The sequence below is a fragment of the Sessilibacter sp. MAH1 genome (genome assembly GCF_054658315.1).
Map to the genome: position 1 here is coordinate 1 of NZ_BAAGIC010000015.1, position 57671 is coordinate 57671.

The window sequence follows — 57671 nt, forward strand, 5'->3', positions numbered from 1 at the left end:
TTGGTCGGGAGAGGTGCTGACTCTACCAGCTGGCCTCTCAACTACCAATTGCACTTATTATCTGAAACCGCGAATTATAAGAATGTCTGATTAACACTTTTATGATTTATTCAGACGTTCTTTTAGAATAATTCAATATCACCAAATTTCTGTTCAACTTCTACAGGCTTGTCACGACTTTGATAGCGTCTAGTTTCATCTGAGCTGAATTCTGTTTTGGTAAAGGATGAAATTTCTTTTTTAAATTGAAACATTTCGTTCTTTAATAATTCACTGCTCTTTTTAATGTTTTGGCTAATGTCGTAATTGTTTTCGCTGATTTTAGAAACACTGGCGATTTGGTCTTGCATGAAGCTAACCTGCGTATATTGGTTTTGGCAGGAATCCGCAACGGTTTGGCTGAGCGTTTCTAAAGCATTAACACTATCAATAATTTTGTTCAGAGATTCGCGGGCGTGTTGGGCTTCTTCTGCGGATTCACTGGCGTCACCGGCGTAATTTCTTAACGCCGTCGCCGTTTTACTGCTTTCATCTTGCAGCTCCAAAATTTGTGTAAGAATTCTTTCGGTAGCGCCTCGGGTTTTCTGTGCCAGCTGTCGAACTTCATCGGAGACCACCGCAAAACCTCTACCGTGTTCACCGGCACGTGCAGCTTCAATGGCGGCGTTAAGGGCTAATAAATTGGTCTGATCGGCAATGGATTGAATTAAATCGACCACATCGGTAATAGATTCTACCTTGCTTGATAGAGTGGTTGCTTGTTCGCTGGCGTGATTGAGTTTTTCGTTAAGGTTGGTGACATCTTCGGTTAATTCTTGGATTTTATTAACGTTGGTCTCAATAAATCCTTTCGCCTCTAACGCTTCTACCATACCTTTGTTAGCTTGGTTTTGCATGTCTTGAGACTGTTCTAACAGCCCTTTCATAAGTTGCAATATGCGTTCTGAGCTGTCGCGTTGTAACAGGCTGGATTGTTCGGCATCAAAAGATTGGTCCGATATATTCGAGACGGTGTCTTGAGCAACCTGACCAACATGATGCATTCGTTCGATACTGCTTTCGAACTCGTCCAATAAAATATTAAAAGCAATGGCAGTTTCACCGGCCTCAGTGCCGTTTTCGACGGGGGCTCTAAGGCTCAGGTTTTTTTTTTCGATAATGTCCTTCATGGTACGCATTGTGTCGAGCCACACGGTTTTTGCGCCGTGTTCGCTAACATTTAAACCAAGCTGCTCTTCATCTGGCGTGACTCGTAAATCACGGAAAAAATGCAGTGCGCCATACATGACTAATCCGGTACCGAACGCCCAGAGAAAATAAACACCAACACCTTGCAATTGCACCAACAGCTGAGCAAATTGGCTGCCCGTTGGCAGTACATCCGGTGACGCTAGAGCAACAGCAATGGTGCCCCAAGCGCCAGCACCGGCGTGTACCGAAATTGCGTTGACCGGATCATCGATTTTCACAACGTAGGTTAAGAATCGATCAAAGGCGTAAACAACTACAGCGCCAATTGCCGCCGCGACAATAGCCATATTCGGTGACAGCACCGCACAGCCTGCGGTAATACTGACCAAGCCAGCGAGTACTCCAAACAGAGTGTCTTCAACACTGACTTTGCGCTTGTTAGCGATCATAGAAATGACAATAGCGACCAGTCCACCGGTGGAACCGGCGAGTATGGTGTTAAGCACCAGGTGAGGAATGGATGCGTCGGCTGTTAAAGCGCTGCCGCCGTTGAATCCAAACCATCCTAAAAACAAAATGAATACACCGAGGGTTGCCAGTACCAGATTGTGACCGGGAATCGGCTGTGGTTTGCCATCTTCATCGTAGCGACCGATTCTTGGCCCCAGCACTATTGCAGCTGCTAGTGCGATCCAACCACCGACACTGTGAACCACAGAGGAACCGGCGAAATCGACAAAGCCTTTTGCTTCTAACCAGCCTTGTGTTTCTGAACCAAACGCGCTGCCCCAGGCCCAGTGACCAGAGATTGGGTAGATAAAACAACTTACTAATAAAGAGCCAATAATATAGGCGTTAAATCGGGCGCGCTCGGCTATAGCTCCGGCAACAATGGTGGCAGCTGTGCCGACAAAGGTTGCTTGGAAGACGAACAAGGCAATTTGCCGAGGTGTGCTGGTTTCAGCACCGGCAAAGCCACTAAACGCAAACCAGCCGTTGCTGCTATGACCAAACATTAAACCGAAGCCAATAAACCAAAAACCCATAACGGAAATAAGGAAGTCGGTGACATTTTTAATGGCAACGTTGTAACTGTTTTTGGCGCGCACCAAGCCCGACTCCAGCATGGTGAACCCGGCTTGCATAAACATGACCAGTATTGCAGCGGTTAAGATCCACAATAAGTCGAGATTGAGCTGCATTTATATCTCCGTTAAACACTGGATCAATACATGAGTGCTTTGTTTAAAGTGAAAGTGTGAATACATAGGGCGTAATGCAATTTGTCATCTACGGATTCTTCAGTATAGAAAACTCTGGATTAAGTGCAGGTTCTTTAAGATTGAAATTTAGGTTGCTGATTTCTAATTTACAAAACTTGGGCAGTGCCGTTGTGTTACTGCTTGTAAGAACAAACTTTAAGAACCACTGATTAACTCATTAATGATTTGATCAAAATGAAAAAATTGAATATATGATTTTTGATTTTTAATGATTTCAATGACTTACCTTATTTCAAATTAGTGGCCACTCCTTGTATTTCTGAAGGTTCAGGGATAACAAGACTTGTATTTGGCTAATTTATATTTCTTTTATATAAAGGAAATTCTGATTAACCTAGAGTTTCTCGCGACACAAGGATGTGTCGTCAATTTCAAGAACTGTAAGTGATTGAAATTGTGAAGAAATTGGAAATCACATTTTCAATTTCTGTCCTCTGATTAAATCAAGGATGAGTTAATCAGAGGTTCCTAAAGTATTAGGGTTTTCTCAGCTCTTATTGGTGTTGTGTTTCAATCACCACCAAATCCTATAAATTGCATTAGACGCAAGTATCGCTCAGCTTTACTCTAGATAGATTCTGAATGGGTGATGTTATGTCTGCGGTTGTTAATACACTTTTGCCGATCTTTGCGTTGATCTTCATCGGCTTTTTGTTTCGTAAGCTTAATTTTCTGGGTGAAAATTCCGCATCCGAGCTAAATCGTTTTGTGGTGTGGTTGTGTTTACCGGCGCTGTTATTTAAAGCCACGGCAAGCGCCAACTACGCAGATCTATGGCAGCCGGAATTTATTTTGGTGATCACCATTCCCATGATGCTGGTGTTTGCGGCAACGCTTGTGTATCGAAAGTTCTGTAAGGTCGCAACCGCCGACGCCAGTATCGATGGCTTAAGCGCTGCTTACGCAAATTTCGGTTATGTGGGTATTCCACTGTGTTTATTAGTCTTTGGTGAAGAAGGTTTACAGCCCGCATTAATCTCAACGCTGCTTGTGGTGTGCGTGTTATTTTCGGTGGCGGTTGTTTGCATTGAAATTGCCATCCAAAACGAAGCGTCTTTTATTTTAGCCGTAAAAAAAGTAGCCCTAGCGTTGATTAAAAATCCACTGGTGGTGAGCCCATTTCTGGGCATTTTTTGGAATACCACCCAAGTTGGCGTTGCGCCTTCGGTACTGCAATTTCTAACCTTATTAGGCAGCGCTACAACACCTTGTGCTCTTGTTTCTTTAGGACTTTTTCTCGCCCACAAACAACCCAAAGCTGTATCCGGCACAGCTTCAATTGTTTTTATAAAACTCATTATTCACCCCATGATTGCCTGGGTGCTTGCCTATCACATTTTTAAACTGCCAAATCTCTGGGCAAAATCTGCCGTGTTACTGAGCGCACTTCCCACAGGAACAGGCCCCTACATGCTCGCCGAATTTTACCGGCGCGACGCAGCACTCGTATCGCGCAGCGTATTATTTTCAACGCTGGGTTCCGTAGTGACTCTATCGGTGTTATTACTACTGTTTGCGGATTAATTTATATCTCAGAGAAATAGTCATTTGACGGATTTAAATCTAGCGTTTTCGAGCAGGGTAGGTAATTCGATGGATGTATTGAATAAATTAAAAAAAGTATTCCGCGCTGTTTAGAAAATTTCATACCTGTGACGTGACTCCTTCTGACCCTGAATTTGATGGTAAAGAATATTTTCATAAGTCTGTAATGTGCAAGTGTACCGGTACTTTTTTAAAGTTTTTGGGTATCGATTCAAAGAGAAATCTGGCTTTATTTTCAAAAAAGAAACCTTTTTTGATCTCCCGCCTGTAAGTTTGCTTTGCAAAAATTGTGGTTGTCTTAAAGTTTTATTTGATCCCCAAAAGGACGGTTACGATGGTGAGCTTGGGTATGCCGATTATTTAACGAAATCTGATGAGTTGGTGGAATTAACCAGCGAATATGGACTTATTGCTGTCACCTATACTTTTCAGGGTTTAAATAATTACGAAGAACTGTCTTGGGAAGGTGTGGAGCGGTTGTATGATTACTTCGATACTTTCAGTGTGCTTTATATCTTAGGTGACAGGACAGAATGTATTATCGATTGCGAGAGTAATCTCTAATCACTCTTGTATATAGAAATTTTCTACGTTTTCTAAATTAATACTTTAGTTCTCTATTTTTAATAATTTCTTGCGATATTAATTCTCTATTAAAACCGCCAAAATTCAATCCGGTATTCGATTGTTCGGGTTAAATAATATTCAGGTTTATTGGGATTTTTATGAAGAAATTATTTTTAGGATTGGCGTTAGGTTTGACTTCTGTGCTGTCTTGGTCAGCTTTTGCTGAAAATATTGCCTTTGGTACTCTAGAGGGAATCAAGGTGTACGATTACGCTAACAGCAAAGTTACCCGCCTTTATTTTTCGGATTCTGCTACCTATCAAAATGTGCCTGATTGTAACGGCGTTGCTAATATCACGCACAGTTTACATTCGCCAGAGGCGTTGGATCAGTTTGTATCCATTGCCTTTTCTGCTTATATCGCTGGCAGAAAAGTCAGAGCGTTCTCATCCAATGACACCTGTGAAGTGGATTTTCTTGCGATTCAAGAAAGCTTTTTTTAGTTCGTGAATTATTTATAGAGAAGCATTATGAAGATTTTTAGAAACATTGCTATTGCATGTTTAGCTTGCTTTGTGTCTGTAAATGCATCGGCGGGTTATTCGGGTTTAGCAAAGATTCTTACAATTCAACCCCATGTTGGTGATCGTGTTTTTATAAAAACCGAGACTCACAATGAAGCGCCTAGTTGCGCTCAAGATTTACAAGAATGGGCAATTGATCTTACAACTGAGAGCGGTAAGGCATTTTATGCAGCTGTTTTGGCTGCGGCCTCGCAAAATAAATCGGTAGAGGTGCATGGATCGCATAATTGCACTAATTGGCCCGATCGCGAGGATGTTTTATTTATTGTTGTGCCGTTTTAATTTTTTGCGACTTATAAAAAAGCCAGATCATTGATCTGGCTTTTTTTGTGGCTCTTGTTTTTCGACCTTTAATTGGCTTGTTGAGTTAGGCCAATTTCACTGTAAAAACTCAAGATTTATTTAGGAGCCTCTGATTAACTCATCCATGATTTAACCAGAGGACAGAAATTGAAAATGCGATTTCCAATTTCTTCACAATTTCAATCACTTACCGTTCTTGAAATTGGCGACACATCCTTGTGTCGCTAGAAACTCTAGTTTAATCAGAGTTTCCTTTACTCGATAATTTTACATTAAAGAGCAATAACTTGTCCGTTTTGAATCAGGATTCGAGTGCCGTCGAACTTGGTTAGTGTAAAGCCGCCGAATTGGTCTTCGTTAACTAATACCGAAGAGTCTCTCAGCAGGGTAATGGCTTGTTGCTCGCCAACCAATAAACCTTGTACACCGTCTTGACGGTAGTGAACACCTGCGCCATCACGACCAAGAGCGATGTTGTTAGCGAGCTTATTGATTTCGCCGCCTAAAGTTAGGTTGTCACTGCCGGTGTAGGCTAGCAAACTCTCTCCGGTATTGTTCGCCTGTACTGGGTTTGGAATTACGAAGCTTTCATTAAACAACGCTTTTAACACAGTGGCACAGGCGCCGGAGTAACAGGCGTGACCGGCTGGGAACGATGGGTGGGTTGGAGAACCTTCGGTAAAGGCTTGTGGACACAATGCGGTACCGTTGGCGCTCATCAAGCGAGAGACTACATCAGATTCTAAAATGTCCGTGTGCAATTCGTAAGTACGCTGGCCTTTCATCATAAAGTTAACGCGACCTGCGTAAGCTTCAGGGCGTAGGAAGCGGTTTACACGCCATTTATGGAACCATGCGCCGGTTAAGGCTAGGTTACCCGCACGAGCTACTAGGTCGAGAATATAAGGTGCACCGAAGGTTGCGAAGGCTTCTTGATTACCGCCCGACAAGTATGGGAAGTTTTGTTCAATCGCGTCTGGGCCGTAAGACATCATTACCAAGGCAGCTTGTATGTAGGCTGAGAAGGTAAGGTCGCGGTGCACGTATTCAGCCATGGAGCGGGCGTTGTAGATGTAGCGTTTGATAGGATCGAACTCTAGTGTCTCGTTCGGTGTTGCACCTTTTTGTACGTTTAACCAGTTGGCTTCGTCAACCATAAAGTTAACGCCTTCAACGCCTTTTTGGTAACGCTGCACGACATCGACCGATCCGTAACTGAAGTCTTTTAACAGTAACTGAGAAACATAAGGGCCAACCAAGTCGCCTGCGGTTTCTCCACGGAAAAGGTTAGCGGTAGTTGTCGCGCCGTTATTAAACGAGCCTGGTGTTACTGTGAAGCTATTTAAGTCGGCAACAGCGGCGTTGGTAAGTTCGTCGGTATCATAGTCGATGAAAGGCACATCACGAGTAACTGCTTGCCAGTAGACTTCAGCCATTTCACCGGCGATATCTGGGCTACGAAAAGTGTGCGACGCATTGATGCGAGTTGCGTGGTTATCAAGACCGGAGAGTTCGTATTTAAACGCTGCTTGCGGAGAAACTAGACCGCGATCAGATGAAGAATCAAGAACAATTGCTTGGAAATCGGCTTCTGCGCCGGTACGCATGGCCCGTTGCAATTGGCGGTAAGAAATTGGATCTACTTCACCAAACGTATTACAAGGCAAGCATTTTGAATAGTTTGCGTAGTAGTTTTCGTCGGCGTAACGACGTTCATCGTTATTATCGAACTGAGTTGGCAAACGCAGTGTTTCGGCAAACTGTTGGTTTGCTGCGCGGATTTTAATTTCGGCAGCACGAAGAGCTCGATTGCCCAAAGGGCTGGATTGTTCAAACTGGAATGGATTGAAATCATCGGCTTTTGCGGTGTTAGCACCAAGAGCCGCTCCTGCGGCAATTGCTGCACCTGAAGTTGCGCCTAGCTTTAAAAAGTCGCGACGAGAAGTTTCGGTTGTTGCTTCTGTCTCTTGATTTTTATCTGTAGCCATTTGTGTAGATCCTTTTATCTATCCATTAGGTGACAAAAAAATAAAAATTTTTTGCTGAGTGATTTGGTAAATAAATTCAAGACAATCCTTGTATTATTTATTTTTAATTCCTTTATTTTATGTCTTTCGCATAGAAGTGAGTTTTCAATTTTATTGAACGCCCAATAATTTCTATTGAGTGAAAAGAATGCTATCACAAGAATTAATAGAGGAAAGTCACGGTAGAATTTTCGAGAAAAAATAGCTTGATTAAGTAAATATTTAATTAGCGTTTTTATTGGAATTGCTGAATGTTTGAGCTTTATTTTTCAGTTTTAGTCAAAAAAATGGCTGATATAAAAGATTTGATAAAATCAGTTAATTTGAAGTGTTAAATCGTCTTAACAGAGACTGTTGTATTTTTCAAAAGTTTGTGTATTAAATATTTATTTCTGCTGAATTTTTTTAGATTAATTTTGCTTGCTGTGGTCTATTTTTATGTTGTAAGTTTTTGGAATTATAATTCGTAGCTTGTATGCAATGATGAACGATTAGTATAAGCAATGATTGGTTCGGGTTGTGATGTCGCTGTTGTTTTATGATTAATTTCTAATAAGTATTGTGTGTAAATTTATGTTTTAACATTATCTGGTTTGTGAAAATTTTGTGAAAATAATGGTGTTATTTTATTTTTTAAAGAGTTTTATTTGTTTTGTTGCAGCTTAATTTTAGCGCCAGCTAAAATGAGAGTAAGCAACTCTTCAAAATATCCATAATTAATTTTTATATAAGCAAATAATGCGTGTGTATGCCGTCGGCTTCTCTGGGCTATTTAGAAAGTTCGATAATGCGCAATTAATCTAATTGATGTTGGGAGTGATACGTTTGTGTGCACAAGCCTCCGGTTAAATTACGGAGGAGTGAATCCTAGGCTCTCGTGAGCGATAAGATTTTTTCAGATAATTATTGCAGTGAGATTGTTGCGCAAAAGTACGTGAATACGAGGTGGTTAATTACGGCTATTAAAAGGCTGTTCAAAATTAGTATTCCTATTTATGACTATTTTTAAAAGGAATTTTCTAATATCGGAATGATAATGTGATGAGAAGAGAAGAGAAGAGAAGAGAAGAGAAGAGAAGAGAAGAGAAGAGAAGAGAAGAGAAGAGAAGAGAAGAGAATAATTCCAGACAAAAAAGCCACCTTATATAAGGTGGCTTTAATAGCTTTATCAAGAGTAATTCGTGTTGATTACCAAATTTTTACCTGTTCTTCTTTCGGTAAAAATAGGCCATCGTCTTTTTCTACACCAAAGGCTTCGTCAAACTCAGGCATGTTTTTAACCACACCATTAACGCGATATTGATAAGGGCTGTGCGGATTGGTTTTAACCAGAACCGTTAGGCTTTGATCTGTGTATTTACCACGGAAAGCCTGAGCCCAACCAATAAAAAAGCGCTGCTCGCCGGTAAAGCCGTCAATTTCTGGCGGTGTTTTACCATTAAGCGATAACTCATAAGCTTTATGCGCTATGGTTAAGCCGCCTAAATCGCCAATGTTTTCCCCTAAGGTTAATTCGCCATTAACGTGTAATCCTTCTAATGGCTCGTAGGCATTGTATTGGCTGACCAGTAACGCGGTGCGCTCTTTAAAGGCTTCGGCGTCGGTTTCTGACCACCAGTTTTCTAAAGCGCCGTCACCGTTGTAACGTGAACCCTGATCATCAAAGCCGTGGCCCATTTCGTGGCCAATAACACCACCAATGGCGCCGTAGTTAATGGCGTCGTCGGCTTCTAGATCAAAAAACGGCGGCTGTAAAATTGCTGCAGGGAAAACGATTTCGTTTTTGATGGGGTGGTAATAGGCGTTGACGGTTTGTGGTGAAATAAACCATTCGTTGGGGTTAATTGGGCCGCCCAGTTTGCTGATGCCATCCATAAAATCGAAATTGTTGGCAGAAATGTAGTTTTCCACCAAATTGTTGCTAACTTTCAATGACGAATAATCTTTCCACTCGTCTGGATAACCAATTTTAGGTCTGAATTTATTCAGTTTTTTAATGGCTTGTTCTTTGGTTTCGTCGGTCATCCAATCGAGCTGTAAAATACTTTCTCGATAGGCTTCACGTAGGTTCTCTACCAACGTAATCATGCGAGTTTTGGCTTCCGGCGGGAAGTGTTCTTTCACGTAAATTTTACCGATGGCCTCACCGAGAGTTTGGCCGGTGAATGCGACCGCGCGTTTCCAGCGTGGGCGTTGTTCTTCTGTGCCGTATAGAGTTTTGCCAAAGAAGTTAAAGTTTTCATCGGCAAAGGGTTCGCTCAAATAACTCGAAATGTGAGTGAGTGTGCGCCATTTTAGATAGAGCTTCCACTCTTCAAGCGATGCGGTCTCAAAGGTATCGATAAAATGCGAGAGATACGACGGCTGAATAACCACTAGGTTGTCGGTGTTTTTGATGCCGGTATTGGCTAATAACTTGGGCCAGTCAAAGCCTTTGTACTCGCTGCTTAAAGCGGTTAGAGCGGTAGGGTTGTAGGTTTTAACGGCATCGCGGCTTTCTACTTTGGTCCAGTGACCTTCTGCCAATTTACTTTCAAAGGCAATTACACGCTCGGCGCTGGCTTGCGGCGCTGTGAAACCGGCAAGTTCCAGCATTTTGCTAACGTGAGCTTGATAGGCTTCAAGAATACCTTGGCCTTTTTCAGACTCGTCAAAGTAGTAGTCACGATCTGGCAGCGATAAACCTGACTGATACAAATAAGGCGCATAGCGGGTTGGATCGCTCTTGTCGGAATCAACGTAAATGCCAATGGGTGAAATCTCGCCCATCATCCAAGGCTGAGTGATATAGTTTAACAGCGCTTGTTTGGAGTTGATGGCATCAATATCTTTGGCAATTTTAAGATAGGGTTCGGCGCCCAAGGCGTTAACGGTTTCTAGATCCAAAAAGCTCGAATACAAGGCTCGAACTTTTCCCTCTTCTGTGTTCAAGTCGGTGCTGCCATTTGCAACCAAATCTTCCAAAATGGCTTTTACGTCTTTCTCTGATTGGTCTCGAAGAACCGAGAAGGTGCCATAACTTGAGCGATCGGAAGGAATTTCTGTGTTATCCAGCCACTGACCGTTCACAAAGCGGAAGAAGTCGTCTTGGGGGCGAACACTGGTATCCATCGCAGAGAGAGTAATGCCGGATGCTTGCGGTTGGTAAACTTCGGTTGAGTGATTACTTTCGCAGCCAACTAATGTGGCGATTAAGCAGGCGGCGGCGAGCTTGGTAAGCTTACGCGGCTGCGCTAAGGATGATAAGCGGATAGCAAGAGTCATAAAGTTTCTCAGTGTTGTTCATTCTAAAATTGGTCATGTAACGACCGATAAAGCAAGGCAGTTAAGATCGTACAAGTCAGTTAAGATCGTAATAGGGTCTGTTTATTTGTTAAGCAAATACAGGCTCATTCAGTATCGTTATCGAACATTTGTCCTAAATTTGTCCCAATATTCATTTTCTTTGATAAATGAAATATCTCTGACTTCTCAGTGTTATTTGGGTTCGTATGTAAAACGTTTGTACACTCAACAGCCGTAATCTTGTCTTTATAGGCAAGTTAGAAGACTTTTGAAGACTTGTTTAAACGACAGCCGATTCCCGAATCTGAATCTAGAGATATAATTAAGGACACCGATTGTGAAGAAAGGGTTTACTACCTATACCGCTCGCGTGTCGAGACGGCTTTTCAATATCCATTTGCGGTTGTACGCGTAGGTTGGGACTATTATTAGTCGTGAAAGCGGGTTGTGAACCAAGCAGAGTGTGAACCAGGCAGAGTGTGAACCAAGCAGAGTGTGAACCAAGCAGTTTGTGAACACTGATAGCGTGTTTTAAAGAATAGATGGCAGAAGATTTTTTGTAGAAGATTAAAGCTGTGGCAATACGTATTTATCGACGCTCGTTTTAATGAAATTCTTTTTACCACTGGGTGATGTTTTACAAATAATCCCGCGGCTCTTCTTATATAAGCTGGGATTGCTGGAAACGGCTCTACACAGGTAAGAAGATAGGTTTAAAGAAAGTAGATTTTTGTAAATTCGCTATTGAATTTATGTTGATCACACACGCTTTTTGTTATTTTGTACGCTGTATATCAAAGACCTTGGTTACGCTAGATCGATTATGCTGAATCGATAACCCTAAATCGCGGGAAAAACTTACACTTATTTTCATGCATAATATTGCTCTTAAATTAAATGTGGACAAACCCACAGACCTCAGTGTTTTTAATGAAAACATTGCTGCGCGTCGTTATTCGAGTCAGGGGCAATTTTTAGCAAAGATCGAACGTTTTGCGTTTTCTGGTAATAATCTCCGACGCTTAGAATCGTCACTTGCTAAATCTTCGGTTTTATCTTCCCGAGATCAAGAATTAAAAGTTTGGGGATACGCAGAGATTATCGATTCCCATCATCGGGCATTTACGGTTGGCCAAGGTTTTTATGGCTGGTTTCCCATGTCGCGATATTTTATTGGCAGTGATTACAGCGTTATTGCCGATGAATATTCGTTATTTTCAGGCAGTTCAACTGCATCAACCAACTTGTCTGGGTTTGATATTTTTGCCCAACCGGAGGAATACTTTGCGGGCGAGCATTTTACATCGATGGTAACGGCTTCAGAATCTGAAGCTTCTCGGGTGTTAATGACGTCTCGATCACACGTGTTTGGTGGCCAGCCCGAAAACGCAGATAACGCAGTATATTCCTTCGAAGAATTTGTAATTCCAGAAATTCATTTGTTTTTATCGCCCATTTTAAAAACCGTTTTTGCGCTGGCTGAAACATTGCGATCGGAAAATTTTAAAAACGCCGACACCCTTATTTTTACCGGTGCGGCCAGTAAATCTGCGTTGGCCTTGGCTTTTATTTTAAAATATTGGCGGACGTACACCTACAAAAATAAAATTCCGAAAATTATTGGTTTAACCTCTACCCATCATTTAAATCACGTCAAAAAGCTAGATTATTTTGACGATGTTTTTAATTACCCTAATTTGCGTGAAATTCAATTGTCTAAGGGTACGTTGATTGATTTTACTGGTAATTTGCAAGTATTAGGCATGCTGCATTTTTATCTCAAGCAAAAACTGGGTTATGTGTACAGCATGAGTAACTTAGAATCTGCCGCCGATGAAATCTTGGCCATGAGTGATGCTCAAAATCATTTGTCCCTGCCTGAAGGCGAGTTTTTTGATGGTCGAGATTATTACAGTGCTGCTCGTGCTAATTCCGATATTTGTAATCTGGTGCAACGCTATCAAGAACATTCGGTGATTGTGTGCGAGGCGTTTTCGAACTGGTTAGCGCCAACTCTGCTTTCCGGCCCGGAAGATGTTAGGTGGGCGTATCGCCAATTGATGGCAGGTAAAACCGATCCACGCGTTGCTTATCTTTGCCAGTTGTAGATTATTTCGCGGTATTTATTCTTGCCTTTCTTTTCGCCGTTTTTGGTATCCTAGTCTAGCGACAGAATTCTGGAATTTCTGATGAACGACTTCAAGCGACTGTTCTCGGAGCTCAGGCAATAAATTCGGAGTTCAGGCAATAAATTCGGAGTTCAGGCAATAAATTCGAAGTTCAGGCAATAAATAATGTACGGTTAATAAAACGTTTTATTAACGCAGGCTTCACTGCTGCAAAAAAGACGTTCCATTAACCAAAATACCAAGTAGTTGGATTACTCTATGACACAAGCGCCAAGTACGCTCGACTGGAATCTTCACAAAGCCGCCATTTGGCGACCCAAGCGTGGTTATTTAAAACCGGTTACTCGCTTAGATGCTATTTCGCTGGATCATCTGAAAAAAATCGAACGTCAAAAATCTCTGATTATTGAAAATACCGAGCGTTTTTTAGCAGGAAAACCGGCCAATAATGCTTTGCTGTGGGGAGCTCGCGGCACGGGTAAGTCCAGTCTGGTAAAAGCATTGCTCAATCAATACGCCGATCAAGGTTTACGTGTTATCGAGATTGATAAGGCAGACTTGGTTGATTTACCGGAGATTGTCGATCAAATCATGGACAGTAAATATCGCTTTATTGTGTTTTGCGACGATCTTTCCTTTGACGCTGATGAAAATACCTACAAGCATTTAAAAAGTGTTTTAGAAGGGTCGATTGAGTTACCGCCCGAAAACGTCTTGCTGTACGCAACTTCCAATCGTCGGCATCTTATCCCGCAAACCCAACGCGATAATCAAGAAACCTTATCGGCGAGAATGGCAGATCCAGAAGTTCACTATTCCGATACCGTTGAAGAAAAGTTATCGTTAGCGGATCGATTTGGTTTGTGGTTATCTTTCTATCCAATTACCTGGCAAGAATATTTAGACATGATCGATGTGTTGTTTGCAGAATCGATTGCCGAGGGCGCTTGTGACAGAGACGATATTCATACGCAGGCAAAATTATTTGCCAGAACACGTGGTACCAACAGTGCCAGAACAGCAAAACAGTTTTACCAGGCTGTGATCAATAAATCGCACGAATAATTATGCGGTAAATAAAGAAAGTTTTGAGTTAACAAAGCTTTGGAATCTCTGATTAATTCATCCATGATTTAATCAGAGAGCAGAAATTGACAACGCGATTTCTAACTTCTTCACAATTTCAGTCACTGACCGTTCTTGAAATTAGCGATACATCCTTGTGCCGTTAGAAACTCTAGGTAAATCAGAGTTTCCCTTTCTTTATTCCGACAATCTTTATTGCAGCGCAATTAAATCTAAGCTGGGTGGCAGGGTAATAACACCCGATAAATGCAGTACCAAATCGGTGAGTTCGTCCCAAGGCGAGGCTTTACGTAAGCCTTTTACCGCGCGATCAATACCGTTGGCTTTTCTGAGTAAATGCATTAAATGTTTGTACGACAAGCGTTGCAGTGCTGATTGAATTAGCGGTGCGCGCTTATCCCAGATACGGTTGGCCTTCAACGCCTGAGAAATAGGTTGACCCTTATTCACCGCTTCGCTAATGCTCGCGAGAGTGCGTATTTCTCGGGTTAGTGCCCACAAAATAATGATGGGTTCGGTGCCTTCGCTTTTAAGACCTTGCAGTGTTTTTAACGCGGCTTCTGTTTTGTTCGAAAGTGCTTTATCCACCAAACCAAACACGTCGTACCGAGCGCTGTCACCGACCGCTGCGGCCATTAAATCGGTGGATATTAAGCCGTCTTTTGCGGCCAATAATACGAGTTTTTCGATTTCTTGTTTGGCAGCCAGTAGATTACCTTCCACCTTGGCGGCAAGCATTTCTATGGCTTCTGAAGACGCATTGAGTTTTTTTTGTCTCAGGCGTGTGTTGATCCAATCGGGCAGTTGTTCTGAAGTAATTGGCCAAATCTGAACCGTATCGCCGTTGTTTTCTAGTGCTTTAAACCATTTGGCTTTTTGTGCGCTGGCATCCAGTTTGGGGGCAGTAATTAGCAACAAGGTGTCTTCTGGCGGAGCTTGGCAATATTGCAAAAGCATTTTTGCCCCTTGCTCACTGATTTTGCTGGTGTGTAGATGAATTTCAATGAATTTGCGTTCAGCAAACAACGACAAATTTGCCGCACTGGCAAAGACTTCGTTCCAATCTAAGCTAGCATCGGAATAATATTTCTCACGCTCGGTATAACCTTGTTGAAAGGCTTGGTTGCGAATTTCGTCGCAGGCCTCTTGTTTGAGCAGTGGTTCATCGCCAAAAATGCAATACATTGGCGACAACTGCTTGGCGATGTGTCTAGAGAGTTGATCGGCGCGAATTTTTGCCATTAGCTTTGGGGTGCTCTAACGTTTACCTTAAATTATCTAACGTTTTTGTATCTAGAAACTTCCGATTAACTCAACCATGATTTAATCAGAGTTCCTTTCAATTTATTGCGAAGCGTTAGCGGGATTTAATGTTTCTACCGGCGCTGATTCTTCTTGCGGATCATTTTCACGATTTAAGGCAACAAAGCGATAGCGTCGTAAAATTTGCTGCGCCAATTCATTTCTCAATTCGGTTTTCACCAACTGTTCTTCGGCATTTTTACCGGCGACATTTTGTCGATCAAAGCCGTAGCTTCGGCTTACGGTAATTACGCTGGGTTTACCAATAGTCAGGCCTTCTTTATCTTGCAGTAAAAAATTAACCGAAATCGATAAGCTAATGCGCTCGGCAAGGCCGTCGGAACTTACCGCAGACACACGACGTTCTTCTTTTTGATCGGACAGCGTCAATGCGTAGGAGGCGTACTCTAAAGTTGCAAATTGAATATTGTTGGCTTCAAAGTTACGGCGAATGGTTTGGCTTAACACTGGATCAATGTTTTGTTGGGTTAAGCTGATGGTCTGTAAGGTTTCTGGCAGTGCGACACTGCCACGCAGGTGCCAGCCGCAAGCACTCAATGTTGCCATGAACAAAATAATTAAGATTAATTGGATTGGTTTCATTGAAATGCCTTGTGCGCATTTGGGCCGTTAACAACAGCGTTTGAAAGAAAAGATATTGCGAATCATGTCAGCAAGGTAACTCATTGAGCTACCTTGCTTAGTAAGGCGTTGGTGTTATTTCACCGCAAAGGTAACCAGCTTACCTTTGATGACCTTATTCATTTTAATTTCTTTGCCTTCCAGAAATTTAGCCACGTTTTCGTCGTTGCGAGCGGCGGTTAATATTTCTTCGTCGCTGGCGCTGGCTGGCATGTCGATTTCGCCACGCACCTTGCCATTTACCTGCACCGCGTAGTGAAGTGTATCGCGAACCAGTGCGCCTTCATCGGCGCGCGGCCAGCTGGCGTTAACGATGCTATCGCTGTGGCCGAGCATTTCCCAAAGACTGTGACAAATGTGCGGAACGATTGGCGCTAGCAATAAGGTCATTGATTCTAGTGCTTCGCGTTCTACGGCAAGGGTTTCTGGGCTGGCGCGGTCGGCAAACTTAGTCACATCGTTTAATAATTCCATAACCGCAGCAATAGCTGTGTTAAAGGTTAAACGTTGGCCGCAATCGTCAGAAACCTTTTGAATGGTTTCGTGCACTTTACGGCGCAATTGTTTTTGTTCGCTGCTAAGAACTTCGGGGTTAATAGCTCCCGGAGTGCCGGCTTCAACGTGGCCGTAAACGGTTTTCCAAAGTCGTCGTAAGAAGCGGCTGGCGCCTTCTACACCCGAGTCGTTCCACTCCAGAGTTTGCTCTGGTGGTGCTGCGAACATGGTGAACAAACGCACGGTGTCGGCACCGTATTGTTCTACAGCAGATTGTGGATCAACGCCGTTGTTTTTCGACTTAGACATCTTGGTGGTGCCACCCAATTCCAGTGAACCGGCTTCTGGGTGGCTGGCGGCGATGACTTTACCTTTGTCATCTTTCTCTAAGACTACGTCGGCTGGATTAAACCAAGTTTTGGAACCGTCTTCGTTTGCTTTGAAGAAAGACTCCGCCAAAACCATGCCTTGGCAAAGTAAGCGCTCGAAAGGTTCGTCACAGCTGACTAGGTTTTCATCACGCATTAATTTGTGGAAGAAGCGCGCGTACAACAAATGCAGAATCGCGTGTTCGATACCACCGACGTATTGATCAACGGGCAGCCAGTAATCTGCGGCGGTTTTATCCAACATGCCACCTTGGTAGTCAGGACAAGTAAAGCGCGCGTAGTACCAGCTCGATTCCATAAAGGTATCGAAGGTATCGGTTTCGTGTTCGGCGTGAATACCATTCACGGCATCGGCTTTGCGCCACTCAGGATCGGCTTTGATGGGGGATTTAACTCCGTCCATTTCGACGTCTTCAGGCAGCAATACCGGTAATCGATCGGCTGGAACCGGAATTTCGGTACCATTTTCTAAATTCAACATTGGAATTGGCGCGCCCCAGTATCGTTGGCGAGAAACACCCCAATCGCGAAGGCGATAGTTGGTTTGCACTTCGCCCTTACCAATGGATTTTAAGTGCTCGGCAATTACCGAAAAGGCTTTCTTAAAGCTCAAGCCGTCCCAGTGCTCAAAACCGGCACCGGAATTCATTAGCTCGCCTTTTTCGGTGATGGCGGCTTTGCTTAGATCGTCGCTTTCGGTGCCTTTTACCACTTGCTTAAGTGGTAAGTTGTATTTTTGGGCGAATTCATAATCGCGTTGATCGTGCGCGGGTACGGCCATCACTGCACCTGAGCCGTAATCCATCAAGACATAGTTCGCAATCCAGACGGGAATCGGCTCACCGGTGATTGGATGCTTGGCATCAATACCTGTGTACATGCCTTTTTTATCCATGGCCGCCATGTCAGCTTCGGCAACGCTTTGGTTTTTGCATTCAGAAATAAACGCCGCTAATTCGGGATTACTCTCAGCAAGTTCCAAAGAGATTGGATGTTCAGCGGCCAAACTAACGTAGGTCACGCCCATAATGGTATCGGGACGAGTGGTGTACACACTGAAGCTATCGACGTTGGCGATGGTTTGAGGAAGGTCGAACCACAATTCAACACCTTTGGATTTGCCGATCCAATTGCGTTGCATGGTTTTTACTTGTTCCGGCCAGTTTGGTAGCTTGTCTAGGCTCGACAATAATTCTTCGGCGTAGTCGGTGATTTTAATAAACCACTGTGGAATTTCTTTACGCTCAATTAAGGCGCCAGAACGCCAGCCACGACCGTCAACCACTTGTTCGTTGGCTAATACGGTTTGATCGACGGGGTCCCAGTTAACGGTGGCCATCTTTTTATAAACCAAGCCTTTTTCATACAAGCGCGTGAAGAACCATTGCTCCCAGCGATAATAGTCATTTTGGCAGGTGGCGAATTCGCGCGACCAATCGATACCGAATCCCAAACTTTTCAGTTGAGACTTCATGTATTCAATGTTGCTGTAAGTCCATTTTGCCGGTGCGGTTTTATTCTGGATGGCAGCGTTTTCTGCGGGTAGACCAAAGGCATCCCAACCCATTGGGTGCAGAACGTTTTTACCTTGCATGCGTTGGTAGCGGGCAATTACATCGGTGATGGTGTAATTGCGCACATGACCCATATGCAGTTTGCCGCTGGGGTATGGGAACATGGCTAGGCAGTAGTATTTTTCTTTGCTGCTGTCTTCGGTAACTTTAAACGTTTGTGCGGATTCCCAAAACTGCTGAGCTTTTGACTCAACGTCGGCGGGGTTGTATTGATCTGTCATCGCAGTAACTGCACCTGTTGCGTAAAAATGGGTTTCTTCGAGAAAGCTGGCAATTATAGGTATTTGCTACCGATAAATCGACGTCGAGTTTAAGGCTTTGGCCAATGAAGTGATTAGGCTAGTAAAGATTGCCGAAAGCCGGGTTGTTCACGGCGGTGATTTTCACCGTTGAGTTTGACCCAAGCCGCAAGCTAGCGGTGGTCGAAAATACCTGTGATTTAAAGATACGACCACTGACCAAACCCCAGTGCATACACACATAATGCGCCGTTGGTAATAGCATGGCAAAACACTGCTGACGTTAAACCGTAACGATAACGGGCAAGGGCATAAATAAGACCTGCTAGAGTTCCGGCCAGCCATTGGCTGTGAATAAAGCCAAACGCAAGAGAAGAAACCGCCACAGCCATTAAGCTCACCGCCGGAGCTGAGTTTTTAATACTGTGCCCCGAAATTCGGCTCAGTAAATAGCCACGAAACATGAGTTCTTCAACGATGGGAGCGACTATGATCGAGCCAAAACATCGAATAACAATCCAAATCGTAGTCATTAATGCGCTTTGTTGACCAAAGCCTTCAACGAGTTGTGCGTTGTAATCGCTGTCTTCTGGAATCAACAGTACCCAGAGTACAGCGGTGATGAGTCCGAGTAGTAATGTTTCAAGCCAGAACGAAAACGACAGCTTATAACTGGGTTTGAGTGGAAACCGTTGCCAAAAGTAGACGATGGCGACAGCGGTGCCCAGCGCTTTTACTGGATACAACCAATTGGGAATTCCTTCGTCAAAACCGGCAATCAGTGAGCACAACAAAAAGACGATAAAAACACCAATAATGGCCGTAGCGGTTTGGTCGGCATTCTCTGCGGCTGAGTCATTGGTTGCATAAGATGAAGTAGGAATGAGCTCCGCTGTTTTCTTCTTAATAAAAGGTAGGCGGTCAAAAACATAGATAATCAACAAGGCGAGGGCGATAAACGTAAACCAACCGGCTTGGCTGTGAAATCCGCCAATGGCGAAATCGCGATCAATAAACTCACCAATAAAGATCAGCATGCAGATACGAATTACGTTTAATAACCAGCTGATGCTCAATGCGATGGGTAACAAGATCAGCGCTATAGGAAAGCGCAGCTGCTGACGATACAAAAACAAATACAAAACCGTAAAACAAAATGCCAAACCCATGCCTTCGATACCGGAACATTCTGATGAAATGTTCACTACAAAGTAATCGATACCTAAGTTTAAGTTTTCAGGATCAGAGTGAACCTCACCAAATACCGTGAAAAGAATCTTTTCCGCTAGATGAAAAGTTGGCGCTATAAAAGAAGGCCAAAGATTCTTCGCCAGTAAGGATGTACTGGTAACGACGGTCGCGATAGATGCTGAGATTATGATTGTGGCTCGATTTCTATACATTCGAGCAAACCAGGTTTGGATCGGATAAACCACGGCGCTGCAGGTTAAAAAGACACATGCCGCCAAGAGCACCCAAGCCGCAAACAATGACCAGAAGATCGTTGTGGTTTCCGGTGGTTGGGTGAATAAAGCTTTGGTTAGACTATAAAAGCCCGCATACAAAACTAAGTTGACGATAATGAGTGCAATTGCTAAGCGAGCGGTTACTCGATTTTTTAGATGAGCGTCAGAATTGTTATGGGGTGCGGTTTCGGTCTTGTCGTGGGTCAATAAAACAATCAAAAACGCACCAAAATAGGCGCTTAACCAAACGATGACCAACGACAGGTGAGAAAATAAAAATCCTGCCTTACCCTCAAAAAGCTGCTGTAGCGGCTGCGCGTCAAAGCTTAAGCTGATTAAAAGAACTTCCAGTAAGAGTATTCCAATAGCTACCGCTCTAAACATGCCTGTCTCTTAAATTTCTGTTGCGCCACTGTGGATAAACGTAATACGCCTTTTCAACAAAGGATCCATACAATTTGGGTTACACGATATCTTAAACTATTTAAGGAAAACTTTAATTAGCCTAGCGTTGCCATCGACACCAACAATGTATTGCCGATTTTAAGAACGGCAAATGATAGGCGTTAGAGCAAATCATGGAGACGTTAATCGAAGGTTCCTAGGCGGTGTTTCTTTTAGTGACTTTACCAATAATGGTGTTTGGATGTGTAACTTTTGGCGATGAAGTAGTGGTTGATGCAAAAACAATCAAACACTCAGCGAGTTGGTAAATTGCAGACAAAAAAAACGGAGCCGAGGCTCCGTTTTTATCAGCGAGTTAAAAATTAAACCGCTGGAGTGTTTTCTACGCGTAGCTTGCGACGACGACGTTCTGCACCTAAAGCGATAGCACTTAATACGATTGCGGCAGATAATGGTGCAGCTGCTGCGTTCAACTCAGGTACTGGAGCTGGATCTTCTGGCTTATCTTTAGGCTTTTTACAGAAGAACCACAAGAAACAGCCTGGTTTTGGCTTCCAGAAGTAATCAAAAAAAGTGGCTTGTTGGCTACCAAATGCGAACGCAGATGATGTAGAACCGAGAGCGACTGCTAAAACGATAGTTTGTACTACTGCTTTCATGGCGTTTCCCTTTGCTTAATGCATGTCGTGTGACAAATTTGTGAGATTCGATGTGTTTATAGACTAGGTCTATGACCAGAGGCCAGCGAGTTTCTCAGCCTCTGATGAAATATTCAAAATATCCAATAAATCGATAAGATTGATTAAATATTGAGCTCTTTGTTTAATGATTATTTTTTTACGTTTGCTCGTAAATGTGAATCATGTCACTTCGTAGTCGATGGATATATGATCACAGTTGTTACGAAAGGTGTCAACTGGCGTCGTGGGCTTTTTTAATAACCGTACTTGTATTTTTACAATTACTTACATGTGAACAAGTTCACAATTATTAAGGAAAATAATCGTACAGGTTAAAAAGATATTTTAAATAAATCGAACACGCCTTTTATCGCTAACATCGATAAAGTTGAATGTTTTTTAAACATCCTGATGTTTGCTCAATATCAAAAAAAAGCAACTTATTTAAATTCATTATCTGGCTAATGGGTAAGAAAATTTTTTTAAATCTGTTTATTGGTTTTTTTCATGGATCGTGGCGAAGCCCTAAATAAAGAGGGTTGGTTTAGGGCTTTTTTCGCTTTTCTAACATTTATTAATGTTGTTTATATTTCTTTACCGGTTGGAGGTTTCAGGCTATCCGTTCATGAATACAGAGAAATCTAACCGCTCTATTAGGTCTTCGTTTGTTATTGTTTTTTTGAATCTATAGTGTTCGCTGCACTAAAATCTATCTGGCGTATATATTTTAAAAAAGATGTCCGCGGCTTTGAGGTTCAGACTCTCTCCAGGCTGCGCGTTGACGCGGGTTTTACGCAACCATGATAATAATATGAATGACATTAGTAAGGGTATTTGGAACGTCAATTGCTGTTAGCCATGCAGAAACATTAAGGTTTTGAATACCTAATTTAAGAAACAGCGGTTTTGCAGGGCATTGTGGTTAAACTTAAAGCTTAGGTGTCGCCCCAATAAAGCGCGCATATATGTTGATTGACGGTTATTGTGCGTTGTTTTGGTGATATTGGCGTGGTGGGTTGGTAATTAGCTCACAGATATTAGTGCAACTGCGAGGTCATTGCTCTAGGACAAAGTTTTGGACAGATCATTGAATTCAAAAAAGACGGTAGGTGATGTTCAGTTAGAAACAGCCTGCGAAAATTATTCCGAGCGGCTACTGGCGTTAAGTCTCATTAAGCAAATTAGCCATTTATGCCGAGCCATTCAGCGCCACCGTGGTTTGGGCATGTCTCTTATTGCCGGCTACGAAGAATTTGCCGACGAATTTCACGCGCTCCAGCGCCAAGTTTCGCGTCGTATGCGCGCGCTTCAAGAGTTCTCTCGACAAGCTAATAAATTGATTAGTGATCAAGAGCTTGAAAAACTTGATGCGTCGTGGAATGTCATCAATCGAGATTGGCAAGGTGATTCTGTCATGGAAAACTTTGAATACCATTCTCATTTTATCGAGCAGCTTTTGCAGTTGATGATGGTGTTAGCCAGACACCTAGAGCGTCCTGTGGCGGTTCTTTTTTCTGAGGTTGATAGTCGTGACGGAAAAATCACCAAGCTAGAGCCGCGAAAGCAAATGTTCAGTCAAGTGGGTTTGTTGGTTTTTGTGTGTAACCAACTACCGAGTTTGGTTGAACATATTGCGAAGATTCGCGGTCTTTCAACGCTTGCTGCCAGTCGACGCAAACAAGACGAATTAGAGAGCAGTAAATTACGCTATTTTATTCAAGGCACGCGTGTTCAATATGAAAAAGTAAGAACTCAAGGTAACCGTCTTTTAGAGGTCACTGGCAATAAAATTCAGTCACTACCTTTAATTAAGGCTTACGAATTCAAACTGATGTTCTTATTAACAACCGTTGAACGAGAAGTGCTAGACCCAAAAGTCATTACTATGGATAGTCGTCAGCTATTTGATTTGGCGACGGAAATTATTGATGTCTATTTAAAGGTCGTTGACGAAGGTCTTTCTTTATTAATGAGTTGGCAAGAAGAGTCTTTAGAGTCTTGGTTTAAGGCCGAATAATTCCCGCTACAATATTTTCGTTCTTTTCTAAACGTGAATAGATGAACATATTAATATTTTCTTCTATTCACGCTTTTCATTCACTACCGCAACAAAACATTTCTGCCAAGTATTAATTGCATAAAACGCTTGATCTGTGTGGATATTTGTTTCTTTTTTACAAAATATTAAAGCGACAGATACCGCTGCTTTGACGCATAAATATGCATTTACAATGTGGCCAATTTTTTTTGTATAGTTTATGTAAATTCCGTAGAAATAGATTATTAGTTGTTCGTATTCTGATAAAGTTAATATTCTGAGAGGAAGTTCCTTTTCTTTCAGGGTAAGCCGTGCAGGAGGCACAAAGTTATGTTAGTTCGTATTTCTCTCTTCCTGGCGTTAGTAGTTTTTGCTGCTGCTGGTGCTCAGGCCACCACTGTGAGTTTTGGCGACTGGGTTTACAATACCACGGACCAAATCGATTGGCAGGTGAGTGTTGACGACGAGTCAAATGAAGGTTATTTCACCTTTAATATTGATATCGGCGATCAAACCTTAACCGGTGATGTGATTGGTTTTGGTTTTAACTCTGAGCTGAATTTTGGCAGTAGTGGAATCAACCTTGACCTAGTTGAGAGTTTCACTGATGGCGTGGCGTTTGGTAATTGCCGTGGAGCGTGTAACTTTAACGGTACTGGCATTAATCCAGAATACGCGTTTTCAGTGGGTGCTTTAGGCCAAGACTTTGTTAGCCGTTTTTCTTTCGGTCTTCCAACTTTTGGTGCGACCTTAACTGCTAATACTTTTTCTTTAACAGCTATTCGCGCGCTTCAAGTTGGTGATGATCGTGAGAATTCTGTAAAAGACTACTCTGCTACAGCAACTGTGGTTGCGGTTCCTGAGTTGAACGGTAACTGGGCAGTTATTGTTGCGGCATTATTGTTAAGCTGCTTGTTGCTTAAACAACACCGTACGGTTCGTTTAGCACCTCGTTTTGCTTAATGTAGCTTTGCCATTAAAACCGGCCTTTAGGCCGGTTTTTTTATGTCTGAGTGATTTAGCATTCAACCAACAGCAGTAAAGGTCTGATTTGTGGGGTTAGGTACAAATAAACTAAGCGATGGTTGGGCCGCTGCCGGTTTTTAGTTGTAAAACAGCTCTTAAGATAATGCCTGTCAGGGCTGCGCCCAAAAACACCGTGGTTACCGGTTGCAAAGTACCATCGGCGAAATAAGACGTTAAAAATCCCGCGCCCGCGCCCCACAAATACGAACTTGCGCCAATAAAGGCCGTAGCCGTTGCGGCGTGCTGGGGAAATGATTCTACGGCACTGGCACTGGCATTGGACGAGATCATGCCTAAAGACGCACAGAAGGCACACAGAAGTGCTGCAAACACCCACAGCGTTGGCTGTTCCGAAAAGTACACATACAAAAACAGCGTTAACGATGTACTTAAAAGAGCCGCTTGACCAACGTTTAATAGCTGGTGCGGATTAAAATGCCCGAGTAACGTAATATTAATTCGATTGAATATTGCCAAGGTAATAACATTAGCGCCGAAAAAATACGGAAAAATATGCTCACTAACGCCAAAATATTCAATGAAAATAAATGAGCTGGCCGTAACATAGCCAAACAGCCCAGCGTAAGAACAGCATTGTGCGAACACATAACCCATGGCGTAGCGATTGCTGACCACTAGCCAATAACGCTTGAGAGCCGGTGTTTTATGCGTAATGTGAGCGCGTGTCTCGGGCAGTCTTTTGGTTACTAAAACAACAAGAACGGCTGCGTAAATGAGCAGAAAAATAAAAATGCCGTGCCAGTGTGTTATCGCCAAAATAGAAGAGCCAATGATCGGCGCAATTAAAGGCGCGATCATCATAATGATGGCGACTTTTCCTAAATTCTTGGCAGCTTCCCGTCCATTGCTCAGATCTCTAATAATAGCCGGTGGATTAACGCCAGAAAAACCTCCGCCGAGCGCCTGAATTACACGCGCCACCCACAGCCAATGTGCTGAATTAGAGAGCAGCACAGCAATGGTACCGACGCAGAATAAACTTAATCCTAGGTAGATCGCTTTTTTTCGGCCAATGGTATCGGAGATAGGTCCGCCAAAGAGTTGTCCAAAAGCAAAACCCACTAAAAAAAAGGATAAAGACAGTTCTATATCGTGAATACTGGTTTGATACTCATTGGCAATAGTTGGTAAAGCGGGTAAATAAGCATCAATTGAAAACGGAGTCATTGCCACAATTGCTGCAAGCATAAAAATCGGTACAGCGATTTTTGTTGTCGTTGCGTCGTGAGCTGAGCTATTTACAGCGTGAGTAGAGGCGGCATTATTGGCCGAACTATTACCGGTATCTGTGTTATGTGTTTTGGATAAATTTGAATCCGTGTTTGACGAGCTGTTCATGGATTTTACTACGTTAGAAAGGGTCGTCTGCGAACAGACAATAGAAGCACTTAAGTAGACCTTAACGGGTTCAATAATTCAATCGATACGAACTCTTATTGTTTTATGAAATTTTTATTAGAGGAAACTCTAATAAACCTAGAGTTTCTCACAACACAAGGAAATGTCGCCAATTTCAAGAACGGTAAGTGATTGAAATTGTGAAGAAATTGGAAATCACATTGTCAATTTCTGTCCTGTGATTAATTCATGGATGAGTTAATCAGAGGTTCGTAGAGTACTTTGATCGCACTGATCGATAACACTAAATGCTTTAATTCCTGATACGATAACGAATATTTTTAAATTTCTTTTTTCTATGACTCAATATCAAAATTTACCTCGCGAATGTTGGTCGGTTCTAGACTTCTGGTTTCGTGAGCTAACACCTGGGCAATGGTTTTGCGGTGAGCCGGAGCTTGATCAAATCATCATCGAGCGTTTTAGTCCATTGCATAAACAGGCCTGCAAAGGGGAGTTGGACTCTTGGCTGAGCAGTGCTCGTGGATCTTTGGCGCTGATTATTATTTTAGATCAGTTTTCCAGACATCTATATCGCAACTCATCGGACGCCTTTGCTCAAGATAAAACCGCACAAAGTATTGCGGTAAACGGTATTCGCACCGGTCTTGATCGCACCCTCAATTCCGCCGAAAGGCACTTTTTTTACATGCCGCTTATGCACGCTGAAGATCTTAAGCTGCAAAACATGGCGATTAAACAATTCAAAGTATTGAAGCAAGAAGCCGAAAAGACACTTTCGATTGCCGAAAAACATCTTCAAGACATAGTCCAATTTGGTCGCTTTCCTTATCGCAACGAGGCTTTGAATCGCAAATCTACGGGAGCAGAGCGGGGTTATTTAACCGCAAAAGATCGAGACCGCTCGTTAGAGCAATCTTTGGATGACGACGGTTAACAATATCTAAGTTTAAGAGATGAATTTGTAGTCATCGGAATAAAGACGGTCGTGGGAATAAAGGTATAGGAACCTCTGATTAAATCTAAGCAAGTTAATCAGAGGTTTTTACCGCAAGTTAAGGTTTTTTGTACAAAATATCTTTTGATATTTCATCTAAACCATTAATGCCCGTGAGCGCCATAGAGACATCCAATTCTTTACGAATCAACTCGATGGCGGTTTTCACACCTTCTTTACCATTGGCGCCAAGGCCATACAAAAATGCCTTTCCGATAAAACCACCACGCGCACCCAAAGCCATACCTTTCAGTAAGTCTTGGCCACTGCGAATGCCGCTGTCGAAGTACACTTCGGTTTGATCGCCGACGGTATCAACAATGCTCGGTAACACTTCGATAGACGAAGGTGCGTAATCGAGTTGGCGACCGCCGTGGTTAGAGACCACAATGGCATCGGCGCCGGAGTTAACCGCGTGCTTGGCATCTTCAGGATCAAGAATACCTTTGATGATTAATTTGCCCGGCCACAAACTTTTAATCCATTCAACGTCTTTCCACGTTAACGATGGGTCGAACTGACCGGCAATCCATTTAGATAAGGTGGTCAAACCATCGTTAGCGGCTTGTAATTCGGTAAGGTTGCCAAAGCTTTTGCTGGGGCTGGTTAACATGTGCCAAACCCAAGCAGGTTTGGTCATAATATCAATAGCATTACTTACCGTTAGTTTTGGTGGTACAGCCAAACCGTTTTTAATATCGCGGTGGCGTTGCCCCTGAATTTGCAGGTCCGCCGTTAACATTAGTGCCGAACATTCGGCAGCCTTGGCGCGCTCAATCAATGAACGGACAAAACCGCGGTCGCGCATCACGTATAACTGAAACCAAAAAGGTTTAGTGGTTCTGGCTTTTACCTGTTCAATGGAACAAATCGACATGGTACTTAAGGTAAACGGAATACCTAATTCTTCGGCGGCCTGTGCTGCTAGAATTTCACCGCTGCCGTGCATAATACCGGTGAGCCCGGTTGGCGCTATCGCCAGCGGCATGCTGACTTTTTCGCCGAGCATTTCGCTGTCGATGCTGCGTTTTGATACATCAATCATCACGCGTTGACGTAACTGCATGGCTTGCAGGTCTTGGCGGTTTTTGTTGATGGTGTTTTCGTCGTAAGAGCCGCGATCAACATAATCAAAAATTGCTCTGGGGGCGCGCTTTTTTGCTAATAAGCGTAAATCTTCATTGCAGGTAATTGCCATTTTTATTATTAACCTCTATTTTGGTCTGACCAATTTTTTCTAGATATCAAACCATTGAAACGGAAGTGTGATAGTTCGTCAAATATTAGTTTAAGATACTGAAAAATATAAATATTTTTTAATTTGAACACACTGTCATTAATTTTAAATAACATTAAAAAATAAATTGGTCAGACCAATATGAATGAAAATCCTGTCTACCATTTTTTAAGATCCTGCATGATCGAAGGCAGTTTGTCCGCCGGTGATCGACTGCCTGCCGAGCGAGTTCTATCGGAACGTTTTTCAATATCGAGAACGCGTATTCGCGAAACCCTGCAAGTACTCAAGACCGAAGGCTGGATATACAGTCGCCCCGGCGGCGGTCACTTTGTGAGTGATCAGCTGGAAAAGAGTTTTTCGAATCCGCTGGCAGAAATTCTTGCCAACAACGAAGACTCGCATTTTGATTTACTGGAGTTTCGATTAAGCCTAGAAGGGGATTGCGCCTACTACGCTGCACTAAGAGCTACCGATGTTGATCTCACGACGCTCACCGAAGTGTTTGAGCAGTTGTCCAAATCCAGTAAGAGCAACGATATCTTAGCCAGCGCGACTTGGGATGCACGTTTTCATTTGGCCATTGCCGAAGCCAGCCACAATGTGATCTTTATGCACGTTATTAAGAGCTTATTTTCGGTATTTCAAAGCACTATGTACCAAAGCATTCAAGAACTCTTGGCGAACAATATAACCCGTGACAGCTTGTTTAATCAGCATGCGGCAATATACGATGCCATACACAATCGCAAGCCCAGTACCGCGCGCGAGGCCGCACAGCAACATGTTCGCTATGTATCCGATACGCTGCAAGATTTGGTGAAAGAGAAAATGCGAACCGAGCGTGCATTGCGGCGTTCACACGCTAAAAAGTTTGACTTATAGCGATACCAAATTATTGGATTCATCAGAATGTTGGTCGCAAAAAACTCGGTGGTTTGTTTTTAAACGATCAGATGTTTTTAGATTTAACCGCTTTAAGTTTAGCGATTTTAAATTTAGTGATTTTAAATTTAAATAATTTTCAAATTAAACGTTTTAAAATTAAGAAATAAATATCAGGAGACCGTAATGGCTAAAATATCTACGCCAGATTTATACGACAAATATGAAGACAGTTTAAAAATACTGGATTCTATATTTAATAATTACGGCGGTAATAAACAATTTTTTGGCGAAGTTGTTACCGTAAAATGTCATGAAGACAATTCATTGGTTAAATCACAAGCCAGTGTTGCCGGTGAAGGTAAGGTGCTTGTGGTAGATGGCGGTGGCTCGCTACGTAAAGCCTTGCTCGGTGACATGATTGCCGAAGAAGCGGTAAAAAATGGCTGGGCTGGATTCGTTATTTTTGGTTGTGTACGCGACTGTGACGAATTAGGTGCATTACCATTGGGCGTAAAAGCGCTAAATACCATTCCGGTTAAAACCGAAAAACGCGGTTTGGGTGATTTAAACGTTCCTATTACCTTTGCAGGCCACACTATAAAGCCGGGTAACTGGATTTACTGTGATAACAACGGCATTGTTATTTCTGAAGAAAAACTAGAGCTTTAATGTTTAAAGAAGGACACGCTCGATAGTCTTTACGAAAATAAGCGCATATTGAAGTGGTTTTTGTACGCTTAATGTCGAGTTTAAAAATAACTGAAAGAGGTTAGATGAAAACTCTGATTAATTTCTTAAAAGACTGATTTGTACCAATCTTTTAGCAGCACAAGGATGTGTTGTAGATGTTGGATATCTTTTTGAGTTGCCAACAAAAAAATCCTGTACTCAATTTAATCAGAGTTTTATTGCTAAAAAAAATTAGGCATAGATTAGCTTTGCATTAATTTTTTTACATCGCTTAATGATAGCGCATTGCCACCAACACCCCATTGGCCGTCGTTGACTTCTTCAATAGTAATCCAAGTAACTTCACGAAGTTTTTCGCTGGTTACTTCACAAACCGCATCGGTTACTTTAGTAATTAATTCAGCAGATTGTTCTTTAGAAAGTTCGTCTTTAAATACTTTAATTTCGATAAAAGGCATGGGGCGCTCCTAAATACTAAATGGTTTTATTGTTATTGGTTTACAAAAAGTTAAATAAAGAAAATGCTAATTCCTAGCGCTTTTAAAGCGCTTGAATAAGTCGAACAGTAATTTTCTTCTTGCAAACTGATTAAACCGTCGCAAGTGGTTGAAATTGTACGTCGCATTTTCGATATTTGCCCTCTGATTAAATCTTAGCGAAGTCAGTCAGAGATTCTTTAAGTAATCTGTCTTTGGGTTAGACGTTTACGCTGAAGTTTGTTGGGCGTAGTGAGAGGTTAACGGATTTTTTAGGGACTAAGCAACTCGGCTCAAAATTCGTTATTTATGAAATATAAATTTAATAATTCATACTTTAAGAGGGTGTTGTGAATAAATGTTTAAGAAAAATCATACTATTAGCGGGTTGTGCAAAAAGCTGTTTTCTAAACACAAACAAATAACCATCAAAAATAATAATAGATGGTTATTTGTTTGTGTTTAATTATTCAAAAAAAATCTAAAAAAGCCGTTCAAATTGATCACATAACATTCCGCCTCTTCATCTCAACCTGTTTTGGTTGGTCAATCCAACAGGATCAAAATCGTTTTTTCGTCGTTTTTGTTAATCCCTCAATCGATAACGACGTGCATTTTTTGAACGCTTGTTATTCGTTTTGGTAATTTTATTGTTACAAAAATATGCATTAATGAAATAAAAAATCGCATTTTGTTTGAGGTAAGCATCACACTTTAGCGTTTACTGAGGATATATTGTACGAATCTTAAGTGAACCGGTTAAGTATTTTGTTGGATATTATTTTTACGATTAGGAATGACGGGGAAACATTATGAAGAAAAAATTACTGGCCAGTGCGCTGCTGAGCGCAATGGCACCTGCTGTGTTTGCGCAGGATCTTATTATTTCAGGTATTGCGGACGGCCCTATTTCGGGTAACCCAAAAGCGCTAGAGTTACGCGCTCTTGCGGATATTCCGGACTTAAGTGCATATGGGTTTGAAAGTCTATCATCTACGACTAATGGTAGATTAAATGGCGGTGGTCCAGATTTCGTATTTCCAAGTGTTGCGCTTGCTGCTGGCGAATATATTTATGTTGCTACAGAAACCCCTGTTTTTACTGATTTCTACGGATTTGCACCTGACTACACAACTGGCGAAATTAGCGTAAATGGTGATGACCCAATATTGCTTTATTTCAACGGTGTAATTTCAGATACCTACGGTGTAGAGGGTGTAGATGGTAGCGGGACCGAGTGGGATTACACGGATGGTTGGGCAAAACGTAACGCCAGCGTCACCGCTCCAAATGCAACTTTTACAGCATCTGAGTGGGCTTTCAGTGGAACTGATGTGTTTGATGGACAGACCACAAATGCTACTTCTCCGACTCCGTTCCCAGTAGGTGCTGAGGAGGCAACTCCTCCAGAAGAAGAGCAGCCACCAGCCGAGCCACCATTAGTTCTTATTTCTGCGGTTCAAGGTAATCCTACCACCTACGGTACCAACAACTTTGGTGACGTTGATGTCAGCCCAATTATCGGTGAGTTAGTTACCGTTGAAGGTGTGGTCGTTGGCGATTTCCAAGATGGCGATACCGACGAGACTCGTAATCTACGCGGTTTTTACTTGATGGAAGAAGTGGCCGACCAAGATACCGATCCTACGTCGTCTGAAGGTGTGTTTATCTTCGATAACACCTTTGGTGTAGACGTTAACGTCGGTGATGTGGTTCGTGTATCCGGTACCGTTAACCAAAACTTTGGCGAGACGCAAATCAACAACATTACCGCGGTAACCGTTGTTGCACCTTGCATTATTGATCCAGCTGCCGCCGTTGCTGATTTGGTTACCGATATCAACCTTTCTGCGATTACCGACGTTACCCTAAGCCAAAACGATGACTTTCAGCCAGATCTAGAATCTTACGAAGGCATGTTGGTTCGCTTCCCAGAAACCCTAACAATCACCGAACAATTCCAGTTGGATCGCTTTAATGAGATTCGCTTGGTTGCCGGTGAGCGTCCACGTCAGTTCACCCAAGAAAATGCCCCAAGCGCGGCAGGTTTTGATGCTCAGGCACGTTTAGACGGTGCTCGTTCAATCGTGTTTGATGACGGTTTAAATTTCCAAAACCAAAACGTCTCGGGTTTGTTCCAATTCCCTTACGCCGAAGCCGTAGCTCCACGCATGGGTGATCAAATCGTTAACCTTTCTGGTGTTTTGGATTACAAATTTGCCGGTAATGGCGCATCGGGTTCAACCTGGCGTGTTCGCGGTCATTTAGATGGCGTAAACACCTTCACATCAACCGCGGAAGAAAATTCGCCAAACCCACGCACGGCTGCTCCTGAAGATGTTGGTGGTAACCTTAAAGTTGCCTCTATGAACGTATTGAACTTCTTCACCACCATCGATTTGTCGGGTGTTTCCACTGCAATTGGTATGGACCCACGTGGCGCCGATACCACCGAAGAGTTTGATCGTCAGTTAGTTAAGCTGACGAATGCCATTGTTGCTATCGATGCCGACGTCATTGGTTTGATTGAGATCGAAAACGAATTCAACAGCACCGAAGCCGTTGATACCGCCGTTGAAGCGCTAATTGCCGCGGTTAACACACAGTTGGGTTCCGAGGTTTACGCGTTTGTAAATCCGGGTGTGCAATTTGTGGGTTCAGACGCAATTGCCGTTGCCATGATCTACAAACCAGCAGCCGTTGAAATTGCCGAAGGCAGCACCATCGCCATGCTAAATGACACTATCGCAGCAACCTTGCCAGGTTTTGAGACTCGCGACTTTGCGGCTGATCCGTTATTTGAAGGCCCGGCCACCAGCCGTGTGCCTTTGGCGGCAACCTTTGAAAGTGTCGAAACCGGTGATTTATTTACCGTTGTTGTTAACCACTATAAATCAAAAGGTCAATCGGGCCTTAATGACGAAACCAGCCCTAACTTCGACCAAGGTGATGGCGCAGGCTTCTGGAATGCACGTCGTTTAGAAACTTCACAAGCTGTATCTGCTTGGTTAGCAACTAACCCAACGGGTATTGTCGATGGCGATATGATCGTTATGGGCGACCTAAACAGCTACGCGCAAGAAGAACCTGTGCAATTCTTGTTAGGCGAAGGTTTTGTTAACGTCGAAGGTGCTGAGTCAAACTCATTCGTATTCGACGGCCAAACCGGTACCCTTGATTACATTTTGGTCAGCGACGAGCTAAACGCCAAAGTTAACGATGTAACCGTTTGGAACATCAACTCCGACGAAGCCGATGCCTTAGATTACAACCTAGATTTCGGTAAAGAAGCGAGCTACTTTGATGGTACTACAGCAACTCGTTACTCAGATCACGACCCTGTAATCGTTGGCTTCAACCTAGAATCACCAAACCAAGCGCCTGTTGCTGATGCTGGTGCTGCTCAAACCGTTACCGAAGGTGCAACCGTTACTCTGGATGCTAGCGCATCTACGGATGATGCCGCAGTGACAGCATTCAGCTGGACTCAAGTTAGCGGCCCAGCCGTAACCCTAACCGGTGCCGATACTGCAACGCCAAGCTTTACCGCGCCAGAAGTTGCTGCTGAAACCGTGTTGGTATTTGAAGTAACCGTAAGCGATGCCGAAGGTGAAACAGCTACTGCCATGGTTTCGGTAACCGTCAACGATGCTCCAAACCAAGCGCCTGTTGCAGATGCTGGTGCAGATCAAACCGTTGATGAAGAGTCTACCGTTACCCTAGCGGGTTCTGGTACCGATCCAGAAGAGGGTGAATTAACCTTCGAATGGGATCAAGTTTCTGGCCCATCGGTAAGTTTGTCCGGTGCAGATACTGCAACTGCAAGCTTCACGGCACCAAGCTTAACATCGGATCAAGAATTGGTCTTTGAGTTAACCGTAACCGACGCAGAAGGTTTAAGCAGCACCGATCAAGTGACTGTAACCGTAGTAGATGTGGCGAACGTACCTGCCGACAATGGCGATCGTAAAAACATCTTTGGTTGTTCATTCGGTGGCGGTAACGCTCCAGTTGACCCAACCCTACCGTTTGCAGCCTTGTTAGCGTTGCTCTTTATCAACCGCAAAAAATTCGCTAAATTCATGCATTCATGAATCGAGCTGAATTAAACGCACTAGGGGCAGCCGTAATGGCTGCCCTTTTTATTTTGGGGCTTTGGTGTTGGTATTTAGGTGTATTGCCAACCTTCAATCGCCTAGACTCACTGCGAACTGTTGTGTTGGCCGGTGCGTTTTACCCTATCTGTGAAGAAATTATTTTTAGAGGGCTTATTCAGCAAGAATTATTAAAGCTAAAAATATTCAGCAAAAATCGTCTACCGTTCAACGTTACGTCGTTAACGCTTGCCAATGTAATCACTAGCATCGTATTTGCGTTTATGCACGTGCTGTACTTTCAAAGTGTGGGGGCGTTTGTGGTGGTTATACCATCGCTGATATTTGGTGGGTGTTTTGAGGTTAGAAAAAAACTGCTATTACCGATTTTGGTACATGGAATTTATAACCTATTAGGTTTGTTAGCGCCGGCCTTTTACAGTGCTTAAGATTATTTTTGTCAATAAGCTTTTTAAACCAACGTTTTCTTATCGCATTAGCGCCACACTTTTAATTTGTGCGTAGACAATTTTACCGGGTTCAATATTAAGCTGATGTTGAGACAAACGCGTAATCTGCGCTAAAAAGCATTCCCCGCCCATATCCAATTTAATCAACACCTTCGCCGGATCAACGGCCTGTGTTATAGAATCCACCGTTACCGGAAATACGTTCGAAATACTCGATTTTTGGCCCGGTTGTAATGCCAAGCTCACATCTTTTGCGCTAATGCGAATACGTGCCATTTTACCTACCGGAAAATCCAGTTTAGACACCGCAACCGTGCCGCCTTTAATTTTTACGTAACTCAAATGGTAGTCATCGTTATGGCTGATGACTTCACCATTCACCGCGGCGCTGGCTTCTTCTAAATGCGCTAGCGGTAAATCCGTGCGGGTGAGAATTTCATTTAAATTACCCTGCGCCAGCATTGCGCCATTGTTTAGCAGCACAATGTTGTCGGCGATACGTAAGACTTCTTCCGGCGAATGACTGACGTAAAATACCGGAATATCCAAACTGCCATTTAAGCTTTCTAAATAGGGTAAAATTTCTGCTTTGCTTTGAATGTCTAAACTCGCCAGCGGTTCATCCATTAATAATAATTGTGGGCTGGTTACCAGTGCGCGCGCAATGGCCACACGTTGCCGTTGGCCGCCCGATAACTCAGCCGGAAGCCGGTTTAAAAACGGGCTGACACCCAATAACGAAACAGCGTCATCAAAGCTGACCGATTTAACAACCTGCTTGCGACGTTTTAAGCCGTACTGAAGATTTTTCTCAACCGTTAAATGCGGAAATAAATTCGCCTCTTGAAACACATAACCAATTGGGCGTTCATGAGCCGCTAAATGAATAACTTCATTTTGCCAAATATCACCCTTAAAAATACATCGGCCAAAATCCGGCGATTCTAACCCGGCAATGCAGCGCAGTAGGGTGGTTTTGCCCGAGCCCGATTGACCAAAAAGCGCCGTTACACCTTTGGCGGCGGTTTTAAAATTTACATCTAACGCAAATTCTTCGCGTGTCACTCGGTAGGCAATTTCGATATCGTTCATGTGATTGTTTTACGGGGATTGTTTAATTTGATTGTAATTTAATTATTTAATGTGACATAAATTAAGACGCTTTAAACGAATAATTCTGCGAAGCTTTAGTATTTAAAAAATACAACAAAAACAGCACTACAAACGAAAAACCAATCATCAACAAACTCAACGCGTGGGCCTGATCATATTCAATGGCTTCGACGTGATCATAAATAGCCACTGACAACACCTTGGTTTCACCGGGAATATTGCCGCCAATCATTAACACCACACCAAATTCACCAATGGTGTGCGCAAAACCCAACACCGCGGCCGTTAAAATACCGGGCCGCGCCATGGGTAGGGCGATGGTAAAAAAGCGATCTAAAGGCGAAGCGCCTAACGTTGCAGCGGCTTCCATGGGTTTTTTGCCCATGGCTTCAAAGGCGTTTTGAATAGGTTGCAACGCAAACGGAAACGAATAAATAACCGAGGCGATAACCAAGCCTTCAAAGGTAAAGGCAAAACTCGCAAAACCGAATTGTTTACCTAACTCACCAATAGGGCCGTTGGCGCCAAGCAATAACAATAAATAAAAACCCAATACCGACGGCGGCAATACCAACGGTAAGGTAGCAATAGCCGTAACAATACTTTTCGTATTGCGGTTGCTCCAGGTTAACCACCACGCAATGGGTGTGGCAATAATTAATAAAATCACCGTGGTAATAACCGCAAGTTTAAGCGACAACCAAATGGGTTGCGGATCAACCGTAGCAAAAAAAACTTCCCACATATTCGTACAGCTCCAAGCACTCTTTTTTACCGTGGATTTTTAAAATGAGCGCAGCGATTTATATCTTTAAACTTTGCCTTTGATACTCGCATTTAACACACCAAAAGCAAACCCCAACCCTAAATACCTGCAAACAAGAATTGTTCAGTTTGCTACAGCCAGCACTTCTAAAAAGCCTGTCGGATTTGCGACATGATCTATATCAAATGCATTTAACACATTGAATTTAATAACAAAAATAGAATCATTGCACAAAAATAATACAGGTATACAAATTGCCCAATTGCGATCAATCACAGAATTTAAAATCCAACCTAGGTAGGCAAAGCTATGCTCATTCAAAAATACAAAGACGAAGGTTATCTATTTAACGTAAACCTTACCGGTGAAATTTCTGGCAACGAAATCTACCGTGGCGATTTAGTATTGGAATTCGGTGAAGTTACCGAGCGTGGTGATCGCAAGCCACCCAGCGTGGTTGCTAAACAAGCCGTGGTTTACGCCGTAGCCGATAAAATTGAAATGTTGGTGGCCGGTCTTTATCAGTTGTCTGATCTAGAAATGCTTGCCGAGCACTACCAAAACGACTGTGCCGAAGGCGCGCAAGTGTTAGTGTTTGTACACGACATTAAAGACAACCTAATTATTAGCTTAGGCAACCTAACCGTCAAAGCCGTACCGCTTGACGACGGCATGATTTGGAACGAAGCCCTAGAGCTTTTATGCATTGAAAAAAGCGACCTTAAAGGCCAAAGCGCCGAAGAAAAAGTAGTCACCATGTTTGACGAACTTAAAGCCTTTACCCTAAAAGGCGAAGCACTAAGCTACGCAGACGCGCTAGGTAAAACCGTAGAAGTAAAACACTCAGCACGCGGCCCAGTGTAAGCAAGCCTTCACGATACTGCGAAGCTTACAAAGACAATCGTGGTGACCGGTTAAAACCCTCAATTCAGGATGAATTGCGGGAGCTGCATGGATGCATTTATGCGTTTTTAAACGGTTGTCACGATTGGCTTAACCACCGTACTCATTGCGTTCATCCCAGAAATAACCAGAACGTCAAATCCTGAATTCGCCATTATTGCACCGTTAATTAATAAGAGTCCTCATGAAAGTTGCCGTTGCCAGTAAAGATGGAATCTCAATTAACCTGCATTTTGGTCACGCCAAAAACTTTATCATCTACGACATTACTGACGGCCAGCTTCAGCAAATCGACAACCGCGAAGTAGACCACTACTGCCACGGCCAGCACGGCGACCAATCCGCCATGCAAAAAATTCTACACACCATTAAAGACTGCCAAGCCGTATTCGTTGCCAAAGTGGGCGACGGCCCCGCCGAAAAACTCGCCAATATAGGCGTAACCGCTGTGGATAACTATGCCTACGAAGCGGTGGAAGAATCCCTAATCGATTATTGGCAAAAGCAATAACGTCAAAATGATTCACTTCTAACGCTTTTTACTTTAAAAATCGACGCCAATAAAGCTACCTTAAACCTTCAAAAAAACGGTTACTTGTTACTCCAAATTTACGGTTAAACCACCTCCTTTAACGTCATTTTTAACATTCCTATAAAACGCCTTTATTTGCACCGTCTTTCCTGTTTGAATTAACCATCAAATAGCGGCAAATGCCTAATCAATCGATTCAAACGAAAGCACATTTTATGGCCTCTAAAATCCCATCCGATAAAAATGCCCAAGAAACCATAAAAGCAAAATTCCAGATCGAAGATACGCTTGAAAAGGCACGTAGTTCTGCTCAATCAGAAGGTTCTGGAGAGAATGGCGATAGTCCAGAACAGTCAGAAAAAGAATTTGATAAAGAAGAGGCATTTAAGCAGAAAGTAGAAGATGCCTGTAAAGAGCTTTATAAACGAGACCGTTATTTGCCTGCTGCAATTGCTTTACGTACTGCGCTGCGAGTGTTTGGTTTTTTAGCGGAGCAAGGTCATTTCGATTATTGGCACAGGTCTCGTGACAATTATGAGCCCAATAATAAACAGTTAACACAGGTTAGTAATGACCTGCGAGCGGTTTTTTTATTGGCCTTAATGCGAGTGTTAAAACTAAGCCAAGATGTTATTGTGTTACCCAATAAAGACAACGTCGATAATGTAAAGGTCGCCACCACTACCGCCACCTTTACCTCCGCCTTCACCTCTGCCTTGACCTCTGCCCACGCCCACGGCCACGCCCACGCCGCCGTCGCCGCCGCCGCCGCCGCCCAAGACGTCCTCGCCGCCGCTTTCTCAGCCTTCTCCGCCTCCGCCGCCGTCAACGTCGCCGCCGCTGCCGCCTTCTCCGCCGCCGCTGCCGCCGACGCCGCCGACGCCGCCGACGCCGCCAAAGACGATATTATTAATGCGGTTGAGCAGGATTTATTATTAGCGCAATCTCTTTCAAGCAAAGAATTATTACTAAGACTTCTTTGGCCTATTTCTGTACCCGGTTGGTTTAACGATTTGCACACTTATAAATTTAAACCTGCATTAGAGAATTTAGCCAACGAGCAACAGGATTCTAAAGTTAAACAAGCGTTGCAGCAGGCATTAGTAATCTATGAAAACTTGGCGCAGTTAGATACAACAAAAAATAAAATCACACAAAAGCTTGATGCCAAAACCTCGTTTGAAAATGACTCAATTGTTAAAGACGCATTAAATCGCCAGCAGTTGGTCAGTGCTTTACAGGCGTTGTTTAGCCATAAAAACAACAGCAATCATTTAACCGTAGGTTTGTTGGGGTATTGGGGTAGCGGTAAAACTCGAATTTTAAATTTATTAAAAGAACGGTTATTTTTTAACAGTAAAGAAGATAAAATCGATTTTATTTGGGGTGAGTTTAATGCTTGGGCCTACGAGCATACCGATAATATTCAAGCGGGTATGGCCCACGAAATTATTCAAGCGTTAACGCAATACCGTGTTCCGTTGCAACCGAGTAAAACATCAGAATCTGTAACCGAAAAACCAGATCAGAAATCGAATAATTCTAGCCATGTAGTAGAACCAAACTACTGGCAAAAACTGGGTTACAGAATTAAAGCGGCATTAACGTGGCAATACACTCGTCGTATTTGGTTTGCAGGAGATTTTGTCGCCCACAAAAGCCCCTTTAAAATGCTGAGCTTTTGTTTGGTTTTATTGGCAACCATGATTGTGGGCTTTTATGCGGGTGCCGATTTTTATACGGCTAAAAGTTTTACCTTAGCAAATTTAACCTTTAAACCAGAAGACATTACCTTGTACGGTGGTTTTTTAGCGCTGTTATTTACGGTATTAAAATCCGTTAAAAAATTGTTTGCACAACCCTATACCAAAGAATTATTAACCTACGTAAAACTGCCCAGTTATTCCGAACACCTCGGTTTGGTTTCTGAAATGCGTAAAGATATTCAGCTGCTTTGCCAATTGCGTTTACAAAGATCTGTATTTGGTAATCAAAAACGCTTGGTTTTTGTGGTAGATGATCTCGACCGTTGCAGCCCAGAAGGCATTGTTAAAACCTTAGAGGCGGTGCGGTTAATTTTAGATATTCCCGGTGTTACGGTTATTTTAGCGGTAGACCAACGCATTGCGTTGGCGGCGCTGGCCTATCACTACCGTGAAATACAAGAGTTCCATACCAGTAACGACGCCAAAACCATCGCTCGCGATTATTTGGGAAAAATTATTCATTTGCCCATTAATATTCCCGAGCCAGACCTAGATACCGTAACCGGCTATATGAGCTACGTTTGGCAAGATGAACAACAACTCGCCAAAAACGCTGCTAGCACAGAATCAAATACCGATTCAAAAATTCAAGACTGGAAAGTTCTTATTAATCCAGAAAAACCTAAAAAGTCCGACGAAGAGACAGAGAAAAATAAACCGGCGCATAATTCCGAAGGTCAAGCCGGTGAGAGCGATAATCCCAAGCCAACTGAAAATAAAACAGACGCGATAAAATTGAATTTAGAAAACATCGTTAACGACATTCTAAAAATGCCCACGCCCGAAAAACGTAGCCACGAACAAATTCTAGAAGGCTATACACCCGAGCAAAAAGCCGCCTTTGTGTATTGGACTAATCAATTCCAACTGACCAATCCACGCCAGTTAAAGCGGTTGCACAACAGCTACAATTTATTGCAATTGGTTAGCGAACAAAACGACGAAATTGTCGATACCAACCAACACCTAGCCTTTGGTTATTTAATTACCTTAATTACGCTGGAGTTTATTAATAACCTAACCCAATTAGAATTGTCGGGCGAATTAAAATCGTGGATGTTTAACCTCAATAAATACAACCAACTATCTGTTAATTCAAAACACATAAACCAACAAAATACCGACACATTATTAGAAAAACTCAACTCACCACAACTCGAAAATACCTGCAAAATCGCCAAAGCCATTATCGAAAAAGCAGCACAACATTTTTTTGAAAATTCAAAAGAATCAAAACTGGCTACCAAAAACCAAATTCACCAACTGTACGAATTCGTTAATGCGTTTGTATTGCCAGCAATAGAAGTGGAAGCGAAAGAAAAATAAAAGATTTGAAAAAGAGAAGAGAGTATTGAGAAAGTGGTAGCTAGGGGGAGACTTGAACTCCCGACCTCAGCATTATGAGTGCTGCGCTCTAACCAGCTGAGCTACCTAGCCACTGTTCTCGATCCAAATTTGTTTTGAAGTCTGAATGATTTCAAAAGCCCCATTTGGTGAGGGCGCGAATTATTACTAACCCGAGCTTGTCTGTCAAGGCGAAAGCCCGGGTTTTTGTATTCGTTTTAGACGTTAAAGCGGAAGTGAATGACGTCGCCGTCTTTAACGATGTATTCCTTGCCTTCTAAACGCCATTTACCGGCTTCTTTAGCGCCGTTTTCACCTTTGTATGCGACAAAATCGTTGTAAGAGACGATTTCTGCACGAATAAAGCCTTTTTCGAAGTCGGTATGAATTTTACCAGCAGCTTGGGGGGCTGTGGCGCCCACGGGTATTGTCCATGCGCGAACTTCTTTAACACCGGCGGTAAAGTAGGTGTGTAGGCCTAGCAGTTCGTATCCGGCGCGAATCACTCGGTTTAGACCGGGTTCTTCCATACCTAGGTCGGCTAAGAAGTCTTGCTTTTCTTCGTCGTCGAGTTCGGCGATTTCGGCTTCCAGTTTGTTACAAATAGCAACTACCACGGCGTTTTCGGCCTCGGCAATGGCGCGTACCTTGTCGAGCAGTGGGTTGTCTTCAAAGCCGCTTTCATCAACGTTGGCGATGTACATGGTGGGTTTAAGCGTGAGCAGGCTTAGCGGCTTTAACAGCGCTAATTCTTCGGCGGTTAGCTCAAACGATCGCAACGGCAATGCTTGGTTTAGGTGTGGCAGAATTTTTTCGCATACGTCTTTCATTGCTTTGGCGTTTTTGTCTTGGCCTTTGGCAAGTTTGGTGTAGCGGGTGATGGCCTTTTCAACACTGTCGAGGTCGGCGAGGGCCAATTCGGTGTTGATCACTTCGATATCGGATTCTGGATTCACTTTACCGTCAACGTGAATCACGTTGGAATCATCAAAGCAGCGCACAACGTGAGCAATGGCGTCGGTTTCGCGAATGTTGGCCAAAAATTGGTTGCCCAAGCCTTCACCTTTAGAGGCGCCAGCAACAAGACCGGCGATGTCTACGAATTCCATGGTGGTTGGAATGATACGCTCAGGTTTTACGATTTCGGCCAGCTTGTCTTGGCGTGGGTCTGGTACGGGTACAACGCCAGAGTTAGGCTCGATGGTGCAGAATGGGAAGTTTTCTGCGTCGATACCCGCTTGGGTCAGTGCATTGAAAAGGGTTGATTTACCGACGTTAGGCAAACCCACGATGCCGCATTTAAAACCCATGGTTAATTCGTCCTGTAAGTTGTTCTGTAATGGGCTGAAGCAAGGTAATTACGCGACTTGGCGCGATTGTGCTTCAGCTTGATCAAAAGGCGGGCATTTTACACCACTGGAGTGGCTTGCATAGTCGCAAGTTTGTTTATGCGTCTTAGCTTTTTAGGTTGCGCTGTGCAATTCCTGCATAGCAAGGCTCCATTTGCCTTCCATTAGCATGGGTAAAACCTTGCTGGCTTGGTAGCTGGCTTCGTTGATTTGATCAAACTCGGCCGCCGGAGCTTTTTTCAACACGTATCCCGAAACAAGCTTAGCGTTGCCGGGATGGCCAATGCCAATGCGCAGGCGTGCGAAATCTTTGTTATTACCAAGAGCTGCGATGGTATCGCGCAGGCCGTTGTGTCCACCGTGACCACCGCCTAATTTTAAGCGTGCTACACCGGGTGCCATGTCGAGTTCGTCGTGAGCAACCAGTATGTTTTCGGCGTTGATCTTAAAAAAGTTTGCAAGCGTTGCTATTGCTTTGCCGCTGCGGTTCATAAAGGTGGTGGGAATCAGTAATTTAATATCACGGTTGTTGATGATGCCTTGGCCGTAAAATCCAAAATATTTTGCGTCGAGCTTTAGAGGAATGTTGTATTGCTCGGCAATTAGACGCACAAAGTCTTCACCGGCGTTATGACGGGTGTTTTGGTATTCGGGGCCTGGGTTACCCAGTCCAACTAAAATTTTAACGGGGTTATCCATGGGTTAAGATTGTTTTGGCGATTTTAAATTAAGAAGGGATTTGGATAAGAAGGGTACGCAATTGCAGCCGGCAGAGCCAGCTGCAAATCGACAGATTACTCAGCAGATTCTTCTTCTGTTGAGCTACCACCACGAGTTTTAGAGATGGTAACGATCGCAAGATCGTGATCAGCGTTGGTCAAGTCAACTGAAGTAACACCTTCTGGAAGGGTGATTTCAGAGATGTGTAGGCTATGACCTACTTCAAGAGCTGCAACGTCAACTTCGATGAACTCTGGAAGATCTTTAGGTAGACACATGATGTCTAGCTCGGTGATGTTGTGAGTTACAACGCCGCCTTGAGTTTTAACACCTACGCTGGTCGCTTCATTGATGAAGTGTAACGGCACTTTGGTGTGTAGTTTTTGATCGCTAGAAACGCGTAAGAAATCTGCGTGTGTAACGAATGGTTTTGCTGGGTGACGTTGTAAATCTTTAAGAATTACAGACTCGGTTTCAGAACCAATGTTTAGAGTAATGATGTGCGAGTAAAACGCTTCATTTTCTAATTGTTTAACAAGCTCTTTGTGCTCGACGGTAACTTGAAGAGGTTCTTTTTTGCCACCGTAAACGATTGCTGGAACTAAACCTTGTTCACGACGCAGGCGGCGGCTCGCACCTTTCCCTGACACTTCGCGAACTACAGCGCTAAGTACGAAATTTTCAGACATTGCTGAGTCCTCATTAAATAATTCTTCAAGCTCTTGCGACCAGATGCTTGAGGAGGTTTTGGTAATTTGGGCTTAATCGACAGTTGTTTGTTGATTTGGCCCAGGTAAATAAGCGCAATATTAAAGCTGTGTTCGATTGAACTCAGCGAAACATGGCGCTTAGAGATTCTTCATTACAAATACGACGCATACATTCTGCAAGCATTGGCGCTAAAGACAGCTGACGAATACGATCGCAATCTTTGGCCGCGCCCATCAATGGAATCGAGTCGGTAACAACCAACTCATCGAGCTCGGATTCGTTTATGTTTTTAATGGCATTGCCTGAAAGTACCGCGTGTGTACAGTAGGCGACCACTTTTTCGGCGCCGAAGCTTTTCAATGCTTTGGCTGCACCGCAAAGGGTTCCGGCGGTATCCACCATGTCATCAACTAGGATGCAGGTTCGGCCAGAAACATCACCAATAAGATTCATAACTTCTGAAACGTTGGCGCGCGGGCGGCGTTTATCGATGATGGCGAGGTCAATGTCAAGTTGTTTTGCAACTGCACGAGCCCGAACAACACCACCGATATCCGGTGAAACAACAATCAGGTCTTTGAAGTCACAACGTTCGATGTCGGCTAACAGCACTGGTGAGCCGTAAACGTTATCCACAGGCACCGCGAAGAAACCTTGAATCTGTTCTGAGTGAAGGTCGACGGTTAGTACGCGATCAACACCCACGGCTACCATCATATCGGCAACGACTTTGGCTGAAATGGGTACACGGGCAGAACGAACACGACGATCTTGGCGAGCGTAACCGAAGTAGGGAACCACAGCAGTGATTCGGCCTGCGGAAGCGCGACCAAGTGCATCTACCATGAAGATCAATTCCATTAAATTGTCGTTGGTAGGTGCGCAGGTTGGCTGAATGATGAATACGTCGCGTCCGCGCACGTTGTCATTAAGTTCAACGGTGATTTCGCCATCGGAGAATTTGCCTACGCTGGCTTTGCCAAGAGGAATTCCGAGTTTGTCCGCGATTGCCTGGGCTAAGGCAGGGTTAGCATTGCCCGAAAATAACATCAAATCAGCCACAATATCTGGTCCTGTGTGGTTAGTTTGTGTGTTGGGATTAAGACCGGGATGATCCAGGCCGCGCTTTTTATCTAATTGTAAACCGTTATGCAATTAAAAATTCTGCGTCTGGATAAAATAAATGAATTCTTTAATGAGTTACTAAGAATAGGCGCTGTTGCGAGAATGGGGCACTTATATGCTCAAATTCATACGAAATAATGGCTGGGGTGGAAGGATTCGAACCTTCGCATGACGGGATCAAAACCCGCTGCCTTACCGCTTGGCTACACCCCAGTAGCTTATGCTCTATTGAGCATCTCAACCGTTGTGGAGTTATTCACTCCCTCTGCCACAAAACCATTAATATGGCTTGGCTTTTGGTCGATTATGGTTCTTGCAGTTTCTTGGCTGTTGACGCCTAAAAAAACACAAGAGCCTGTGCCTGTCATGCGAGCATCACCGAATTGACTCAGCCAAGTAAGAGCTTCTTTCACTTCTGGATAAAGCTCAATCACTAGGGCTTGGCAGTCGTTTTTGGTGCCTCGCTCTGAAGAGGCCGCTACTTTAATGATGGGCGTGTCTCTTGTCAAACGTTTATGTGAAAAAATTTTCGCGGTGGATACATGACAATCAGGCGCCAAGACAATGAACCATTTTTTAGGCAAATCAACGGGTTGCAAAATTTCACCAACCCCCTCGGCAAATGCGCTGCGGCCGCGAATAAACACGGGAATGTCTGCTCCTAGAGTTCTTCCCAAGTCAGCGAGCTCGTCCATACCGAGTTGTAGGTTCCACAGTTTGTTAAGGGCGAGAAAGGTTGTTGCTGCATCCGAACTGCCACCACCAATGCCACCGCCAAATGGAAGTCGTTTCTCTAAATGAATTGAAATACCAAGATCGTTGGTTTTATTGGTATGACTCAACAACATTTTTGCCGCTCGAACCACCAAATTATCGTCACCGGCTAATTCTGGATGAGAGCAGGTGAAATGGATGTGTTCATCGTCGGTTACAGTAAAAGTCAGCTCATCACCAAAATCTAACAACTGAAATAACGTTTGCAGGTTGTGATAGCCGTCGTCACGGCGACCATTAATGTGTAAAAACAAGTTGAGTTTGGCCGGGGCTGGCAAGGTGATTGTGGTCATGATTGTGTTAAACAAGAAAAGCGTTACGAAGCGCTGAGTTCGTTAATTGAAATTATTAACCGGCAGTATTAAACGACCAATCGCGAATAATCAAAGTAAGTTTTAAGGAATTGAAGCTTGCGGTGAGCTTGGAGGGCAAGCGCCAGTGCTCAAAATCTTCGTATTTGTCGTAGATGATTAGCCAACCGTCTTGTGACAGAGAATCGATGCTGCCTTCAGCCGAGTAAGAAACAGCATCGATGGCTCTATTGGGTGAAGGTACGCCTTTTACCCAGTATTGAAATTGCTCGACGGGTAGATCCCACCCGAGTTGCTCTGACAAGAGTGCCCTTGCGGAGCTGCTGGTGTAGGTCTCGCCTTTAATGCTAACCGACACCAGTTTAGGTTCGCCGATGATTTCAACGTTGCCTTGGCCGAGCGGGCCGACCAAATTAATTTGGTATTGGTCGGCTGCTTGCTGTTGCCATTTAACGCTGGTGCTAGCGCTGTCTTGACTGGTTTTAACACCCAGCTTGCCGCGAATTTCCCACCGTTGCAGATTCTCTAACTGTTCCGGTAGCGGTTGCGCAGACGTTTGTTTGGACGACAAATTCTCGCAACCAACTAACGTTACCAACAAAGCCGATAAAACTGCCGTGCGCCAGCGGTTCATCAGCATTATCGATTACCTTTCAGTTTTTTCATAACACCGGGAATGATATCGCTGTTTGGATTTAGCTCTAGACCTTTATTCCAGATCGCCTGGGCTTCTTCGGTTTCACCGGTTACCCATAAAACTTCACCAAGATGCGCGGCAACCTCATGGTCTGGAAATGCAGCCATGGCTTTGCGTAAATATTCAATAGCATTTTGGTAGTTGCCGAGTTTGTATTGAACCCAACCCATGGAATCAACAATGGCGGGGTCTTGAGGGTTCAGCTCTAACGCACTTTTGATAAGCTCGTAGGCTTCGCTGTAACGATCGGTTCTGTCGGCCAGCGTGTAACCCAAGGCATTTAACGCCGTAACGTTGTTCGAGTCGTACTGTAGAATTGTGCGCAGATCTTCTTCGGTTAAATGGATTAGATCGCGTTGTTCATTCGCCATGGCGCGAGCGTAGAGCAGCGACGAGTTGGTCTCGTCAAAACTTAAGGCTTCGGTAAGAAGTTCAACCGCAGGCTTAAGTTGTTTGTGGCGTACCAGTGAGTTGGCTTGAGCGAGATATAAGCGTTCACGCATTTCTGGGAATTGTTCGCGAAGGTTAGCAAAGCGGCTATTTGCTTCGGTGTTTTCGCCTTTGGATATAAGTATGTCGGTGCTTCGCTCCAGAGCAGGGAAGAAATCCGGTCCCGATTTCACTTCTAGATAGTAACTCAGTGCTAAGTCGTCATTGCCTTGCTCGCGAGCAATTTCGCCAAGGTAATAGTTGGCAGATGTACCGCGTTCGGGCGTGTGAACCAGTTGTCCGTACAGCTCTTTGGCGTTATCCAGATCGCCAAGCTCATGATTGAGTAGCGCCAGTGAAAAAATAAAATCCGGGTCGCCGGGCTTTTGTTGATTAAGAATTCTGAACTGTTCACGCGATGCTTCTACATCGTCTTTAGCCAGTAGTCGCGCGTAGTGCAATCGCAAGCTAACGCTTGTGGGTTGCTGTTCTAGCTTTTCTAATAAAAAGCTTTTGGCTTTTTCTAACTGACCCGATTCCGCCAAAGACTCTGCTTCAAGTTTAATGGCCGCGACGTTTTGAGGATCTTGCTTTTGAACCTGTCTAGCCAGCGTGATGGCTTGGTCAAAATCATTTTGTTCTGCGTGTAAAAGCCCCAAACCCACTAACAGAGCAGGTTTATCAGGATGGGCTAAATTTAATTCATTGAAGGTTGTCAGCAGGCGCTCACGTTCAATATCGGTGGCTTGATCGGCGCGCGCAGCAATGGTGATGTATAGGGAATCTATGCTTGGGTCGTCGATTTGCTTGGCCAAATCAATTGCTTCGATAAGACGATTCGCCGAGGTTAGTTCGGTAGCTGCAATGATTTGAGCTTCTTGGTTTTCGGGCTCGATTTCATGCCATAGCAGCGAGGCGTTCAGCGTAAACTGATGTGCGCCTAAAAATTGTGCAATTCGCGTTGCCCGTGCGGCAATTGCTGGGTCGCGGGTGTGATGAGCTTGTTGCAGATAATTTCTAAGGGCAATGTCGTAACGTTGGCGATCACCGGCAAGTTCGGCAACGATTAGCGAGTAAAGTGTTTCAGGCTCAAAGTTTTTATAGACGATTTCTTGTTTGGGAGCCGGCTCTGGTGGAACCTCAGTAACGATCTCTGGCTTTTGGGTTGCGCACGCGCTTAGTAAGCAGGCGCCAGCAAGAGCTATAAACTGGGGTAACTTATTGGTTCTTTTGTTGAAGTTCAACGGTTCTCGCCTCTACTAAATTGAGTCTTGCCATTACTTCAGCGCTTGAGCGTAAGTTCTGATGTAATTTATGTGTTGGTTTTTATGGTTTGTGCACTTAGGACTTCAAACAGTGCTTTTAACAATACCGACCAATGTAATGCAGATAAAAATTTATTGCCAAGTCTTGAGTTTCGCTACACTAATCATAGTGGGGCTTGATGGTGGTTTTTTATTGGCTGTGCAATTTGATCATGCATATTGATTGAAAAAACAAAGTGATTGATGTGATTAATGTCAAACTTTGTTATGCATTTTTGCTAAAATGGCCAATAATTTGCGAACTTTTTGGTTATAGGAACCTGTGCAAAGTTGATAATTTACTAATTTGCAGATTTGTTCGTAAACACCCTTGCCAGTGGCACCGAAGATTAGGACAATTCAGAATTTGAGCAACTCGAATGGAACGAGTTCCGCGTTTATCTCTAGGAAGAAGAAAATTTAACGATCATGGCGCTAGTAGCATTTGGTATAAATCACAACTCTGCATCGGTTGCTCTGCGTGAGAAGCTGGCGTTTAGCCCCGATCAAGTAGAGGCTGCGCTGTTAGCTGCTTCAGATGCAGGAGTCACCGAAGTCGCCATATTGTCTACCTGTAATCGTACCGAAATCTACGCCTACTCTCCTAGCGAATGTAATCAACTTCTGCCTTGGCTTGCCAGCTACCGCGATTTAGAGCTCGAAGAACTAAGTGCCAGCCACTATTTAAAATCCCACGATAATGCCGTAACACACATGATGCGAGTCGCTTGCGGCTTGGATTCCATGGTGCTTGGCGAGCCGCAAATTCTTGGGCAAATGAAGGCGTCTTACGCCCATGCTCAAGGCAGTGGCACCGTTGGCCCGGTTTTGCACGATGTTTTCCAGCAGGTGTTTTCCATTGCCAAGCGCGTTCGTACCGAAACCGCTATTGGTCAAAACCCGGTTTCTGTGGCGTTTGCCGCGGTAAGCTTGGCCCAGCAAATCTTTAGTGATCTTAAAAAAGATACCGCGTTATTGATTGGTGCAGGTGAAACCATTGAATTGGTGGCACGGCATCTTGCCGAACAGGGTCTTAAATCAATCATAGTCGCCAACCGTACCCTTGAGCGGGCTCGCGATTTGGCGGATCGTTTTGATGGTCACGCTATTTTGTTGGAAGAGATTCCAGAGGCGTTGCATAAAGCCGATATCGTAATTTCTTCTACCGCCAGTCCGTTACCCATTTTGGGTAAAGGTGCTGTGGAAACCGCCCTAAAGATTCGTAAACATAAGCCGATTTTCATGGTCGATATTGCCGTTCCTCGCGATATTGAGGAGCAGGTTGGCGAGCTTGCCGACGTGTATTTGTATACCGTTGATGATTTACGAGACGTTATTCAAGAGAATATGCGTTCGCGTAAAGAGGCCGCCGAACAGGCTGAACGTATCATTAGTGAAGGTGTGCACAACTATTTAAGTGGCCTGCGTGTACAAGATTCAGTATCCACAATTCGAGCCTATCGACGCAAAGCTGAAATGATTCGCGACGCGGAGCTCGAAAAGGCGCTAAAATCCCTCCAAACCGGAGGCGATCCCGAGAAACTTCTCAATCAGTTGGCCCGCAATTTGACCAACAAAATGTTGCATTCTCCTACCGCTAAAATTCGTCAAGCCAGCGCCGATGGGCGTTCTGAACTGATTGGCTGGACGCAAGAACTGTTTGATCTTAACGAAAAAGATCTGACCTAAAGCTTTTAAAGACTCCCTATGAAAGACTCAATTCTCGAGAAACTCGAGCGTTTACACGAACGTTACGAAGAAGTGGCGGCGCTTTTGGGCGAAGCCGAAATCATCAGCAATCAAAATAAATTCCGCGAGCTGTCCAAAGAATACGCAGAGCTTGAACCTGTGGTTAAAGCCTTTGCGGGTTATAAATCCGTTTTAGACGACATCGCGACGGCAAAAGAAATGCTCAACGATGGCGATGCAGACATGCGCGAAATGGCGCAGGAAGAGTTAAAAGAAGCGGAATCGCAAAAAGAGCCCCTTGAGCTTGAACTGCAAAAGTTACTCTTACCGAAAGATCCCAACGATGAGAAAAACATTTTCTTGGAAATTCGTGCCGGAACGGGCGGTGACGAGGCTGCAATCTTCGCCGGTGATTTGTTCCGCATGTACAGCAAGTTCGCCGAAACTCGTGGCTGGAAGGTTGAATTGCTCAACGCCAACGAAGGCGAGCATGGCGGCTATAAAGAGGTTATTTCGCGTATTGTTGGCCAGGGCGTTTATTCTCAGCTGAAGTTTGAGTCGGGTGCGCACCGAGTACAACGTGTGCCCGAGACCGAATCTCAAGGGCGTATTCATACCTCCGCTTGTACCGTTGCCGTTATGGCCGAGGCCGATGAGCTGGAAGAAATCAACATTAACAAAAACGACCTGCGCGTTGATACCTTCCGAGCCAGTGGTGCGGGTGGTCAGCACGTTAACAAAACCGACTCGGCCATTCGTTTAACGCATCTTCCTACCGGTATTGTGGTTGAGTGTCAGGACGAGCGTTCGCAGCACAAGAACCGCGCTCGTGCGATGTCTTTGTTGGCAGCTAAACTTAAAAATGAACAAGAATCGGCGGCAGCACAATCAATCGCCGATGAACGTAAAAGCTTGGTTGGTACCGGCGATCGTTCAGAACGAATTCGCACCTACAATTATCCGCAGGGTCGAGTGACCGATCATCGCATTAACCTAACACTGTATAAGTTAAATGAAGTGATGGAAGGTGACCTAGGTGAGGTGATTGGTCCTTTGGTTAACGAATATCAAGCAGATCAATTAGCGGCACTTGCTCGATAAATCTTACTCAGCCATGACCGATCTAAACTCTCAGCGTGTGTTGGAAACTTGTTTTGGAAAAGAGTGACATCGCAAGCTGCCTGTCTTGGGCCAAAACAATTCTGTGTGAATCGGAATCGCCAGCGCTGGATGCCGAACTTTTGTTGGCAAAGGTGCTGGATAAAAATCGCACCTATTTGTTTACTTGGCCCGAAAAACTGCTCAGTAGCTCACAACTCACACTCTTTAAACGGTTTGTCGAACGACGTTTAAAGGGTGAGCCCATCGCTTACATTATTGGCGAGCAGGGTTTTTGGACTTTGACGCTCAAAGTTAATACCTCCACCTTAATTCCTCGCCCTGAAACCGAATTGTTAATTGAATTAGCCTTGGATTTGTTGGCTAACAAACCTGCGCAAATTTTAGATTTAGGAACCGGTACCGGAGCAATCGCTCTCGCCTTAGCCAGCGAGAACCCAACATTCAGTGTGTTAGGCTTGGACTGTATTCCCGAGGCCGTTCAGCTCGCCACAGAAAACCAGCAACAATGCAATATTGCCAACGCGGCTTTTAAGCTGAGTAATTGGTTTTCGGTATTGGATGATCAAAATCGTGATAGAGATGATCGGCGTTTTGATTTAATCGTCAGTAACCCACCTTACATTGATTCTGCCGATCCTCATCTTAGCCAAGGTGATGTTCGTTTTGAGCCGAAATCTGCGTTAGTTGCTGATCAGGCAGGCTTGGCAGACATTCAATTAATTGCCAATCAGGCTCGCAATTATTTGCTCGACGGTGGTTGGTTGATGTTCGAACATGGTTATGATCAAGGTGAATCTGCACGAGAAATTTTAACTGCGTTGGGTTATCGCAGCGTTAAGACTTTTCAGGATTTAGGTGATCGAGACCGAGTGACTCGCGGGCAATGGTTTGTTGGCTAGATTATCAATCACTGCAATACTGAATGTATTTTTAACCGGGCATTTGTATTTTTAACTGAGCTTGTGTTTATGGATGATTACCAGTTGCTGCGCTACAGCCGCCATATTTTACTGCCACAGATTGATGTCGATGGTCAGCAAGCAATTCTGAATGCACATGTGCTGGTGATCGGTTTGGGTGGCTTAGGTTCGCCAGTGGCGCTTTATTTGGCTGCATCGGGTGTTGGCAACTTGGTTTTGGTTGATGACGATCTGGTGGAGTTATCGAATTTACAGCGACAAATTGCTCATCAAACCACACGTTGTGGCATCAACAAGGCCAGCTCTGCAAAGCAATCCTCTCTTTCACTTAATTCCCATGTCAATATCGAGACCATCGAACGGCGGTTGGACGATGATGCGATGGTAGCGCAAATAAAACTTGCCGATGTGGTGGTGGATTGTTCCGATAATTTAACCACGCGCTTGCAAGTTAATCGCTTGTGTTGGCAAGCGAAAAAACCGTTAATCAGTGGTGCGGCCATTGCGTTTGAAGGGCAGCTAATGGTGGTTGATTCCCGCCAGAACGATACGCCCTGTTATCAATGTTTATACGATGAAACCTCCGATGCACAACTAAACTGTGCGCAGTCGGGTGTTATTGCGCCACTGGTTGGTGTTATTGGCAGTCTACAGGCGCTCGAAACGCTAAAAGCCATTATCGGTTTAACCGATGTCAGCCAACTGGGAAAACTGCATTTATACGATGCCTTATCAGTAAGTTGGCGCGCCTTTAAATTTCCTAAAAAGACGAACTGCCCTGTGTGTGGTAGTCCTTAGTTTCTAGAAGTCGAACATACCACTTCCAATTTTTCACAATTTCAATCGCTTACCGTTCTTGAAATCGGCGATACAGTTATGAATGGCGGGAAGCTCTAGATTAATCAGGGCTTCCGATCAGTATTCAAACTGAATTTAAGCGGGTTTTAAATGTTTGGTGATAATTCTTAATCGCACATGCAGTAAAACCGCTGCGGTGCTAAGCCCAAAAATAATTCCCGTCCAAAAACCGAAAATCTCCCAACCTAAAACATGCGCTAAAAAATATCCCATGGGAAAACCAATCAGCCAATAAGAAATGAGCTGCATAACCATGGGAACTTTTAAATCGCCAAAGCCGCGTAAGCCACCCCAAGACGAAACTTGAATGGCATCAGCGATTTGATAAATGGCGCATAGCAATAAAAGTTTTGCCACCATTTCTTGTACCGCTTGATCGGGGGTGTAAATCTCTGCAACCCAGTTGCGCAATAAAATCGTAATAAGTGCCGTGAGAGCAGCAATAATTACCGATAATTGAATGGCAACAAAGGCGCTAAAACGCGCTTGTTTAGGATTGCCTGCGCCTCGTAAGCCTGCGCTTCGAATACAAACTGCGACGCTAAAACCCAGCGGAATCATGTACACCAACGAACTAAAGTTAATTACAATTTGATGACTGGCCACCGGTAATTCGCCAAAAGGAACAACAAATAACGCAATGCTTGAAAAGAAAAAAACTTCACTGCCGGTGCCTAGTGCGAGAGGTATAGCAATATTTAAATGTTTTTTGATTTCCGGCCAGTTGGGATTCCAAACCTTATTAAAGATATTAAATTGTTTGTATTTGTCTTGGCGTTTTAAAAAAGTGGTTAACGCAATGGCAACAATCCAATAGGAAATAACGCTTGCCCAAGCACAGCCAATTGGCCCAAGTTCGGGTAAGCCGAATTTTCCAAATACCAATAAATAATCAAAGACTAAATTTAAAACAAATAATAAACCGTTGGTGAGCATGGCTAAATTCGTATCGCCAACAGCCTCGCAGGTTCCTCGCAAAACCGCTGTTAATGCATAACCCAATAAGCCAATACTGATAACTTGAAGATATTCTATGGCGATATCTGTTAAAGGTGTATCGGGCTGAATCCACTTCAACCAAAATACGCTGGTTAATAAGATAAAACCCACAACTAACGAGCTGAGTAAGGCGATCCATCCGGTTTGATAAACTTGATGACCAATTCTGGAGTAGCGTCGTGCGCCGTGATATTGCGCGGCAATGGTCGCTAAAGACCCGCACATTCCTAAAATCATGACACTTATGGCAGACCAGATGCTCACTGCGACGGCAAGACCTGCCAAGGATTCTGTACTCACTTGCGCCGACATAATTGTGTCGGTAGCAGACATGGCAATGATTGCGGTGTGACTAAATATTAATGGCGTGCCGAGTTTAATAATGCTCTTTGCTTCGCGCTTGACGTTATAAGCTTGGGGGAGAGTTTGCATTAATTTCGCTTATCGATAATTGGGTAAGATAAAAAAAGCGCGGTGTTAACAGGTTTGTGTCTGCGCAGAAGAATATTTGTATCGCAGGTGTGAACATCGTCAGCAGTGCGAGTGGAATTTTAGTGTTTTCTCTACATAGAGCAAGTTTGCATTAACAATCAAAAATACCCTTTAGGAATCTCTTATTAACTCTTCCAAGATTTAATAGCAGGGCAGGAACTACTTACAGATCTTAACTGTCCATGGGCGGTCCACAACTTTAAACCGACAATATACCGAAAAAATAAAAGGTGAGGGAACTCATGAGTGCAATTGCGGCAGCAACAAATTTATATCGAACAATCGTATCGAGCTTGGAGCATTTGAGTGGTGTGCCCGCACTTATGTTACGTCTTATTCTCGCGCCGGTAATGATGCAGGCGGGTTGGAATAAATTTCAAGGCTGGGAAAATACCGTTGCTTGGTTTGGAAATTCAGAATGGGGCTTGGGCTTACCTTTTCCCGAATTAATGGTCGCACTGGCGGCGGGTTCTGAGTTGGTGGGTGGGGCGTTATTAATTCCCGGATTAGCAACGCGCTTTGTGGCAATTCCATTAATCGTCACTATGTTGGTCGCTATATTTTCTGTGCATTGGGAAAATGGTTGGTTAGCAGTTTCTGATGCCAGCAGTTGGCTTGCCAATGAGCGAGTTATGGAAGCGGTTGAGCGCAAAGAAAAAGTGAAAGAAATTTTGCGCGAGCACGGTAACTACAGTTGGTTGACTGGACGTGGTGGCGTGACCATTTTAAACAATGGTATCGAGTTCGCTGCAATGTATTTTGTTATGCTCTTCTCTTTGTTATGTACCGGTGGTGGTCGTTACACCAGTTTGGATTATTACATTAGCCTCTGGGCTCGTAAAAAGCAGACAGTTGAGTCGTAAGCTCCGTTTACATCTAGACAAAAGAAACTCTGAGAAATCTAGAGTTTCCGGATGCACATGGATGTGTCGCCACTTTCAAGAGCGGTAAGTAATTGAAAATCTAAAAAATTTTGGTATTGCATCGTTAATTTTTGCCCTCCAAATCGATTATGGAAGTATTGATCAGAGGTTTCTAAACTGTCATCTTGTGTGTTTATTATTGGCAAAGCAATGTTGATAGTTGTCGTTAAATGATACAATCGATGAAAAGCGGGCCAAGTTCCCGCTTTTTGTTTTTTTAGATTAACCCAAATCGTGTTTGATGAATGTTCGAATCGCTAAAAATGACTGTGATACTATGCGTGCAGATACGAGCAAGGAGAGAAGAGTTTGATCGGTAATTTTGCACTTAAGACGTCTTTAAGCTGTCCTGCAGAGCAATCCACGCAATCTAACGCTGGCGGTGACGCTTCCCAGCGCTCCAAGCCTCGACGTCCACGTCGGCGCAAACGCACTAAAGATTCTTGGGATATCGCTCAATTTCAGGTTGAACCTGCTCCAGGCAAAACGCGCTTTCATGATCTTGATTTGCCCGATGAACTGATGCACGCCATATTCGATCTCGGATTCCAATACTGCTCTCCCATTCAAGCTCAGTCACTTCCTTACACCCTCGACGGCCAAGATCTGGTCGGTAAAGCGCAAACCGGTACCGGTAAAACCGCCGCATTTCTGATTGGCATCATCGAAGACCTGCTTCGTAATCCCATTGAACAAGAACGCTATGTTGGTGAAGCCCGTGCGCTTATTTTAGCGCCGACCCGCGAGTTGGTTTTGCAAATTGCAGACGACGCCGAAAACCTCGTTAAGTACACTGATCTTAAGGTTCATGCACTTGTGGGTGGCATGGATTACCAGAAGCAACAGGATCGCTTGAATTCAAATCTAGTCGATATTCTGGTTGCCACACCGGGTCGGCTGCTCGATTTTGTCGGCAATAACGATGTGTATCTGGATTTGGTTGAGATTCTGGTTATCGACGAAGCCGACCGTATGTTGGACATGGGTTTTATTCCCCAAGTGCGCCGCATTGTTCGTGCGACTCCACCTAAGACTCATCGTCAAACCCTGTTGTTCTCAGCAACCTTCACCGATGAAGTGATCAATCTTACCGAGCAGTGGACCGATGCCGCGGTGACGGTAGAGATTGAGCCGGAAAGCGTCGCTACCGATACGGTAACCCAGCATGTGTATTTGGTTTCTACCGAAGAAAAATTCACGCTCTTGTACAATCTTTTAAAAACCGAAGATGTAGAAAGTTTGATTGTGTTTGCTAATCGTCGCGATGAATGTCGGGATCTACACCATCGATTACTCGAACACGATATCGATGCCGGACTACTCAGCGGCGAGATTTCACAAAATAAACGCGTTAGAACGCTGGATAAGTTTAAGTCTGGTAAATCGAAAGTTTTGGTGGCAACCGATGTTGCTGGTCGTGGTATTCACATTGATGGCATTAGTCACGTAGTGAATTTTACCTTGCCAGAAGAGCCGGAAGATTACGTACACCGTATTGGTCGTACCGGAAGAGCGGGGCGTCATGGCACATCGATCAGTTTTGCTTGTGAAGATGACGCGATGCGTTTAGAACCCATTCAAGAGTTGTTGGGTGAGCCTATTGTGTGCGAACAGCCGCCCGAGTCACTACTTGCGGCTGTGCCTTATGTTGAGCCAAAACCTCGCGAGATGAGTGAGTCTAACCAGCAACGCCGTCCAAGACGCAGCAGAAGACCTTCCAATCGTTAATTGCTAATGAATGGCTACTTTTTGTAGGAAACTCTGATTAACCTAGAGTTTCCAGCGATGCAAGGATGTGGTGCCAATTTCAAGAACGGTAAGTAATTGAAATTGTGAAGAAATTGGAAATCGCATTGTCAATTACTGTCCTCTGATCAAATCATTGAAGAGTTAATCAGAGGTTCCTGTACTTAGTAAGTAGCCATAATTGAGCGAATAACTTTGTTTCCCGCCTTTAAATTAATCTCGCCGTTGGTTTTTCTTTAATCCACAACATTGTGCCGCCAATGACCGCCGCCGGTAGCACAAAAATATTCAGTAACGGTATCATTGAACCCAACACAACCATCGAACCAAATCCCCACGCACTGAAGCGTTTCTCGGCTAAGCCTTCCCTAAAATACGTAAATTGTAACTGGTGGTTATCTGCACAGTAATCGCAATATTGAATCGCCATTGACCAAGCCGCCCACAAAAACAACAGAACCGGTACAAAAAACTGAGCCAGAGGAATAAAGCTGAGTATGAAGGCTCCGATGGTGATCAAAATACCTCGGCTGATGAAATACCACAGCTTCACCAATTCTCGGCCAAGAGTGCGAATTATCATCGACAAC

44 protein-coding genes and 2 tRNA genes (1 of these 46 running past the window's edge) are annotated in these 57671 nt (G+C 43.8%); 22 read left to right on the forward strand and 24 right to left on the reverse strand.

What is annotated here, in order from left to right; genetic code table 11:
- Positions 1-122: 122 nt before the first annotated feature.
- Positions 123-2393: an ammonium transporter gene (gene amt, locus ACYQ28_RS14365; protein WP_460051395.1), complete on the reverse strand. Its 2271-nt coding sequence runs from the start codon at positions 2391-2393 to the stop codon at positions 123-125.
- 675 nt (positions 2394-3068) lie between these two features.
- Here amt and ACYQ28_RS14370 point away from each other — a divergent pair.
- The 4 genes from ACYQ28_RS14370 to ACYQ28_RS14385 all read left to right on the forward strand — a co-directional run bounded on the left by ACYQ28_RS14370 (position 3069) and on the right by ACYQ28_RS14385 (position 5452).
- A complete protein-coding gene (locus ACYQ28_RS14370) occupies positions 3069-3998 on the forward strand; it encodes an AEC family transporter (protein WP_460051393.1) in 930 nt (309 codons plus the stop codon).
- A 294-nt stretch (positions 3999-4292) separates the two neighbouring features.
- A complete protein-coding gene (locus ACYQ28_RS14375) occupies positions 4293-4583 on the forward strand; it encodes a hypothetical protein (protein ID WP_460051391.1) in 291 nt (96 codons plus the stop codon).
- A gap of 161 nt (positions 4584-4744) precedes the next feature.
- The gene (locus ACYQ28_RS14380; protein ID WP_460051390.1) at positions 4745-5089 is read left to right on the forward strand and encodes a hypothetical protein; all 345 of its coding nucleotides are present in this window, start codon (positions 4745-4747) and stop codon (positions 5087-5089) included.
- A gap of 27 nt (positions 5090-5116) precedes the next feature.
- On the forward strand, positions 5117-5452 hold the full coding sequence (locus ACYQ28_RS14385) for a hypothetical protein (RefSeq protein ID WP_460051388.1): 336 nt from the start codon (positions 5117-5119) through the stop codon (positions 5450-5452).
- A 293-nt stretch (positions 5453-5745) separates the two neighbouring features.
- Here ACYQ28_RS14385 and ACYQ28_RS14390 read toward each other — a convergent pair whose 3' ends face one another.
- Both ACYQ28_RS14390 and ACYQ28_RS14395 read right to left on the reverse strand, forming a co-directional pair.
- Complete coding sequence (locus ACYQ28_RS14390; protein WP_460051386.1) at positions 5746-7461, reverse strand: vanadium-dependent haloperoxidase; 1716 nt, start codon at positions 7459-7461, stop codon at positions 5746-5748.
- A 1227-nt stretch (positions 7462-8688) separates the two neighbouring features.
- On the reverse strand, positions 8689-10764 hold the full coding sequence (locus ACYQ28_RS14395) for a M13 family metallopeptidase (protein WP_460051385.1): 2076 nt from the start codon (positions 10762-10764) through the stop codon (positions 8689-8691).
- Between the two features lie 893 nt (positions 10765-11657).
- Between ACYQ28_RS14395 and ACYQ28_RS14400 the strand changes: the two genes are divergently transcribed.
- Entirely contained in the window at positions 11658-12893 is a 1236-nt protein-coding gene (locus ACYQ28_RS14400) for a DUF2855 family protein (protein ID WP_460051383.1), read from the forward strand.
- 279 nt (positions 12894-13172) lie between these two features.
- Positions 13173-13979: an ATP-binding protein gene (locus ACYQ28_RS14405; protein ID WP_460051382.1), complete on the forward strand. Its 807-nt coding sequence runs from the start codon at positions 13173-13175 to the stop codon at positions 13977-13979.
- 213 nt (positions 13980-14192) lie between these two features.
- On the opposite strand, the gene holA is transcribed toward ACYQ28_RS14405, so the two are convergent.
- The 5 genes from holA to ACYQ28_RS14430 all read right to left on the reverse strand — a co-directional run bounded on the left by holA (position 14193) and on the right by ACYQ28_RS14430 (position 21171).
- Positions 14193-15242 (reverse strand): DNA polymerase III subunit delta, encoded by a 1050-nt coding sequence (gene holA, locus ACYQ28_RS14410; protein WP_460051380.1) that lies wholly within the window; start codon positions 15240-15242, stop codon positions 14193-14195.
- A gap of 102 nt (positions 15243-15344) precedes the next feature.
- Positions 15345-15905, reverse strand: a complete 561-nt coding sequence (locus ACYQ28_RS14415) for an LPS-assembly lipoprotein LptE (protein WP_460051379.1) — start codon at positions 15903-15905, stop codon at positions 15345-15347.
- A 114-nt stretch (positions 15906-16019) separates the two neighbouring features.
- Positions 16020-18623 (reverse strand): leucine--tRNA ligase, encoded by a 2604-nt coding sequence (gene leuS, locus ACYQ28_RS14420; RefSeq protein WP_460051377.1) that lies wholly within the window; start codon positions 18621-18623, stop codon positions 16020-16022.
- 218 nt (positions 18624-18841) lie between these two features.
- Positions 18842-20491 carry an exosortase E/protease, VPEID-CTERM system gene (xrtE, locus tag ACYQ28_RS14425; RefSeq protein WP_460051376.1) on the reverse strand — a complete coding sequence of 550 codons (1650 nt, stop codon included), beginning with the start codon at positions 20489-20491 and terminating at the stop codon, positions 18842-18844.
- A gap of 383 nt (positions 20492-20874) precedes the next feature.
- Positions 20875-21171: a hypothetical protein gene (locus tag ACYQ28_RS14430; RefSeq protein ID WP_460051374.1), complete on the reverse strand. Its 297-nt coding sequence runs from the start codon at positions 21169-21171 to the stop codon at positions 20875-20877.
- A 1108-nt stretch (positions 21172-22279) separates the two neighbouring features.
- Here ACYQ28_RS14430 and ACYQ28_RS14435 point away from each other — a divergent pair.
- Positions 22280-23209, forward strand: coding sequence for a lytic murein transglycosylase (locus ACYQ28_RS14435; protein ID WP_460051372.1), 930 nt, complete (start codon positions 22280-22282; stop codon positions 23207-23209).
- 351 nt (positions 23210-23560) lie between these two features.
- The gene (locus tag ACYQ28_RS14440) at positions 23561-24193 is read left to right on the forward strand and encodes a hypothetical protein (protein ID WP_460051371.1); all 633 of its coding nucleotides are present in this window, start codon (positions 23561-23563) and stop codon (positions 24191-24193) included.
- A 111-nt stretch (positions 24194-24304) separates the two neighbouring features.
- Here the strand turns inward: ACYQ28_RS14440 and ACYQ28_RS14445 are convergent, their stop codons facing one another.
- A complete protein-coding gene (locus ACYQ28_RS14445; protein ID WP_460051369.1) occupies positions 24305-25615 on the reverse strand; it encodes a multidrug effflux MFS transporter in 1311 nt (436 codons plus the stop codon).
- A gap of 358 nt (positions 25616-25973) precedes the next feature.
- Between ACYQ28_RS14445 and ACYQ28_RS14450 the strand changes: the two genes are divergently transcribed.
- The gene (locus tag ACYQ28_RS14450) at positions 25974-26573 is read left to right on the forward strand and encodes a DUF924 family protein (RefSeq protein WP_460051367.1); all 600 of its coding nucleotides are present in this window, start codon (positions 25974-25976) and stop codon (positions 26571-26573) included.
- Between the two features lie 118 nt (positions 26574-26691).
- On the opposite strand, the gene ACYQ28_RS14455 is transcribed toward ACYQ28_RS14450, so the two are convergent.
- Entirely contained in the window at positions 26692-27831 is a 1140-nt protein-coding gene (locus ACYQ28_RS14455; RefSeq protein ID WP_460051365.1) for an alpha-hydroxy acid oxidase, read from the reverse strand.
- 180 nt (positions 27832-28011) lie between these two features.
- Here ACYQ28_RS14455 and ACYQ28_RS14460 point away from each other — a divergent pair, with 180 nt between their 5' ends.
- Together ACYQ28_RS14460 and ACYQ28_RS14465 are read left to right on the forward strand one after the other, a co-directional pair.
- Entirely contained in the window at positions 28012-28755 is a 744-nt protein-coding gene (locus tag ACYQ28_RS14460; RefSeq protein ID WP_460051363.1) for an FCD domain-containing protein, read from the forward strand.
- Between the two features lie 186 nt (positions 28756-28941).
- Positions 28942-29427: a putative 4-hydroxy-4-methyl-2-oxoglutarate aldolase gene (locus tag ACYQ28_RS14465; protein WP_460051361.1), complete on the forward strand. Its 486-nt coding sequence runs from the start codon at positions 28942-28944 to the stop codon at positions 29425-29427.
- 263 nt (positions 29428-29690) lie between these two features.
- On the opposite strand, the gene ACYQ28_RS14470 is transcribed toward ACYQ28_RS14465, so the two are convergent.
- Positions 29691-29906, reverse strand: coding sequence for a tautomerase family protein (locus tag ACYQ28_RS14470; protein WP_460051360.1), 216 nt, complete (start codon positions 29904-29906; stop codon positions 29691-29693).
- An 830-nt stretch (positions 29907-30736) separates the two neighbouring features.
- On the opposite strand from ACYQ28_RS14470, the gene ACYQ28_RS14475 reads away from it, so the two are divergent.
- Together ACYQ28_RS14475 and ACYQ28_RS14480 are read left to right on the forward strand one after the other, a co-directional pair.
- Entirely contained in the window at positions 30737-34018 is a 3282-nt protein-coding gene (locus tag ACYQ28_RS14475) for an ExeM/NucH family extracellular endonuclease (protein WP_460051358.1), read from the forward strand.
- Positions 34019-34053: 35 nt separating this feature from the next.
- Positions 34054-34467, forward strand: coding sequence for a CPBP family glutamic-type intramembrane protease (locus ACYQ28_RS14480; protein ID WP_460051356.1), 414 nt, complete (start codon positions 34054-34056; stop codon positions 34465-34467).
- Between the two features lie 39 nt (positions 34468-34506).
- Here the strand turns inward: ACYQ28_RS14480 and modC are convergent, their stop codons facing one another.
- A complete protein-coding gene (modC, locus tag ACYQ28_RS14485; RefSeq protein WP_460051354.1) occupies positions 34507-35580 on the reverse strand; it encodes a molybdenum ABC transporter ATP-binding protein in 1074 nt (357 codons plus the stop codon).
- A gap of 61 nt (positions 35581-35641) precedes the next feature.
- Complete coding sequence (gene modB / locus ACYQ28_RS14490) at positions 35642-36346, reverse strand: molybdate ABC transporter permease subunit (RefSeq protein WP_460051353.1); 705 nt, start codon at positions 36344-36346, stop codon at positions 35642-35644.
- 330 nt (positions 36347-36676) lie between these two features.
- On the opposite strand from modB, the gene ACYQ28_RS14495 reads away from it, so the two are divergent.
- The 3 genes from ACYQ28_RS14495 (at position 36677) to ACYQ28_RS14505 (ending at position 40894) form a co-directional block, all read left to right on the forward strand.
- On the forward strand, positions 36677-37231 hold the full coding sequence (locus ACYQ28_RS14495; protein WP_460051351.1) for a hypothetical protein: 555 nt from the start codon (positions 36677-36679) through the stop codon (positions 37229-37231).
- 223 nt (positions 37232-37454) lie between these two features.
- Positions 37455-37781: a NifB/NifX family molybdenum-iron cluster-binding protein gene (locus tag ACYQ28_RS14500; protein ID WP_460051350.1), complete on the forward strand. Its 327-nt coding sequence runs from the start codon at positions 37455-37457 to the stop codon at positions 37779-37781.
- A 236-nt stretch (positions 37782-38017) separates the two neighbouring features.
- Positions 38018-40894 carry a KAP family P-loop NTPase fold protein gene (locus ACYQ28_RS14505; protein ID WP_460051349.1) on the forward strand — a complete coding sequence of 959 codons (2877 nt, stop codon included), beginning with the start codon at positions 38018-38020 and terminating at the stop codon, positions 40892-40894.
- A gap of 34 nt (positions 40895-40928) precedes the next feature.
- Here the strand turns inward: ACYQ28_RS14505 and ACYQ28_RS14510 are convergent.
- From ACYQ28_RS14510 to ACYQ28_RS14550, 9 genes are all read right to left on the reverse strand, one after another.
- A tRNA-Met gene (locus tag ACYQ28_RS14510) sits at positions 40929-41005 on the reverse strand.
- A gap of 125 nt (positions 41006-41130) precedes the next feature.
- A complete protein-coding gene (ychF, locus tag ACYQ28_RS14515; RefSeq protein WP_460051347.1) occupies positions 41131-42222 on the reverse strand; it encodes a redox-regulated ATPase YchF in 1092 nt (363 codons plus the stop codon).
- Between the two features lie 153 nt (positions 42223-42375).
- Positions 42376-42960 carry an aminoacyl-tRNA hydrolase gene (gene pth / locus ACYQ28_RS14520; protein ID WP_460051345.1) on the reverse strand — a complete coding sequence of 195 codons (585 nt, stop codon included), beginning with the start codon at positions 42958-42960 and terminating at the stop codon, positions 42376-42378.
- 95 nt (positions 42961-43055) lie between these two features.
- Entirely contained in the window at positions 43056-43670 is a 615-nt protein-coding gene (locus ACYQ28_RS14525) for a 50S ribosomal protein L25/general stress protein Ctc (protein WP_460051344.1), read from the reverse strand.
- 142 nt (positions 43671-43812) lie between these two features.
- Entirely contained in the window at positions 43813-44742 is a 930-nt protein-coding gene (locus tag ACYQ28_RS14530) for a ribose-phosphate pyrophosphokinase (protein WP_460051402.1), read from the reverse strand.
- A 213-nt stretch (positions 44743-44955) separates the two neighbouring features.
- Positions 44956-45030: transfer RNA gene (locus ACYQ28_RS14535), tRNA-Gln, on the reverse strand.
- Between the two features lie 5 nt (positions 45031-45035).
- On the reverse strand, positions 45036-45884 hold the full coding sequence (gene ispE / locus ACYQ28_RS14540; RefSeq protein WP_460051342.1) for a 4-(cytidine 5'-diphospho)-2-C-methyl-D-erythritol kinase: 849 nt from the start codon (positions 45882-45884) through the stop codon (positions 45036-45038).
- Between the two features lie 55 nt (positions 45885-45939).
- The gene (lolB, locus tag ACYQ28_RS14545; RefSeq protein WP_460051340.1) at positions 45940-46536 is read right to left on the reverse strand and encodes a lipoprotein insertase outer membrane protein LolB; all 597 of its coding nucleotides are present in this window, start codon (positions 46534-46536) and stop codon (positions 45940-45942) included.
- Positions 46537-46541: 5 nt separating this feature from the next.
- Positions 46542-47693 (reverse strand): tetratricopeptide repeat protein, encoded by a 1152-nt coding sequence (locus ACYQ28_RS14550; protein ID WP_460051400.1) that lies wholly within the window; start codon positions 47691-47693, stop codon positions 46542-46544.
- 1068 nt (positions 47694-48761) lie between these two features.
- On the opposite strand from ACYQ28_RS14550, the gene hemA reads away from it, so the two are divergent.
- From hemA to ACYQ28_RS14570, 4 genes are all read left to right on the forward strand, one after another.
- Entirely contained in the window at positions 48762-50021 is a 1260-nt protein-coding gene (gene hemA, locus ACYQ28_RS14555; RefSeq protein WP_460051339.1) for a glutamyl-tRNA reductase, read from the forward strand.
- An 18-nt stretch (positions 50022-50039) separates the two neighbouring features.
- The gene (gene prfA / locus ACYQ28_RS14560) at positions 50040-51122 is read left to right on the forward strand and encodes a peptide chain release factor 1 (protein WP_460051338.1); all 1083 of its coding nucleotides are present in this window, start codon (positions 50040-50042) and stop codon (positions 51120-51122) included.
- 53 nt (positions 51123-51175) lie between these two features.
- Positions 51176-52042 carry a peptide chain release factor N(5)-glutamine methyltransferase gene (prmC, locus tag ACYQ28_RS14565; RefSeq protein WP_460051336.1) on the forward strand — a complete coding sequence of 289 codons (867 nt, stop codon included), beginning with the start codon at positions 51176-51178 and terminating at the stop codon, positions 52040-52042.
- Positions 52043-52111: 69 nt separating this feature from the next.
- The gene (locus tag ACYQ28_RS14570) at positions 52112-52861 is read left to right on the forward strand and encodes a HesA/MoeB/ThiF family protein (RefSeq protein ID WP_460051334.1); all 750 of its coding nucleotides are present in this window, start codon (positions 52112-52114) and stop codon (positions 52859-52861) included.
- 135 nt (positions 52862-52996) lie between these two features.
- Here the strand turns inward: ACYQ28_RS14570 and ACYQ28_RS14575 are convergent, their stop codons facing one another.
- Positions 52997-54352, reverse strand: a complete 1356-nt coding sequence (locus ACYQ28_RS14575) for an MATE family efflux transporter (RefSeq protein ID WP_460051332.1) — start codon at positions 54350-54352, stop codon at positions 52997-52999.
- Positions 54353-54654: 302 nt separating this feature from the next.
- Between ACYQ28_RS14575 and ACYQ28_RS14580 the strand changes: the two genes are divergently transcribed.
- Together ACYQ28_RS14580 and rhlB are read left to right on the forward strand one after the other, a co-directional pair.
- Entirely contained in the window at positions 54655-55275 is a 621-nt protein-coding gene (locus ACYQ28_RS14580; protein WP_460051330.1) for an HvfX family Cu-binding RiPP maturation protein, read from the forward strand.
- Between the two features lie 369 nt (positions 55276-55644).
- The gene (rhlB, locus tag ACYQ28_RS14585) at positions 55645-57063 is read left to right on the forward strand and encodes an ATP-dependent RNA helicase RhlB (RefSeq protein ID WP_460051329.1); all 1419 of its coding nucleotides are present in this window, start codon (positions 55645-55647) and stop codon (positions 57061-57063) included.
- 226 nt (positions 57064-57289) lie between these two features.
- On the opposite strand, the gene cysZ is transcribed toward rhlB, so the two are convergent.
- Positions 57290-57671: the end of a sulfate transporter CysZ gene (gene cysZ, locus ACYQ28_RS14590; RefSeq protein WP_460051327.1), read on the reverse strand. It continues 383 nt past the right edge of the window; only the last 382 of its 765 coding nucleotides appear in the window; its start codon lies off the right edge, out of view; its stop codon occupies positions 57290-57292.

What these genes read in the sequence shown, in the direction of transcription:
- amt (WP_460051395.1), bottom strand. Translation starts at nt 2,393, where the DNA reads ATGCAGCTCAATCTCGACTTATTGTGGATCTTAACCGCTGCAATACTG.
- ACYQ28_RS14370 (WP_460051393.1), top strand. Translation starts at nt 3,069, where the DNA reads ATGTCTGCGGTTGTTAATACACTTTTGCCGATCTTTGCGTTGATCTTC.
- ACYQ28_RS14380 (WP_460051390.1), top strand. Translation starts at nt 4,745, where the DNA reads ATGAAGAAATTATTTTTAGGATTGGCGTTAGGTTTGACTTCTGTGCTG.
- ACYQ28_RS14385 (WP_460051388.1), top strand. Translation starts at nt 5,117, where the DNA reads ATGAAGATTTTTAGAAACATTGCTATTGCATGTTTAGCTTGCTTTGTG.
- ACYQ28_RS14390 (WP_460051386.1), bottom strand. Translation starts at nt 7,461, where the DNA reads ATGGCTACAGATAAAAATCAAGAGACAGAAGCAACAACCGAAACTTCT.
- ACYQ28_RS14395 (WP_460051385.1), bottom strand. Translation starts at nt 10,764, where the DNA reads ATGACTCTTGCTATCCGCTTATCATCCTTAGCGCAGCCGCGTAAGCTT.
- ACYQ28_RS14400 (WP_460051383.1), top strand. Translation starts at nt 11,658, where the DNA reads ATGCATAATATTGCTCTTAAATTAAATGTGGACAAACCCACAGACCTC.
- ACYQ28_RS14405 (WP_460051382.1), top strand. Translation starts at nt 13,173, where the DNA reads ATGACACAAGCGCCAAGTACGCTCGACTGGAATCTTCACAAAGCCGCC.
- holA (WP_460051380.1), bottom strand. Translation starts at nt 15,242, where the DNA reads ATGGCAAAAATTCGCGCCGATCAACTCTCTAGACACATCGCCAAGCAG.
- ACYQ28_RS14415 (WP_460051379.1), bottom strand. Translation starts at nt 15,905, where the DNA reads ATGAAACCAATCCAATTAATCTTAATTATTTTGTTCATGGCAACATTG.
- leuS (WP_460051377.1), bottom strand. Translation starts at nt 18,623, where the DNA reads ATGACAGATCAATACAACCCCGCCGACGTTGAGTCAAAAGCTCAGCAG.
- xrtE (WP_460051376.1), bottom strand. Translation starts at nt 20,491, where the DNA reads ATGTTTAGAGCGGTAGCTATTGGAATACTCTTACTGGAAGTTCTTTTA.
- ACYQ28_RS14430 (WP_460051374.1), bottom strand. Translation starts at nt 21,171, where the DNA reads ATGAAAGCAGTAGTACAAACTATCGTTTTAGCAGTCGCTCTCGGTTCT.
- ACYQ28_RS14440 (WP_460051371.1), top strand. Translation starts at nt 23,561, where the DNA reads ATGTTAGTTCGTATTTCTCTCTTCCTGGCGTTAGTAGTTTTTGCTGCT.
- ACYQ28_RS14445 (WP_460051369.1), bottom strand. Translation starts at nt 25,615, where the DNA reads ATGAACAGCTCGTCAAACACGGATTCAAATTTATCCAAAACACATAAC.
- ACYQ28_RS14450 (WP_460051367.1), top strand. Translation starts at nt 25,974, where the DNA reads ATGACTCAATATCAAAATTTACCTCGCGAATGTTGGTCGGTTCTAGAC.
- ACYQ28_RS14455 (WP_460051365.1), bottom strand. Translation starts at nt 27,831, where the DNA reads ATGGCAATTACCTGCAATGAAGATTTACGCTTATTAGCAAAAAAGCGC.
- ACYQ28_RS14460 (WP_460051363.1), top strand. Translation starts at nt 28,012, where the DNA reads ATGAATGAAAATCCTGTCTACCATTTTTTAAGATCCTGCATGATCGAA.
- ACYQ28_RS14465 (WP_460051361.1), top strand. Translation starts at nt 28,942, where the DNA reads ATGGCTAAAATATCTACGCCAGATTTATACGACAAATATGAAGACAGT.
- ACYQ28_RS14470 (WP_460051360.1), bottom strand. Translation starts at nt 29,906, where the DNA reads ATGCCTTTTATCGAAATTAAAGTATTTAAAGACGAACTTTCTAAAGAA.
- ACYQ28_RS14475 (WP_460051358.1), top strand. Translation starts at nt 30,737, where the DNA reads ATGAAGAAAAAATTACTGGCCAGTGCGCTGCTGAGCGCAATGGCACCT.
- ACYQ28_RS14480 (WP_460051356.1), top strand. Translation starts at nt 34,054, where the DNA reads ATGGCTGCCCTTTTTATTTTGGGGCTTTGGTGTTGGTATTTAGGTGTA.
- modC (WP_460051354.1), bottom strand. Translation starts at nt 35,580, where the DNA reads ATGAACGATATCGAAATTGCCTACCGAGTGACACGCGAAGAATTTGCG.
- modB (WP_460051353.1), bottom strand. Translation starts at nt 36,346, where the DNA reads ATGTGGGAAGTTTTTTTTGCTACGGTTGATCCGCAACCCATTTGGTTG.
- ACYQ28_RS14495 (WP_460051351.1), top strand. Translation starts at nt 36,677, where the DNA reads ATGCTCATTCAAAAATACAAAGACGAAGGTTATCTATTTAACGTAAAC.
- ACYQ28_RS14500 (WP_460051350.1), top strand. Translation starts at nt 37,455, where the DNA reads ATGAAAGTTGCCGTTGCCAGTAAAGATGGAATCTCAATTAACCTGCAT.
- ACYQ28_RS14505 (WP_460051349.1), top strand. Translation starts at nt 38,018, where the DNA reads ATGGCCTCTAAAATCCCATCCGATAAAAATGCCCAAGAAACCATAAAA.
- ychF (WP_460051347.1), bottom strand. Translation starts at nt 42,222, where the DNA reads ATGGGTTTTAAATGCGGCATCGTGGGTTTGCCTAACGTCGGTAAATCA.
- pth (WP_460051345.1), bottom strand. Translation starts at nt 42,960, where the DNA reads ATGGATAACCCCGTTAAAATTTTAGTTGGACTGGGTAACCCAGGCCCC.
- ACYQ28_RS14525 (WP_460051344.1), bottom strand. Translation starts at nt 43,670, where the DNA reads ATGTCTGAAAATTTCGTACTTAGCGCTGTAGTTCGCGAAGTGTCAGGG.
- ACYQ28_RS14530 (WP_460051402.1), bottom strand. Translation starts at nt 44,742, where the DNA reads ATGTTATTTTCGGGCAATGCTAACCCTGCCTTAGCCCAGGCAATCGCG.
- ispE (WP_460051342.1), bottom strand. Translation starts at nt 45,884, where the DNA reads ATGACCACAATCACCTTGCCAGCCCCGGCCAAACTCAACTTGTTTTTA.
- lolB (WP_460051340.1), bottom strand. Translation starts at nt 46,536, where the DNA reads ATGAACCGCTGGCGCACGGCAGTTTTATCGGCTTTGTTGGTAACGTTA.
- hemA (WP_460051339.1), top strand. Translation starts at nt 48,762, where the DNA reads ATGGCGCTAGTAGCATTTGGTATAAATCACAACTCTGCATCGGTTGCT.
- prfA (WP_460051338.1), top strand. Translation starts at nt 50,040, where the DNA reads ATGAAAGACTCAATTCTCGAGAAACTCGAGCGTTTACACGAACGTTAC.
- ACYQ28_RS14570 (WP_460051334.1), top strand. Translation starts at nt 52,112, where the DNA reads ATGGATGATTACCAGTTGCTGCGCTACAGCCGCCATATTTTACTGCCA.
- ACYQ28_RS14575 (WP_460051332.1), bottom strand. Translation starts at nt 54,352, where the DNA reads ATGCAAACTCTCCCCCAAGCTTATAACGTCAAGCGCGAAGCAAAGAGC.
- ACYQ28_RS14580 (WP_460051330.1), top strand. Translation starts at nt 54,655, where the DNA reads ATGAGTGCAATTGCGGCAGCAACAAATTTATATCGAACAATCGTATCG.